The sequence below is a fragment of the Cohnella kolymensis genome, assembly GCF_000829465.1.
Lineage (GTDB): Bacteria > Bacillota > Bacilli > Paenibacillales > Paenibacillaceae > Cohnella > Cohnella kolymensis.
Window position 1 is genome coordinate 1 of sequence record NZ_JXAL01000028.1, and the last position, 57,671, is coordinate 57,671.

Genomic DNA, 57,671 nt, shown 5'->3' on the forward strand with positions numbered 1-57,671 from the left:
AGACAGCAAAAGGCAAGAAAGGGATATGTGTACTTCACTCAGGTGGTCTAAAATGGCTGATGCTGGCCGTCGGGGAGCGTCCGGGTGTGTTTTGCAACGAACAAAACAGTACGTGTATAATGATAACCATCGAACGACCGATAAGGTTGGAGGAGGAACGGCCTTTGCGTTGGCATGAATTGACCGTCCTGGCGACGGAACCGTCACAGGAAATGGTGTCACACTATCTTTATGAGCTCGGTGCGGGAGGCGTATCTATTGAAGAGTCCTGGTCCGAGGACAAACCCCGGGATACTTCCTTAGGCCAGTGGTACGACAAGCCTCTTAACGATATCCGTCCCGGATATGCGGTTATTAAAGGATATTTTGCGGAAGGTATCGATATCGATGCGATCGCTTCGGAACTGACCAAGCTGCTCCAAGGGCTGCCGGAGTATGGGTACGATGCCGGTGAGTTCACGATTCAAATGGGAGACGTTCATGAGGACGACTGGGCGGACGCATGGAAAAAATATTTCAAGCCGATCGCCGTGTCGGACCGGGTGACGGTCAAACCGACCTGGGAAAATTACACGCCGCGCGACGATGAGCTCATTATCGAGCTGGATCCCGGCATGGCTTTCGGCACGGGCACTCATCCGACGACGGCGCTCTGTTTGCGCACATTGGAGAGTTCGATTACCGGAGGCGAACAAGTCATCGATGTCGGCACGGGCTCCGGCATATTGGCAATAGGCGCCGTTAAGCTGGGGGCAGCCAAGGTTTTGGCACTGGACCTTGATCCGATCGCCGTTTCCAGCGCCGCGGAGAACATTAAGCTGAACGGCTTGGAACATACGATCGAGGTGCGGCACAGCGATTTATTAGGCGTGCTCCGTAAAGGAACGGCACGAACAGATGGAGGCATTACCCCGCCCGTCGACCTGGTCGTCGCCAATATCCTTGCCGAGATCATTTTGCTGTTTACCGCGGATGTATACGAAGTACTCAAGCCAGGCGGTATTTATATCGCCTCGGGAATTTACAAGAACAAAGAAGCGGATGTGGAAGCGGGCCTGCTCGCCGCCGGATTCGAGATCGTCGACGTCGTTAGACAAGAGGATTGGCTTGCTTTCGTAGCAGGTAAACCGAAGGAGGACGACGAGGGGTGAATTTATTCTGGTTTACGCTTGATCAACTTCCTTTTATCATACTCGTTATGCTTATCGCTTTTAGCGTTCATGAATTTGCCCATGCTTGGACAGCTTGGAAATTCGGAGACGACACGGCTTACATGGAAGGCCGGGTAACTTTGAATCCCATGGCACATCTGGACTGGATCGGGATGATATTCCTTTTGATCGCCGGATTCGGATGGGCCAGACCGGTTCCGGTTCGCCGCAGCAGATTTAAAAAGCCGCGCCTGATGAGCATACTGGTGACGGCAGCGGGTCCGCTCAGCAATCTTTTGCTCGCATTTCTGGGAATGCTTGCTATTTACATTTTGGATGCAACGAATACGCTGGGCGGCTTGTCTTTTGCGATGGATGAAACGCTTAGAATCTTTTTTACTTTATGGATCCGCATCAACGTGCTGCTCTTTATATTTAACTTAATTCCGCTTCCGCCTTTAGATGGGTACCGAATTGTAGAGGAATTTGCGCCGATTCGTTTAAGAATGCAAATGCAGCGCGCCGAACAGTGGACTGCTTTCATCTTTCTTCTTCTTCTCTTCATTCCACCGCTTCGCGCCGTAACGATCGGTCCGTTATTCGCGCTCAGAATTCCGATCTATTACGGGATGCTGAACGTGCTCGATTTCTTCTTCGGTCCTCCGAGCGTCAACTTTATCCGATGGTTGTCCGGCCTGCAATTATAGACGCTGGCGTGTAACAGCCGAACGAGGTATGATGGAGTTTGGAAATTAAGCGGGAGGCTGTCATTCATGCAGCGATATTTTGTGCCTCCGGAGCAGATGGGAGAACATTCCGTTGCGCTCGAAGGCGATGACGCCCGCCATGCGGCGGCCGTCATGAGATCTAAACCCGGCGACAGCTTCATTGCATGCGATGGCACCGGCCGGGACGTAATCGCCACAATCGTAACGGTCGATAAAGATAAAGTGACGGCGGAAATTACCGAGCGCCTGCAGACGAACGCGGAGATGGCTTGGAAAGTTACCGTTGCGCAAAGCTTGCCCAAAGGGGACAAGCTGGAGACTGTCATCCAGAAAGGCACGGAGGCGGGAGCTGTTGTTTTTCAGCCGTTCTTATCCCACAGGACCGTCGTGCAATATGATGAACGCAAGGAAGCAAAGCGGCTCGAGCGCTGGCGCAAAATCGCCAAAGAAGCGGCCGAGCAAAGCCACCGCAGCGTGATTCCGGACGTGAGACCGGTCGGCTCGTGGAAATCGCTTCTTAAGCAGATGCCGGAATTTGATCTTGTTCTGTTCTGTTATGAGGAAGAAGGCCGCAGCGGCAATGGGTTAAAGGATTTATTGACCAGGTTTCGGTCCGGCTGCAACAATGAAGCGCCGCGAGTGCTTGTGGTGATCGGTCCCGAAGGCGGGTTTACACCTGAGGAAGCGGAAGCCGCCGCTGCTTCAGGCGCACGATTGATCGGTTTAGGCAAACGAATATTACGGACGGAGACGGCTGCGCTTTATGCACTGGCTTGTCTGGCATACGAGTCCGGCGAATTGGGAGGAAATTGAGATGCCTAGCGTGGCATTTTACACCTTGGGTTGTAAAGTGAACTTTTACGATACGGAAGCGATATGGCAGCTGTTCAAAAACCAGGGCTACGAGCAGGTGGATTTCGAGCAGACGGCTGACGTTTATTTGATTAATACATGTACGGTGACGAACACGGGGGATAAGAAAAGCCGGCAGATCATTCGCCGGGCTGTCCGCCGAAATCCGGACGCCGTTATTGCGGTTACCGGCTGTTACGCACAAACTTCTCCTGCGGAGATTATGGCCATCCCCGGTGTCGATCTCGTCATCGGAACACAGGATCGCGAGAAGCTGATGTCGTTCGTCACAGACATCCAGAATGACCGCAAGCCGGTGAACGCAGTCCGCAATATCATGAAGACACGGGAGTTCGAAGAACTGGACGTTCCGGATTTCGCGGAGCGGACACGCGCTTTTCTGAAGATCCAGGAGGGCTGCAACAACTTCTGCACCTTCTGCATCATTCCGTGGTCGCGGGGACTGTCACGAAGCCGCAAGCCGGAAAGCGTGCTGAATCAGGCGCGCCAGCTTGTTGCCTCCGGCTACAAAGAAATCGTGTTGACGGGTATACACACCGGCGGTTACGGCGACGATCTGGAAAACTATCGTCTGGCCAACCTGCTTTCCGACCTGGACAAAATCGACGGGCTGGAGCGGATTCGGATCAGCTCGATTGAGGCAAGCCAGATTGACGATGAAATGATCGCGATCCTCAACAGCTCGCCGAAAATGTGCCGCCACCTGCATATTCCGCTGCAAGCGGGTAACGACGAAATTCTGAAACGGATGCGCCGCAAGTACACCACAGCGGAATTCGCGGAGAAAATCACCCGGCTGCACGAAGCGATGCCCGGCGTGGCGATCACGACCGACGTCATTGTCGGATTCCCCGGCGAAACGGAAGAGCAGTTCGAGAGCGGCTACCGTTTCATGGAGCAGTTGAAATTCGCTGAGATGCATGTCTTCCCCTACTCGAAACGGACCGGAACGCCGGCCGCGCGGATGGAAGATCAAATGGATGAAGAAGTGAAGCACGAGCGGGTCCACAAACTGATCGAGCTGTCGGAGCGGATGCAAGCAGCTTATGGCCGCGAGTGGGTGGGACGCGTGCTTGATGTCATTCCTGAGCGGGAAGCCAAAGGCTCGGAGGGAATGGGACTCGTATCCGGCTACACCGACAACTACCTGCAGGTTGTTCTGAACGGCGACGAATCGTTGATCGGGAAGCTTTGCCGTGTGCGCATTACCGATTCCGGCGTTAACGAATGCCGCGGCGAGCTTCTGGAAGTCGCCCGCGGAGAAGCGCTGCCGGTTGCATTGCAAGCGTGAGCTCGTCTTAAAAGATTTCATTTCGGCGAGAGGGCAAGCCTCGTGCCGGAGTGAAGTCTTTTTCTACATAGTGGATGATCAGGGGGCTTTGATATGAGAGAAGTTTCAGCAGGGGGAGTCGTATTCCGCAGGCGTGAAGGCCAGGTGGAGATTCAACTTATTGAGGATCGTTTCGGTAAAATGACGCTGGCAAAAGGTAAGATGGAGCCGGGAGAAACGGTCGAGCAGACGGCGCTCAGGGAAATTGAAGAGGAGACGGGCGTTGTCGGCACGATCGCAGCCCCTTTGAACATCGTTGCCTATCAATATGAAAATTCACAGCTGGGCACGATAAATAAGGAAGTTCACTATTTTTTGGTAGAAGCCATGGAGGGTTCCCTTCAGGCTCAGGTGGAAGAGATAAAAGGAGTCGCCTGGTATTCACCGGACGAAGCCTGGCGCTTGCAATCGTCGTCCGGTTACGATAACAACGACGACGTGATACTTTTGGCGTATAACCGGCTGGGGATCAAAGCAGGGCCGGCATCTGTCTAAAGCGGCGATTGGATGAACGGGCGCCGGAACGGCAAATAGGCCAGCGGCAAAGCGAGCAGCGAACAGACGACGTTAAACATTGTCTGCGCGTGTGCGATTTGTGCCGCAGGATCTTCCGGAGCAAGCAATTGCGAGGAAGCCAGCAGAAGGCCGATCAACGGGTAAAAGAGCAGAGCGCCTGAAGCGTTCAGCGTCAATTGGGACAATGCGACAAACCGTCCGCCGCTCCCTCCTCCCAATGAGGCGACGAGCCCCGTGAAGCATGTGCCGATGTTTGCGCCTAACACGATGGCAATGCCGGTTTCAGGAGTAATGGCGCCTGTGCCCGCCAGTCCCATACATAAAGCGATGACAGCGGCACTAGAATGAACCAATGCGGTAAGCGCCGCGCCGCCAAGTACGCCCCAGAAGCGGAATTCATCCGCGTGGCGCATCAATGAGTCGAAGTAGCCGTTGGCCTGCAAGGTCGGTCCCATACTTTGCAAAATTTTGAAACCGATCAGCAGCACTCCGAAACCGCCCAAAGCCACGGAAAGGTATCTTAGCGGAGAATTCCAGGCTGGAGGGGCGGAAGCAGGGGAAGGTCTCATTTCGTCAAACAACGCAGACACAAACCATCCAAGCGCGGCGAGAGAGGCGATCAGGTAACCGTACCGATGAAGCTGCAAGCCCATCAATTCCGTCGTCAGGCAGGTTCCGACATTCGTGCCGAGAATGATGCCAAAGCTGCGGGCCCGGGAGAGCCATCCGGCATTGACGAAGCCGATCGTAAGTACGGTAACGGCAGTGCTGCTTTGCAGGAGAGCCGAGGAGGCGGTGCCGACGGCAAATCCTCGAATGGGCGTGGCCGTGGAACGGGCGACCCAGTGTGAAAGCCTTCGTCCGGCCCATCGATGGAGCGCGGTTTCCACCAGCTGCATGCCCGCCAGCAGCAGAGCAAACCCAACAAGAGACGGTACGATGATGCCGGAAATCATATTTATTTTCCTCCTGCCGAACGAATCTGTTATTGGATTATTCCATTAATGACTATGCGAGCTCAGGACAAGTTTATGTGTGGATAAAAGGAGTGGGACAATTGGCTGAACAAGCGTCGGTGTGGTTAAACAAAGGACGCAGGCCGCGGCTGGAGGAAGGGCATCCGTGGATCTATGCGAACGAAATCGCCAAAAAAGAAGGCGACGCGGAGCCCGGACAGCTCGTACAAGTCCGCGACCATCGCGGGCTGCTGCTTGGAACGGGTTATTGGAACCCGGCCTCGCAAATTACGGTGCGGCTTGTCTCCTTTGGAACATTGGACAGTATGGACGCCGAATTTTTTCGTTCGCGGTTTGCTCTCGCAGGGGAGCATCGCAGACGCTTTTTGGGCGAGGGGGCTTCTTGCCGTCTCGTGTATGGGGAAGCGGACTTTTTGCCGGGATTAATTGTGGATCGTTTCGATCATGTTCTGGTCGTCCAGGTGCTGTCGCTGGGCATGGAAAAAGCAAGAGAAGCTTGGCTTTCCGCATTGATCGACGTATTCGCTCCCCGCGGCATTTATGAGCGCAGCGATGTGGGCGTGCGGACGCTGGAAGGCTTGGAAGAACGTACCGGCGTCCTATATGGGGATTGTCCGCGGCATCTTGTCATAGAGGAAAACGGACTGAAAATTCAGGTGGATATTGAAGCCGGCCAGAAAACGGGTTACTTCTTCGACCAGCGCGAGAACCGCGCTGCCATCGAACCGCTGGTAAGGGGCTGGGGCTCGCGGAGCGGAATTACGCTGCAGGAACGTTCGATGGAGGACGGCAAGAGTCAAATGGTGCCCGTTAATGCCAAAGGAAACATAGTGACATTCCCTTACTGGGACGGCGCAACCGTGCTGGAATGCTTTGCCCATACGGGCAGCTTCACCTTGCACGCATGCAAATACGGTGCGAAAAAGGTGACCTGCCTGGACATATCCGAGCATGCGCTGGAAACCGCCAAGCACAATGCCGAGCTGAACGGTTTTACCGATCGGGTCGAGTTTGTGGCGGCAGATGCGTTCGACTACTTGAGGCAGCAGGTACATGGCCGTGATGAACGGCAGACACGAGGCCAGGTTAAGGAAGCGGCAGTTAAAGTGGATACCTCGAAACCTTTAACCGCTGAAGGGCGCACTTGGGATGTCATTATCCTTGACCCTCCGGCTTTCGCCAAGACGAAACGTGCCGTAGCCGGAGCATGCCGGGGTTACAAGGACATCAATCTGCAGGCGATGAAGCTTCTCAATGAGGGCGGCTATCTCGTAACGGCCAGCTGCTCGTACCATGTGCGGCCCGAGCTGTTCCTGGAGACGATCCAGGAAGCCGCGCGCGACGCCGGTAAAATCATCCGCCGCGTCGACTGGCGCGGAGCCGGCAAAGACCATCCCCAGCTGGCCGGCGTTGAGGAAGGCCATTATCTCAAGTTCGGAATTTTCGAAGTCCGCAGCCGGAGGGAGCTTTAAGGCCGGTGAGCGGCCTTGCAGAGTAGCGTTGCACGCTGCCGCATGGCTGTAAGGCTGATGGACGGACTTACAGAGACACAATGTGGGCTGTGGCACGACTGTAAGGTTGGTGAGCGCACTTACAGAGAAACATTGCGCGCTGTCGCACGGCTGTAAGGTTGGTGAGCGGACTTACAGAGAAACATTGAGAGCTATTGCCAGGCTGCAAGGCCGGCGAACGGCCTTACATTGCACGGTGTGACAGGCAAGCCGCAGTAACCTCCTGAAATTTGTTAAGAAATTGTTAGCTGAAGCCCGTTTTGGTTGCTGAAATTTCGTGAACATTTCTAACGTCTCTCGCTTACCTTAAGGTTAAGGGATAGGATACGGGAGGAATGGAACGATGGTGCACGAAGTGATTTTGTTCGGCAAACGGGCGGTCCCGATTCAGAACAGGGCTAAAAAAGGCAACACCCGCAACCGCTTCAACAACGCCATGAAGAATATGGCTGACGATCTCGAGTTTCGCCGCCGGTGGAAAAACGTGAGTTATATCGAACTCTGGACGGACGCTGCGATTTTCAAATTTGCCGACGGCAGTAAATGGTATATGAATATCTCGTAAATCGGAAATAAGTGTAAATACAAAGTTTTGCAAATATTTGTTGACGGCGCCCGAAAGGGCGTCTTTTTGCGTATACACGCACCTTTTTCTCGCAACGCCCACGATGCGGATAAAATGTCCGTATCCCCTCTACTTTTTCTCGCGGCGCCCACGGATGCGGACAAAATGTCCGTATCATCATGATTTCTGAGGTTGCTGAGTAAAATTTCCTCTCTGTTGCGCCCAAAATGTCCGTATCAACTCTACTTTCTCTCGCGGCGTCCGCGGATGCGGACAAAATGTCCGTATCTTCGTGACAAAACAGCGAACGCCTGTGCGCGTGTCCGGTCATATGGTACAATTATCGAAGAATGATGTTTTATAACCGGGGGTGTGTCTCTAGTGTCACTTCGGCTCGTAACGGGTCGTTCCGGCAGCGGAAAAACGAGGCTCTGTCTGGACGAGATCCGCGGCAAACTGCAGCAGGATCCACAGGGAGCGCCGCTTATTCTGCTTGTGCCGGAGCAAGCAACCTTTCAAGCGGAATATGCGATGGCGGCGACACCGGGTTTGGGCGGATTCATGCGGGCGCAGGTGCTCAGTTTCCGCAGGCTGGCTTTCCGCGTCATGCAGGAAACCGGCGGCTCCGCTGTCGTCCCTATACATGATAACGGTAAAGCGATGCTTTTACATAAAGTGTTGGAGGCCCGTCGGGATTCTCTCAAGCTGTTTCGCGGCGGACCGACCGAATCCGGTCTGATCAGCCGTTTGAACGAATTGTTAACGGAGATGAAAAGATACGGAGTGGGCAGCGAGCAATTACGCGCGACGGCAGCGGCGACTGTGCATGCAGCTTCGGGCAATCCGGCTTCTTCCCTTTTGTCGGACAAGCTGCACGATCTTTCGCTCGTATATTCCGAGATGGAGCGTGAGTTAACCGGCCGCTGGCTGGACGGGGAAGATATGCTGGGCTGGCTGGCGCAAGGTGCGGCAACGTCCTCCGTGCTGGAGGGGGCCGAAATATGGCTGGACGGCTTTCATGCTTTACGCCTAATGAATTTGCCGTTCTGGAAGCACTGATGCGACGTGTTAACCGGGTGTCCGTCACGTTGACTGTAGATCGGCCATACTTGGCCGGGGAACGGCCGGACGAACTGGACGCTTTCCATCCTACCGCCGAAACATCCGCAAGATTATGCGAAGCGGCGGATTCGGCAGGTCTGCCGGTGGAACCCGCAGTCGTGCTTGCCCCCGATGTACCGCCGCGATTTGCGGCGAACCCTATGCTTGCTTTCTTGGAACGCAATTGGGAGACTCGGGAAAGCTGGGACGGAGATCAAGCGTTGCTGCAGCCGGAGCATCCGCTCTGCGGTCTGTCCGTTCACGCTGCCGTTAACCGCCGGGCAGAGGTTGAAGCGGTTGCGCGCGATATGCTGCGGCGCGTCAGGGAAGACGGCAGCCGTTGGCGGGATCTGGCCGTCTTCCTGCGCAGAATGGAAGATTACGCGGATCTGATCGCCGCCGTATTCGGAGATTATGGAATTCCCTATTATTTGGACGGCAAAATGTCGGTCTCTCACCATCCTTTCGTAGAGTTCATCCGTTCCGCTTTGGAATGTGTAGCCGGCGGATGGAAGGCGGAAGCTGTGTTTCGCTGCGCCAAGACGGATCTGCTCGGCTCTGCCGACGCCGTCGTCACGCGCGACGAAATCGACCGATTGGAGAACTACGCACTTGCAGCCGGCATCGACGGCTGGCGTTGGCATGATGATAGAGTCTGGTATCCGCTGTCGATGGGAGATTTGGAGACGGAGGACGTGCCGGACAGCGCAGACGAGGCGATGAAGTCGCTGCTGGCCTTGCGGGACGCGATGTTGAAGCCTCTAAGAACGATGGAACGGCGTATGAAGGCCGGGGCGACCGTTAAAGATCTATGCGAAAGCTTGTATCTTTTTTTGGAGGATACGGCTGCAGCAGACCGGCTGGAGCAGTGGAGCCGTGAAGATGCGAACGCGGGTAATCCGGGAAGAATGGCCATGTACCGGCCTTTGTGGGACGGTGTCATGAATCTGCTCGATCAGCTGGTTGAGCTGATGGGGGATCAGACGCTCGATTTGCAGCTGTTCGCCGGCATGATCGATTCCGGTTTGGAAGAGTTGAAGCTTGGAGCCGTACCGCCTTCGCTTGACGGCGTTCTGATCGGCAGCCCTGAGCGCACCCGTTCGGATCGCATCGGGATCGTGTATTTGCTAGGGGTAAATGACGGCGTCATGCCGATGAAAATATCCGAAAACGGACTCTTGGCCGAGGACGAGCGGGAGCGTCTGACTTCGGCGGGCTTGACCATGGCGCCGGGAGCGCGCCGCCGATTGCTGGACGAGCGTTTTCTTGCATACATGACGTTAACGACGGCGTCGCGGCATTTGTGGATCAGCTATGCCCTTGCAGATGATGAAGGCCAAGGTTTGTTGCCGTCCGAGTGGATCCGCCGGCTCAAGCAATGGTTTCCAGGGCTTCCGTTGAGGACTCTATCCGGCGAACCGCTAGGGGTGGAATCGGAAAAAGAACAGCTGGCGTTTGCGGCGCACCCCGGACGAGCGCTCACTCATTTAATATCGCGCTTGCGAAGCTGGCGGCAGGGAGAGGGCATCGTTCCCGGATGGTGGTCCGTGTATGACTGGATGCGGGAACAAGACGAGTGGAAGAACCGTCTCGTCTCCCTGATTTCGTCCTTGAACTATACGAATGAAGAACAGCCGCTGCAGGCGGAAACCAGCCGGCTTCTGTATGGAGATCGGCTGCTCGCCAGCGTATCGCGAATGGAGCGGTTCGTATCCTGTCCGTTCCGGCACTTCGCTTCTCACGGCTTGCGGCTCAAAGAGCGGCGGCTTTACCGAATGGATGCGCCGGATATCGGGCAGCTGTTCCATGCCGCCCTGCGCCAAACGACCGAGAAGCTGTTCGCAGAAGGCCCAGCAGGCATGGATGCGCTCCGCTGGCAAATGGAGGCGGCAGCCGCAGTGGACAGGCTTCTGCCGCGCGTTCAGTCGCAGATTTTGCTGTCCTCGCATCGTCATCGATTAATGGCCCGCAAGCTGCGGGATATCGTCACCCAAGCCTCGACGATGCTGGGCGGGCATGCCGCCTTGTCGGCGTTCAAGCCCGTCGGGTTGGAGATGAGCTTCGGTCCAGACGGCATGCTTCCGCCTTTATCCCTCGAACTTGGGAATGGACGTTGGATGGATATTGCCGGCCGGATCGACCGGGTCGATGCCGCAGAGTCTGCCGAAGGCCTGCTTCTGCGCATCATGGATTACAAGTCCAGCGCCGTTAAGCTGAAACTCGACGAAGTGGCGCACGGATTATCTTTGCAGATGCTTACCTACTTGGACGTTGTCGTATCGCATGCCCCGCATTGGCTGGGGCGGCCGGCGCAGCCGGCAGGAGTGCTGTATTTCCACGTGCAGAACCCGCTCCTGCATACGGCGAATGGGGTGTCGAAGGAAGAAGCGGAGGATTTGATGTTCCGCAAGTATCGGATGCAGGGGTTGCTGCTGGCGGACGGGGAATCAGTCAAGCTGATGGACGAATCGTTAAATCAAACAACGAAGTCCGCAGTCATCCCCGTCGAGTTCAAAAAAAGACGGCAGCTTCTCCGCGCGTTCGCAAGTGGCCGACTCCACGCAGTGGGACGTATTGCGTTCTTCGGTGCGATCGCAAATTCGCCGTATCGGCAAAAGAATCGTCGAAGGCGAGGTTGCCATTAAGCCGTACCGGATGGAACGCCGCAGCCCTTGCACACATTGCGAGTTTCGGCCGGTCTGCCATTTTGACAGCCAAGTGGAGGGAAATCCATATCAGGTTTTACATAAGCCGGGCAGCCGCGATGAATTGTGGCAGAGGCTTGCAGCACAAGGGGGTGTAACGGAGTGACATTGTTGAGACACTGGCCGGTTAAACCGGACGCCAGCCGTTGGACGGACGAGCAATGGACGGCAATTGCCGCAGACGGTTCGAACCTTCTCGTGGCTGCAGCTGCAGGTTCAGGGAAGACGGCGGTGCTGGTCGAGAGAATCATATCGCGCATCGCGGACGAGCAGCGTCCGCTGGACGTCGACGCCATGCTGGTCGCAACGTTCACCAAGGCCGCGCCGGCTGAGATGAAGGAACGGATCCGGCACGCGCTGGACGAAGCGCTGCACAGAGATCCGGACTCCCGCCACCTGCGCCGCCAGCTCGCCTTGCTTCCCAGAGCGTCCGTAACGACGCTTCACTCCTTCTGTCTGGAAATCGTGGAGCGCTACGCCCCTTTGATCGAATTGGACCCCGGCTTTCGCATGGCGAATGAGACGGACGCTGAGCTGCTGCGTATGGACACGCTGGATGAATTGTTCGAGGAAAGATACGAGAACGAAGGAGAGTCGGGGGCGCTCGCCCAGCTTGCCGATCACTTCGGCGGCGAACGCAGCGATGAGCCTCTTCACCGGCTCGTACTGGAGCTGCATGAGTTTGCGGGAAGCCATCCCTGGCCTGAATATTGGCTGCAGCAGATGTCGAAGCAGTTTCAAGAGGCGGAAGCCGAATCGCTGCTTCAATCGCTCTGGGTCAAAAGCCTGAGGGACGACGCCGCGCTGCTGCTGCAAGGAACGCTGCATCTGCTGCGGAGCGCCCTTCGTATCTGTCATGAGCCCGCAGGTCCCGAACCGTATATCGATACGATATTCGCAGATATCGATGGTTTGGAAAAGGCGGCTGATGCTTTTGACAAGGGTGCATGGACGGATTGGCAGACGGCGGTGTCGGCGATTGCCTTCGGCCGGTTGAAGCCGTGCAAAGGGGACGACTATGACCCTCTGCTGCAGGACAGGGTGAAGTCGCTTCGGGATGCGACAAAGAAAGCTGCAGCGAAGCTGGCTGAAGAATGGCTCGTCCGTTCGCCCGAGCAATATGCCGCCGAGCTTAGGGACCTGGCGCCTTCCATGAGCCAGCTGTCGGAGCTGACGGCGGAGTTCGGCCGCAGATACGAGCACGCGAAACGAGCGAAGGGGCTGTTGGATTTCGGGGACCTGGAGCACTATGCGCTGCGCATCCTCCGGGATCCGTCGTCCACTCCCGAGCATACCGTGCCTTCTGCTGCCGCCCTTAATTTTCGGGAACGATTCTCGGAAATTTATTTGGATGAATACCAGGATACGAATGAAGTACAGGAAGCGATCGTCTCTCTCATCTCGACCGTACAACCCGGCAACGTATTTATGGTCGGGGACGTCAAACAGAGCATTTACAGGTTCCGGTTAGCGGAGCCCGGGCTTTTCCTGGAAAAATACAGAACCTATGAGACGGCTGACCCTGCCGCGCACAGCGGCTCCATGTCCGGCGTCGCAGGACTCCGCATCGATCTTGCCCGGAATTTTCGCAGCCGCCGCGAAATCGTGAACGGAGTTAACCATGTGTTCCGCTTGATCATGCGGGAACCGGTGGGTGAAATGAACTACGACGGGGCGGCAGAGCTGATTTATGGGGAGGGCTATCCCGATGCCGGAACGCCGAATCCGTATGCCGTAGAAATGATATTGTTGGATTCCGCAGGCACAACGGATACTGCCGAGGAGCCGCCACAAGGCGGAGAAGCGGCGGACGACTCGGCTCCCGATGAGAATACCGAAGTGGAAGATGCAGAAACGGCTCAGCTGGAGGCTCGCTGCATCGCCGCCGAGATCCGGCGCTTGATGGGGACAGACGACAAGGAATCGATGCCTTTCGCTGTGTATGACGGCAAAAGCAAGCTGCACCGTCCGGTTCAGTATCGGGACATCGTCATTCTGCTGCGCGCGGTGTCCGCACAAGCGCCGGTGTTCCTCGATGAGCTGAAGGCGGCGGGCATTCCGGCCTATGCGGATCTGGCTACCGGGTATTTTGCGGCTACCGAAGTGGATGTGATGCTGTCCCTGCTTGCGATCATCGATAACCCTCACCAGGATATCCCGCTGGCAGGGGTTCTTCGCTCTCCGATTGTCGGTTTCACTGCGGAACAGCTCGCGCAGGTGCGTCTGAGCCGGCGCTCAGGCAGTTTCTGGGAAGCGCTGAACGCAGCTTCAGAAAGTGTGCAAGACGCGTCGCCTGATGGCTTCAGGGAGACGGCCGCGGGCTTTGTGAGCAAACTTGAAGGCTGGCGTGATTTCGCGAGACGCGAGCCGCTTGGAGATTTGCTGTGGATGCTCTACCGGGAAACCGGCTATTACGACTTCGTCGGCGGTCTTCCGGGCGGCGTCCAGCGGCAGGCGAATTTGCGGGCGCTTGTGAATCGGGCGACGCAGTATGAGAAGTCGTCCCGTTTTCGCGGGTTGTTCCGGTTTCTGCGTTTTCTCGGCAGGATGAGGGATTCGGGGGCGGATCTCGGCGCGGCCCGCGCACTGGGTGAAAGCGAGAATGTGGTACGGATCGTGTCCATCCACCGCAGCAAAGGGCTGGAGTTCCCGGTTGTTTTTGCCGCGGGGCTTGGCCGGGGTTTTAACAAGCGTGATTTGAACGGAATGTTTTTGAAGCATAAGAAGCTTGGCTTCGGCCCCAAAGTCGTCGAGAAGGAGACGCGTGTAACGTATCCGACGCTGCCTCAGCTTGCAATCCGCAGGAAGATGGCTGCAGAGATGCTCGCCGAGGAAATGCGGGTGCTGTACGTAGCTCTGACAAGGCCGAAAGAGAAGCTGATCTTGGTTGGTACGAGCAAAGACGCTGCGAAGCATGGGAACAGTGGCAGGAAACGGCCGCGATGTCCGAGGACGGGCTGCCCGATTATGCCGTTGCCGCGGCCAACCGATATCTCGACTGGCTGGGCCCGGCTGCCGTCATCGCGTCCGAATTGCCGGAGGACACTCGCCGATGGACATGCAGAATCGTTCCTTCCGTCGTTTACACCCGGCAAGCTGCAGCAGTGCGACAGGCGGAACCGGATGCCGAGCGGCTGTGGGAGGCGGTACGGAATGCCCGGGAGATTGATGTGCCGGTTTCCGAAGCTGCAGAGGAAGTATCCCGGATCCTCTCATGGAAATATGCGAATGAAGCTTCGACTCAGGTCGCCGCGAAAACTTCCATTACCGCTTTGAAGAAGAACGACGCATCGCCGCCGTCACCGGTGATCGGCCACGATGATTCTTCACTGGATCAAGAGAAGGAACGACAATCCGCTGAGGGATGGGATGAACCGCCTGTTAATGCCGCAAGTTCGTTTCGATTACGGCGGCCTCAGTTTATGTCTGCCAGAAGCCTGAGCCCTGCGGAAAGGGGCACGGCATTCCACCTCGTCATGCAGCATCTGCCGATGACAGATGGAATCGATGAGAATACGATCACGGAGATGCTTGATTCGCTGGTTGCCAAACGCATCCTGTCCGGCGAGCAGCGGCAGGGTGTAGACGCGGCTGCAATAGCAGTCTTTTGCCGAACACCGATTTACGATCGGATGCGCGCCTCCGCTCGAGTATGGCGAGAGGTGCCATTCACCTACGGTATCGCGGCTGACAAAGTATACCCAGGAGTGAGCGGTCTGCCTGCAGAGGAAACCGTCATTATACAAGGGGTCATCGACTGCTTGTTCGCAGAAGACGACGGCTTGGTTCTGGTCGACTATAAGACAGATGTGCTTAAAGGATTGGCAGGAGAGGAAGCTGCGGAAAAGCATCGGTTCCAGGTGGAACAATATTGCGGCGCGGTGTCAGCCATTTTAGGACGGCCCGTGAAAGAAGCATATGTATATTTCTTCGACGGCGGCCAAACCGTTCGTTTAGTCTAGGAGGGGAAGCTGCATGTCGGAAAAAGGCAAGCGTTCCTATACGGTGCCCGTTCTGTTGATTGTGGTTACCGTATTGAGCACGCTGTGCATTATGTTTTACTCCAAATCGCTGCTGCACGATCAAAGAGAGAAGACGGAACGCGGGCAGCGGCTCGCAGAAGGATATAATTATGCGATTATGTTCGCGGAACGCCTACACTCCGGTGCGCAAGGCCTGCTTAACGGTAAGTCGGAGGCAGAGCGTCTTGAAGCAAAAGAGCAGCTGGGTGCGGCCGTCATAGCCGGTGAAGAGGCTGCGGATTTTCTGATTGAAGCTCTTCTCCACGATATGCCGGCGGAGCCGAGAGACAAAGAGAAGAAATCGATTGAAGACTCGATGAGCGCCGTTCTTGAAAGAATACAAACCGCCGGAGAACATGAGGGTGCGCTGACTGAAGAGGAACGCAGTGAGCTCAGCAGGATAGCCGGCACATCTGCGAATATGAGCGAGGCGCTGAATTTGTTTCGCCCGCCGTCAGGGGAAGCCGGATATCGGGAGATGGCAACCGGCGGAGTATGGATCCGACGGGTGCAGGCTTTTAGTGCAATGCTGACTCACCTGGGGAAACCGGAGTGACACCGCATTAAGAAAGCCCTCGCGTCATTTGCAATTAAACCGCTGGCAGCGGCTTAATTCATCCGGCGACGTCATTTCACTGCATTTAAACCACTGACACCGCACAGGAAAGCCCTGACGATTGCTTTTACCGGCAATCGTCAGGGCTTTTTGAATTTACGCTATGAGTTCATTATTTTGCCAGAGCAAGCTCTACTTGTTCCAACAGCATCTTGGCCGCGATGCGGGCGCTGGAGAATGCGCGTTCCGCAAGCTCTCCTTTGCCGGCACAGCCGTCTCCGCAGAAGTAGAAGGGCACGCTCTCCATCCGGTTAGGCAGGAGCCGGTTGCCTGCGACGTTCTTCACGCTTTGCACCATCGCTTTTTTGCTCATCCGCTTCACCGTCACGGCATCGCGCCAGCCGGGATAATGACGGTCGAACAGCGCTTCCATCTGCGCTTGGCGTTCGTCCAGATAGGCCCGCCGGTCGGTGTCTCCGCCGAACGATTCGTCCGACAAATAGGCTACACCCTGCAGAAGCTGGCCGCCTTCGGGTACGAGCGTGTGGTCCGTAGCCGAAACGTCGGTAATAAACATTTTATTATTCATATCGCTGATATAAGAGAACGGACGGTTCACCACATGGCTGAGACCGACGTCATATACAAGCACTTCGGTCGCTGTATTGGCTTCATAATCAGCCATAAACGGCTCCCACGGGGTTCCTTTTAACAGCTTAACTACCTGCTGTGACGGCATGGCGAACACGACTCTGTCGAAGGCTTGCTCGCGGTTTTTCGTAGTCAGCAGATACTTGCCGTTCTCATAACGGATCCCGTCCACACCTTCTTGCACCGCCGTCTCCCAGCGCCCGGATGATTCGATCTTCGCTTTCAATTGATTGGTGATAACCGCCCAGCTTCCGAGAATATAATTCACCGGTTTCTGAGAGAGAAAAAGATTGTGGTAATAGTCGCTGATGACATGACCCGGTACGCGTCGCGCGTCCTCGGGAGAGATAAAAAAGTTGGAACAGACAAGGTGCTCCCACAGCTCTTTCAAATCTTCGTCCTGGCTGGTTTCCGCCAAATAGTCTCCCAGAGTCGGGTATTTGCGAAGCTGGTGAATATTTGCGATCATCGCGCTGATTTCGGCTACGAATCGAACCTTTTGGCCAGCGGAAAGTACATCCGTTTTGACCAAATTGACGAAATCGAGAGGGGCAGGCGTCACCTTTTCCCCTTTTTCGTACATAACCTTGCGTTTGTCCACTTGTTTGCTGGAGAAATTCAAATCCAATTCCTTCTCCAGCTTGGCAATCGTGTGGCGGTCAATGCCGTAAATCGCATGAGCGCCGTAATTTAATGTGAATCCGGATTTCTCATAAGTAAAAGCGCGGCCGCCCCACTGCGGACTGCGTTCGAATACGACGCCGCGCACTCCTGGAGATTGACTCAAATACGCCGCGGCAGTCAATCCCGCCAAACCTCCGCCTATTACTGCCACTTCCATGACCGGTTCCTCCTCTAATGCCATGCCCGTCGAATCCGGGCTCTCTTGATTGTCATGACCGGATTGCGTTTCATTGTTAATTCCGCGCCAGGCCCAATATAAATTGCTGCGAAGCGCCTCTTCCAGATCCGGATGAGCGCCCGCTGCCCAGCTCCATAATGTTCCGCTATAAATATCGTGTAAATAGACCGCTTTCCGCCGATCCTCCAGCCAATGCGCCAGACAGTCGATCAAGGCCGCCGCCAGCTGCTGCTGCGCCTTGCCGAGCAGAGGCTCTTGCCCGCTCATCGAGTAAAGGCTCCTGACCAGCCGGGGGCTGTCGCCGAGAGCTTTGGCCAGCTCGAGCAGCAAGCTGTTAACCCGGCCCGCGGGAGAAGCGCCCTGTGCAAAGGCGCGCTGCGTCCATGCCTCCACGATGGCGAGCTGGCGGAGCGGAAGCTCGCTCAGCAGCTCTTGTTTGCTGTGGAAGTAGTGGTAGAACGTGCCCTTCGACGTGCCGGTCGCCTCTATGATATCGCTTACGGAAACTTGATCGTAGCCGCGCTCGGCGAAGAGACGCAGGGCAGTCTCCACGGCATGGGCTCTTTTCGTACGGGTGGACGCCCGCCAAATAGGAGTTTTCACGTTGCACACTCCCTTTCGTATGCCATTATACGATCGTGCGGAGCCTTTTTCCAATAGAAATTAGACTGCCGGTCTATATTAAAATTAGATTGATTGGCAGGTTGGACGAGCAGGCAGCAAATAAGATATGATTACCTATAAGGATCATTCATTCAAAGGGGTGTTTTTTTCATGGACGATTGCATTTTTTGTAAGATCATTCAAGGAGCGATCCCGTCCACCCAAATTTACGAAGACGAACGGGTTATGGCATTTCATGATATCGAGCCGCAAGCGCCTGTACATATGCTCGTTATTCCCAAGAAGCATATCGCTTCAATGGCTGAAGCGGAACCCGATGACGCCGAGCTGATGGGGCACGTGCTGTTGACCGCCCAGCGCATAGCGCGGGAAGCGGGGCTGGAAGAGACCGGATACCGTATCATTAACAACTGCGGCAAAAATGCGGGCCAGCTCGTATTCCACATTCATTTTCACGTGTTGGGCGGGGAGAAATTGGGGGGTTTAAATTCCAAGGGCTGACAAGCTCATTTTTGACCACTCTCAAGTTGACACCCCCTTTCGAAATCACATATAATGAGGGTTGATAACCGTGTATTGTGGTCTGTTAGCGGAGGGAGGGAAAACAGGTGTCCGAAACGAAAGTACGCAAAAATGAAACAATCGACGCTGCACTCCGCCGCTTTAAGCGTTCCATCGCAAAAGACGGCGTTCTCGCGGAAGTTAAGAAACGCAAACACTACGAAAAGCCGAGCGTCAAGAGGAAGAAAAAGTCCGAAGCCGCTCGTAAACGCAAGTTCTAGGAGGAATCCGCACTCATGAACGTCGCGGAACGTTTGAACGAAGACATGAAACAAGCGATGAAGGACGGGGACAAGTTCCGACTTTCCACGATTCGATTGGTTCGTGCAGCGATCAAAAACCAGGAAATCGAGCTGCGCCGCCCGCTTGAAGACAGCGAGACGCTTAATATATTGAGCCGTGAACTCAAGCAGCGACGAGATGCCCTCCAAGATTTTGAAAAAGCCGGCAGGGAAGACCTGGTAGCTAACGTTACCGGAGAAATTGAGATCATCACGCAATATCTTCCGCAGCAGCTGAACGAAGAAGAAGTCAAAGCTATTGTTGTGCAGACCATGCAAGAAACCGGTGCTTCTTCCAAAGCCGATCTCGGGAAATTGATGGGTGCTTTAATGCCCAAGGTGAAGGGACGCGCTGACGGCAAGCTCGTTAATGCGATCGTCCAGCAATTTCTGCAATGATTCCCATGCGAACGACAGGCACTCCCTGAAAGGGGAGTGCTTTTTGCGTTCGAATGAAACTATAAAGCGATTCGCATCGTAGTAGTATCATAATCTGTGAAAATGTTCGATCAGTGCGCTGAAGTAATTTAATGGCGCATGAGCTGGATAAAGCAGGAGGAATGAGCTTGGTACCTACAGGTACGAACCGGAGAAGGGTTTCCGGGTGGATAGGGAAATTGAGATTACTATTGTTCATCGCGATCCTCGGCATTCCTGCCGCAGGCGCATGGGCCGGCCTGGTCCAGGCGGCGGATACCCCGTCTGCCGGAGCCGTGTATGTGATCCCTGTGAAACAGACCGTTCAGAGCGGACTGTCGTCGTTTCTCGACAGGGCGCTGACGGAAGCCGAGCAGGCGAAAGCTTCTCTCGTTGTTCTGGAAATCGATACTCCCGGCGGCCGATTGGACACTGCCGAGGAGATCGGGCAGCGCATACGTTCGTCCGCGGTTCCAACCGTAGCCTTCGTCACAGGTAAAGCCGCTTCGGCCGGCGCATACCTGGCTTTGAATGCCGGCGATATCGCCATGGCGCCGGGTACGACCATCGGTGCGGCAATGATCGTAGATGCTGCGGGAAATCCGGTGGAAAATCCGAAATACGTTTCCTTCTGGGCGGAGGAGATGAGATCGGCGGCAGAGTTGAACGGCCGTAATCCGGCGATCGCGATCGGCATGGTGGATCCGAAACGTGTCGTGGAGCTGAAGGAATTGGGCGAGACCAAAGAAAAAGGGCAAATTTTATCGTTATCCGCCGATAGCGCGCTAAAGGTGGGCTATTCGGAACTCACGGCCAAATCGACGGATGAAGTGATTGAGTGGAAGGGACTTTCCGACCGCCAGGTCATCGATATGAACCCTTCTCTGGCCGAGAAAATTGCGGAAGTAGTGACGAGCCCCGGTATTTCAACGCTGCTCCTGATCCTTGGAATTGCGGGAATCGCGATTGAAATGCTGGTTCCGGGTTTCGGAGTGCCGGGATTCACGGGCTTGATCGCTTTCGGTCTCTACTTCTTCGGTCAGTCGATTGCCGGCTTTGCGGGCATGGAATCTATGGTTTTGTTCATTCTCGGCATTATTCTCTTGGTTCTGGAGATGTTCGTTCCGAGCTTCGGTATTCTAGGTATACTTGGGATCGCGGCGCTCATCTTCGGAATCACAATGGGGGCGTTTGATACGGGGAACGCATTGCAGTCTCTTGGAATCGCTGTGCTGGTCGCCTCGGTAATCATCCTTATTTTTGCTTATATTTTCCGCCGTAAAGGCATTTGGAACCGGTTCATTCTTCGGGATGAGTTAACGGCGGACCAAGGATATGTGCCTAATGAGGGCCGGCAAAGCTGGTTGGGACAGGAGGGCCTCGCGCTTTCCGAGCTGCGTCCCGCAGGAGTCGCCGAAATCGGGGGGCAGCGGGTGGACGTGGTCACTTCCGGCGAGTTCGTGGAACGCGGCAAACCGGTTCGGGTCATCAGCGCTGACGGAACACGTATTGTCGTAAAGGAATTACAGCAGCCGCAGTCGAAATGAAAGCAATGACGAAATGCCAAATATAACGTCGGAGGTACAAAATGGATACGATCAACATTCAGCTTTTGGTTATTATTGCGTTAGCGGTTATTGCTCTAACGGTTTTTCTGAGCTTCTTCCCGATCATGCTGTGGATTTCAGCATTGGCGTCAGGTGTAAGGATTGGGATCTTCACACTGGTTGGTATGCGCCTTCGGCGTGTTGTCCCCAGCCGGATCGTCAATCCACTGATCAAGGCAACCAAAGCGGGTTTAGGTTTAAACATCAATCAGCTGGAAAGCCATTTCCTTGCCGGCGGTAACGTCGACCGCGTCGTTAATGCTCTGATCGCCGCACAACGGGCAGATATTCCACTGGTGTTCGAGCGTGCCGCTGCGATCGATTTGGCAGGACGCGATGTGCTGCAAGCCGTGCAGATGAGCGTAAATCCGAAAGTCATTGAAACCCCGATCGTTTCGGCTGTGGCCAAAGACGGGATTGAGGTAAGGGTAAAGGCAAGAGTCACTGTGCGTGCGAACATCGATCGGCTTGTCGGCGGTGCCGGGGAAGAAACGATTATCGCCCGCGTCGGAGAAGGCATTGTAACAACCGTCGGTTCGGCGAATTCGCACAAAGATGTGTTGGAAAATCCTGATATGATATCTCGCACAGTGCTGGGCAAAGGCTTGGATGCCGGTACGGCCTTCGAAATTTTGTCCATCGATATCGCGGACGTGGATGTAGGCAAGAACATCGGCGCCCATCTGCAAACAGAGCAGGCGGAAGCTGACAAGCGGATCGCGCAAGCGAAAGCGGAGGAGCGCCGCGCGATGGCTGTTGCTCAAGAGCAGGAAATGAAAGCGCGAGTCGTAGAAATGCGTGCTAAAGTGGTCGAGGCGGAGTCACAGGTGCCGCTTGCGATGGCGGAAGCATTGAAAGGCGGCAAGCTGGGAGTTATGGATTACATGAACCTGAAAAACTTGGAAGCCGATACGCAAATGCGAGGCTCGATCGGACGCCAGGGCGACAACGCGCGCGGAGACGGTGAAGACAAACGCTAAGCCACGTCGGCCTGCCTGCACTGTCGGAAAGGAGTTGACCCATGGAGCGGCTGATATCTTTTTTAATGAGTAACATCGGTTTTGTAATTGTGATCGTGGGGATTATCTATACGATGTTCTTCCGTAAGTCACCATTGGAGAAGCGCCCTAACCGCATGCCTGATTTCGGCGGCGACGGGTTTCCGCGGCCGAGGCGCGCCGGCGAAAGCCGCCCTGCAGCAACCGAAACCCGGCCTGACGGAGAAGCTCCTTCTGCGCGCCCTGCTGTCCCAACTGCGCCCCCGCGGCAACCGGACTGGATGGAGACCAGGGAACCCCGGCCGAGGAGCGAGCAGCGGCAGCAGCCGCAGCGATCGGATCACGGCAGGCCTCAGCCTGTTACCGATCAGCGGCAGCAGCCGGATCGCGGCTGGACCGAAGCTAGGCATGAACAACCTGTGCAGCGCTCTTTATCCGAGGAGCCTAGGGTTACCTTGACTGAGCCTGTACCAATGTCTGTGCATGCGCGGCAAACGGATCACACCGCAACCGGCGGCGAGACAGTTCGAATAGACGAGTCAGTTCGAATAGACGAGTCAGCCTCTGATTCCGCTGTAGGTCTCACTGCACAGGACCTTACTCGCGCGGTTATGTGGGCGGAGATTCTTGGCCCGCCCAGAGCGCGGCGACCGCACCGACGTTAATCCGGTTTCCTATTTTGTTACTCAACACTAAGCGAGCCTCCGGGCTCGTTTTTGCTTTCAACTGCCAATTCACGAATGAAACGGTGGTGCTCACGGTAACCTATCCAAAGTTTATGCTGCGTTGCTAAGGAGTGAAATCAGTTGGCCAACCTGGACAGCGAGCGCATACAGATGAACTATTATGAACGCTCAGACTTGTCGATTCGACACCTGCCGGTGGCGTTCCACGAATGGGAGCAGAAAGCCAGGGAAATTCTTGCGGCCGGCCCTTTCGGATACGTCTACGGCGGAGCCGGGGCGGGCGACACGATGATTGCCAATCGGAAGGCGTTCGAACGTTATCGGATCCGGCCGCGCATCTGCTGCGATATATCGAAACGGGATTTGACGATCCGGCTGTTCGGCCAGAAGCTTCAAGTACCGTTTTTCCTCGCGCCGATCGGGGTGAATTCGATTTTGCATCCGGACGGCGAGCTGGTGCCGGCAAGAGTATGCGCACAAACCGGTGTTCCTTATGTACTAAGCAATGTCTCTTCCCAGCCGATGGAGAAAGTGGCCGATGAAATGAAAGAAGCGGTCCGCTGGTTTCAGCTGTATCCTCCAAAAAATAAAGAGCTGACGCAAAGCTTTTTGGAACGGGCAAAAAAAGCGGGATATTCGGCGATCGTCGTTACGGTGGATTCTACAATGCTGGGCTGGCGGGAAACGGATCTCCGAAACGCTTATCTGCCTTTTTTAGAAGGACATGGCATGGGCAATTATTTTACAGACCCGGTATTTCTGTCACAGCTGAAGCAGCCTCCGGAGGAAGACAAGCAGAGTGCTGTGCTGCTGGCTCTCGACGAGGGCAATAACACATGCTTTACATGGGAGCACTTTGCGGAGATTCGCAAACGAACGGATCTCCCCCTTCTGCTTAAAGGAGTGACGCATCCGCATGATGCGCGGCTGGCCATCGAGCACGGCGCGGACGGGATCATCGTCTCCAATCATGGCGGGCGTCAGCTGGACGGCGCGATCGGCACGCTGGAAGCTCTCCCGGAGATCGTGCAATCCGCGGCCGGCGACGTTCCGATCCTCCTCGACAGCGGCATCCGCAGGGGTGCGGATATCCTTAAAGCGTTGGCGTTAGGAGCATCCGCGGTATTAGTCGGCAGGCCATATGCGTATGCGCTGGCCGCGGCGGGAGAAACCGGGGTTAAGGCGGTCATTGAAAATCTCGTCGCCGAAACGGAGTTCCAGCTGGCCATATCCGGCAGAAGCTCATTGCAAGAAATAGATGCAAGCCTGCTTACTAAGATGTAAGTCCAGCAGCTGATTCCCGCGCTCGTCGGGAGTCGGCTTTTGTTTTGCCTGCGGCCGAATGAGCCTGACCATGCTGCGCTTCATAAAGCGTGGAGCCTTCGCATATGTTGTACGGTAGAGGAGGGAGGGCCGCCGCATGATGCGAGTCAGTCGAAAGCTGCGCAAATGGACTGCAACCATTCTCGACCTGCCGCAGGATGTGGTTTTGGACTTGCCTCGCGTAACGATGATCGGGGGTCTTCAGCTTACGGTGGAAAATCATCGCGGCGTCGTCCATTTCTCACCGGATTCGCTTCGGCTCGCAATGGACGGCGGGGAGATGGAAGTCACCGGGCGGGATTTGGTCATACGCAATATCGGGGCTGAAGAAGTGTTCGTCGAAGGTCAGATCCTGGGTGTGCAACTGCATCCGAAAGGACGGCCTCCCGGATAACTTCGGCTGCTCGTTTTTCACTTTTGATCGGACAGGCTGTGGAGTAGGGGAGGAGTAAGGATGAAGGGAACCTGGCTGGCCGCCCTGCGCGGGTATGTCTGGGTCAAGCTGATCGGGGGCGATCCGGAAAAATTTCTGAATGCCGCAACCGCGCATAAAATCACGCTTTGGAATATCGCTTTCAGTCCGGAGGGAAGGTTGACTTTCGGGGTCACTGTGCCGGATTTTTTTCGTCTGCGCCCTCTTCTTAAACAAAATGGCAGTAAAACTCGTATATTGTCACGGCATGGAGTGCCGTTTCGCATGGCCCGCCTGTCGCGGAGAAAAACATTTGCTGCAGGTATGGTGGGATTCGCGGCGGCCCTGTTCATTCTCTCGACTCTGGTCTGGACCGTGAAGGTTGAGGGAGGCAGCGCCATCCCGGACGACAAAATCCGTCAAGCGGCCCTCGCGGAAGGGATATATGAGTACCAATGGTCATTCCGCCTTCCCGATTCGAAGACGATGTCCGAGCGGCTCGCCCGCCATCTTCCCGATGCCGCATGGATCGGCGTCGAGAAAAAGGGCACGTCGATTATCATCACGGTGATCGACTCCACGAGCGCGGAGGAAAGAGCACTGGAAAGTCCAAGGGATCTGGTCGCCAAGACGGACGCGGTCGTGACCCGGATCATCGCCGAGAACGGCCGGCCGAAGGTGGAACGGAATGATCGGGTGCGCAAAGGCGACGTCCTTATTTCCGGAATACTGGGAGGCGAGGAGCGGAGCAAAGCGGTAGTTTCCCAGGGGAAAGTGATGGGGCTTGTGTGGCATGAATATCGCATCGTGTCGCCGCTCTCGAAAAAAGTAAAAGCTTTACCGGCGCCTCCACCGAGCGGGGCTATCTCGTCATCGGCAGCCGGGCGCTGCAAATATCGGGCTATCGGGGTGAATCCTATTCGATGTCCCAAACCCGTTCCACGCTCCGGAGGGTGCACTTCGGAAAATGGCAGCTGCCTTTCGGAAGGATGCATGAATTCGAAATGGAGGTTCAGGAAAACTCGCAAAAGCTGACCGTCACACAGGCGAAAGAGGCCGGACTTGCACAAGCCCGCGCCGAGCTGCTTGCAATAAGCGGCCGCGACGCGTCGATCAAGGCGGAAAAGATTTTGCATGAACAAACGGACAATGGTAAAGTGGTGTTAACTGTTCTCTTTGAAGTGGAACAGTCTATCGCGATACCGCGTCCCATAGTAATAACACCTACCGATCAGGGGGAATGAGGCTTTTTGTCACAATTGAAACTGTCTGCGAACATTCCATTGCACAATGTGGCGGAAGGATTGGCGCTTTATGGTCCGCAGGACAAGTTCTTGCGGCTTATCCAAGAGCAAACGGAGTCCGTTATCCATACAAGGGATGCGGAGATTGTCATAGAAGGGCCTGAGGAAGAGGTCCGTTCGCTGCACCAGCTGTTCGACACGCTGCTTGAACTCATCCGCGGCGGCCTGCAGCTGACGGAAAGGGACGTGCGCTACGCCCTCGATCTGGCTCGGGACATGAAGGCAGACCAGCTGCTGTCCCTGTTCAAAGGAGAAATAACGACCACATTCCGCGGCAAACCGATTCTGCCGAAGACGCTTGGACAGCGGCATTATGTGACTACCATACGCAAGAAAGATATTGTTTTCGGGATCGGACCCGCAGGTACGGGTAAAACCTATCTGGCCGTCGTCTCGGCGGTTGCCGCTTTGAAGAACGGCAAAGTGAAGCGGATCCTTCTCACACGGCCGGCTGTGGAAGCGGGCGAGAGCCTCGGATTTCTGCCGGGCGACTTGCAGGAGAAGGTCGATCCGTATTTGCGCCCGTTATATGACGCGCTCAATGACGTTCTCGGCGCGGACGGGGTTGCGAAAGCGATGGAGCGCGGCATGATCGAAATCGCTCCGCTCGCTTACATGAGGGGACGAACCCTCGACGACTCCTTTGTCATTTTGGACGAGGCACAGAACACGACACCGGAGCAGATGAAGATGTTCCTTACAAGACTCGGATTCGGCTCGCATATGGTCATCACCGGGGATGTCACGCAGATCGACTTGCCGAAAGGCAAGCAATCCGGATTAATAGAAGCGCAGCGGATCCTCCGGGACATCGAGGAGATCGGCATCGTGTATTTCACCGAGCAGGATGTTGTGCGCCATGCGTTGGTACAGAAAATTATAATCGCCTATAACGAAAACAAAGAATTAACACCATAAGGGAGGAACTGCCGGATGAGTCGGAAAACGAACGGCCCGTCGGGCAATCAGCTGACCTTGCCACAAACGTCGGCAGGATGGAAGCACAGCGCATGGATGCGCTGGCTCCTTCTCCTGCTTTTTGTCTTTTTATTTTATTTCAGCCTTGCGCCGCGCCTCGTTCCGGAAACCTACGATATTACGTTAAACGGCAAAAGCGACCGCGACATCAAAGCGCCTCGCCAATTCGAAGATAAAGAGGCGACGTCCCAAGCGGAGGAGCAGGCCGCCGACAATGTGGGTCCGATTTATCCGATTGTCGCCCTCAAGAATGAAGGGCTGATCGAGAACATTTTTTCACGTATCGAGCAGTTGAACCAGGATGATCTCGCAGAACCGGACAAAGTGGATATTTACCGCCGGGAAATCCCGCAGCTCGTCGATCGTTATGTGGCGAATTTCATTGATGCGAACTCGGGCTCGGAGACTTATTCTTCGGGACTGCTCGCCGAAATGCAGCGGGTGGTACAGGCGCAGAAATACAGGATCCCCGAGGAAACCTTTTATAAGCTGCCGCGTTTCACACCCGAGCAGCTGCTGCAGATGAGGAGCGTCGGCCGCGACGTTGTGCGCAAGCTTATGATGGAACCGCTCACCGAGGCGGAGACGGCGCGCACCAAAGTCGCGGAGCTCGTGAACGGCAGCTCGCTGGCGCTGAAGTCGGAGCGCGAGGTCGTTCAAGAGCTTTCGAGACTCGCCATTTTACCGAATAAGTTTTTCGATAAAGAAGCGACCGAACAGGCGAAAGCGCAAGCGAAGCAGAACACGGAACCTGTCATGATCAAGCAAGGGGCAGTCATCGTGAAGGCGGGCCAGGTCGTCGACGATGAACTCTATCAGTATTTGGACGATCTCGGACTGCTGCAGGAGCGTAAAAACTATTGGCCGCAGCTGGGCGTTCTATTGTTCTCGATATTATTTACTTTAGGTTTGTACGGATATGGTGAACTCACCGCTTCGTCTGATCACAACAAGAGGACGAATATTCATTGGCTTATGCTTTTGCTGATTTTTGCGCTCAACATGCTGTTCATGCACCTGGTTTCGCTGACGCACAGCGAACAGTGGCCGTTCGTCGGCTATCTCGCTCCGGTGGCGATGGGAAGCATGCTGGTGACGCTGCTTGTCGATTTGCATCTGGGTCTGGTCAGCGCGTTCATCTTCACGCTTGTATCGAGCGTTATTCTGAACGTCGAGCAGCAGCATTTGTTCGATTTTCATTACGGGTTCGTAACGGCGGTAGTGTCCTTTACGGCTGCGCTCGCCATTCACCGTGCCAGTCAGAGGTCTTCCATTCTCAAGGCGGGAATTATGGTGAGCTTGTTCGGTTCCGTAGCCGTCCTTGCGATGATGCTCGTAAACCCGCATCCGAACCGGGCCGATCTGATCCAGTCGGTAGCCTTCATGTTCTCAAGCGGGCTGCTTACTGCAGTCCTGGTCATCGGCCTCATGCCGTTTTTCGAAGTGACGTTCGGCATTCTGTCCGCGCTCAAGCTCGTGGAGCTGTCCAATCCGAATCACCCCTGCTGCGCAAGGTGCTCACGGAGACACCGGGCACCTACACCACAGCCTGATGGTGGGGAATCTGTCGGAAGCCGCGGCCGAGGCGGTCGGGGCGAACGGACTGCTGTGCCGGGTCGGATCGTTCTATCACGATGTGGGTAAAACAAAGCGTCCGCTCTATTTTATCGAAAATCAGAACGGTGCCGGTAATCCGCATGACAAGCTCGACCCGAAGGTCAGTGCGTCGATTATTATCGCCCACGCAAGGGATGGAGCGGATATGCTGAGGGCTCACAAACTTCCCAAGCCGATCCGGGATATCGCCGAGCAGCATCATGGAACGACATTGCTGAAATATTTTTATTTCAAGGCAACCAAACTAGCGGAAGAGCATGGCACGGACAAGCAATGGACGGAGGAAGACTACCGTTATCCCGGCCCGAAAGCTCAGTCGAAGGAAGCCGCGATCGTCGGAATCGCCGATTGTGTCGAAGCAGCGGTACGCTCTCTGAATCATCCGACCGTAGACCAGATTGAAGGTATCATCTCTAAAATTATAAAAGAGCGTTTGGACGACAATCAGTTTAACGAGTGTGATTTGACGCTGCGGGAATTGGACAAAATTGCGGAGACACTCAAACAAACCGTCATCGGCATGTTTCATTCGCGAATCGAATACCCCGATGACAAAGAGATGAAAAAGCTGAAAGAAGCAAAGGAGAAGCGACATGACGCTGAGCTTGGAATGGGTCGATGAACGGGAAGGCGGCGCCGGTGAACGGGAAGAGAAGTGGATGGACCTGCTGGAAAAGCTGCTTAACATTGCCGGTGAGAAAGAAGGCATTACGAACGGGGTCGTTACGCTTACGTTGACCGATGATGAAGGCATTCGCGAGCTGAACCGCCAGTACAGAGGCCTGGACAAGCCGACCGATGTATTGTCTTTCTCGCTCAAGGAAGGCGAGGAGCCGGATATTCGGTTCGAAGGCGAATACGAAGCCGAGGAAGAAGGACAAGAAGGCTGGAAGGACGAAGTGAAAGCAGAGGATCCGTTCGCGGGCATGCTCGGCGATGTCGTCATTTCCGTCCCTCGCGCGGAAGCTCAGGCCCAGGAATACGGCCACAGCTTTGAGCGCGAGCTGGGCTTCCTGTTCGTGCACGGCTTCCTGCATTTGCTTGGCTATGATCACGACGAGAACGAGCAGGAGCGGGCGATGTTCGGCAAGCAAGAAGAGGTGCTGAAGGAAGCGGGGTTAACGCGGTGAGCGGCGGGCGTTCGCACTGGGTGCATTCGTTCCGTCACGCGATTCAAGGAATTGCGGAAGCGCTGCGAAGCGAACGCCATATGCGGTTTCATATGGCAGCGGCCGCCTTGGTCGTTGCCCTGGCTCTCGCGCTCAAAGTGCCCCTGACGCAATGGCCTTGGCTGTTTGCGGCGATTGCCGCGGTGTGGACGTCCGAGCTGATCAATACGGCCATTGAACGGACGGTGGACCTGGCCTCGCCGCAAACTCACCCGCTGGCCAAAACAGCCAAGGACGCGGCGGCAGGCGCCGTGTTGGTCGCCTCGCTGTTCGCCGCCGCAATCGGCTGTATCGTGCTGGGTCCGCCATTGTGGAAATTATGTTTCGGATGACGGATTGCGCGGAATTCATTCATTTTCCTATAGTTCGTATCTCAGGAGGCAATCATATTGAATATCGATCATCTTTCTCTTACGGTAGAACAGCTTCTGGAAGCGGCCAAGAAGGCGCGGACGAGCGCTTATGTCCCCTATTCAAGCTTCGCCGTCGGTGCGGTGGCGCTCGATTCGGAAGGGCATTTGCATCACGGCTGCAATGTGGAGAACGCCGCGTACGGGCCGACGAACTGCGCCGAACGTACGGCATTGTTCCGCGCGGTGGCGGACGGCAAGCGTCCGGGCGCGTTTCAGGTCGTTGCGGTCATCGGCGACACGCCTGAGCCGATCACCCCTTGCGGCGTATGCCGCCAAGTGCTGGCGGAGCTTTGCGCGCCGGAGATGCCTGTCGTGCTGGGCAATATGAAGGGTACATACCGAATCACAACCGTAGAGGAATTGCTGCCGGGCGCATTCACATCACGGGATCTCCACTCTGCCCAAAGCTAACTTTTTCCCACCTGAGGAGTGCCGCATATGAAAAAAGGATTTAAATCCGGCTTTGTGGCCATTGTCGGCCGTCCCAACGTCGGCAAATCAACACTGATGAACCAAGTGATCGGTCAGAAAATCGCCATCATGTCCGACAAACCCCAAACGACCCGCAACAAGATTCATGGCGTGTATACCACTGAGGATATCCAGATTGTCTTTCTGGATACGCCCGGTATTCATAAGCCGAACTCTAAGCTGGGCAATTACATGATGAAGGCTGCTGAAAGCGCGTTAAATGAAGTGGATGCGGTGCTGTTCCTGACGGATGTCACCGAATCGCTCGGCGGCGGCGACCGCTATATCATCGAGCAGCTCAAAAAGGTGAATACGCCTGTGTTTCTTGTGCTGAACAAAATTGATAAGATTCATCCAGAAGCCATCCTGCCCGTTATCGAAAAATACCGGAAGCTGCTTGATTTCGCGGAGATCGTGCCCGTGTCCGCGCTTCAGGGCAGCAATGTGAATGCGCTTTTGGAGCAGTTGTCGCGTTACTTGGAAGAGGGGCCAATGTATTATCCGGCCGATCAAGTGACCGATCATCCCGAGCAATTCGTATGCGCCGAGCTGATCCGTGAGAAAATTCTGCAGCTGACGCGGGAAGAGATTCCCCACTCCATTGCGGTGGAAATTGAAAGCATGGGTGCCGGAGATAACGGTGTCGTGAATATCGGAGCCGTCATCTATGTGGAACGGGACTCCCAAAAAGGGATTATTATCGGCAAGAACGGAGCGTTCCTGAAAGAAATCGGCAAGCTGGCGCGGCAGGACATGGAACGGCTGCTCGGTTCCAAAATTTTTCTGGAGCTATGGGTGAAGGTGAACAAAGATTGGCGCAATCGCGAATCTGTGCTGAAATCACTGGGTTTCCGTCACGAGTAATTCATTGGCAAAAAAAGTTGTCAGGGATATGAAGAGAGGGTCAGGACATCCTAACCGAGGAAGAGAAATTCACTTCCGTCGGAGAGGATGAAGAGACGCTGTGCGTGATTTTACGTGGCAAGTGTTTACGCAAACCGGCGATGTCGAAGCTTATCTGCTATACAAGGAAGTGGGTCAACTGGACGCCGCATCGGAACTTGGTGCGGACGGTGTGACAGAGGAACAGGACGTGAATTCCGGGAGCGAGGAAGGATAGCCGATGCTCTATCGGGTGGAAGGAATCGTGATTCGCAGTACGGATTACGGTGAGGGCAATAAAATCATAACCCTGCTTACGCCTAGTTACGGCAAGCAGGGTGTTGTCGTACGCGGGGCGAAAAAAGCGAAAAGCCGGCATGGAGCTTTGGCGCAATTATTTACATATGGCGAATTCTCTTATTACAAGTCCGGCTCACTCGGGACTTTGAACAGCGGGGAAATCATCGAATCGTACCGTGAGCTCCGTGAAGGTCTCGAAGGCCCGGCGTATGCCGCATATGCGGCTGAATTGACCGACCGCGCGATCAACGACGACGAAGCCGCCGCTTACTTGTTCCATCAGTTCAAAGCATGCCTGACCGCTCTCGCGGAAGGCAAAGACAAGCAAATTGTCGTGCGGGTTTATGAGATGAAAGTGATCGGCGCCGCGGGTTACACGCCGGTGTTGGACGAATGCGCGAATTGCGGCAGAACGCAAGGGCCGTTCCTGTTCAGCCCCCAATCCGGGGGCGCGCTGTGCGGTAATTGCCGGCATAAGGATCCGGCTGCGCTCGAACTGGAGCAGCCGGTCTGGAAGCTGCTGCGATTATTCGCGGACATGGATTTGCGCCGCCTGGGCAGCGTAGCGGTGAAAGAGAGTTCGAAACGGCAGCTTCAATTGGCGCTGCGTCGTTGGATGGACACGCATCTGGGTTTAAATCTGAAATCGCGCAATTTTCTCGATCAATGGGAGAAGTACGGAGATTTGCTTGGGCAGCGCGAGGCGAAGCCGGCCGAGCCTCCGGAAGCGGGAGACGGAGCGGTTTGACATCGCCCGCCGCGTCCGATAGAATGTCATCATAATTGAATTTACAGTTCTCTATGAAGGAGAAAGTAGCCGATCGCCGTCGGCAGGCGCAGCGAGCCGGGGATAGTGCAAGCCCGGAGAGACGGATCGGTGAAAGGGCGCTCTGGAGAGACATGGATCGGAAAGAGGAGGGTTTTCCTTCCGCGCCGGGTTAAGGCGGTTAAGGAAAATCAAGTAGGGTGGAACCGCGGGAACTTCAGCTCCCGTCCCTATGTCTGCCAAGGCGGACGTGGGACGGGGGCTTTTTATATTGTCTTCGGAACTGCCGCGATTACCGCAGCTGAAAGTTGTTCAATATTCTCACGGTCAAAGGAGCGAATAACTATGAATTTTCAGCAAATGATGCTGACGCTGCAGCAGTTCTGGGCGGAACAGAACTGTATCGTCGTACAGCCGTACGACACCGAGAAAGGCGCGGGAACGATGAATCCGATGACTTTCCTCCGTACGATCGGCCCTGAGCCTTGGAATGTCGCCTACGTGGAGCCTTCCCGCCGTCCGGCCGACGGCCGCTACGGGGAGAATCCGAACCGGCTTTATCAGCATCATCAGTTCCAAGTGATCATGAAGCCTTCACCGGACAACATTCAAGAACTTTACCTGGAAAGCTTGAAGCGGCTCGGCCTTGATCCGGCGCACCATGATATCCGGTTCGTGGAAGACAACTGGGAAGCCCCGACGCTGGGTGCCTGGGGACTCGGCTGGGAAGTGTGGCTCGACGGCATGGAAATTACCCAGTTTACTTACTTCCAGCAGGTGGGCGGCATTGACTGCCATCCGGTAGCGGTGGAAATCACCTATGGTATGGAACGCCTGGCATCGTATATTCAACAGAAGGAAAACGTATTTGACCTGGAGTGGGTTCAAGGTGTGACATACGGAGACGTGTTCAAGCAGCCCGAATATGAGCATTCCAAATATAGCTTCGAAGTTTCGGACGCCGCCATGCTGTTCCAATTGTTCTCGACTTACGAGAGTGAAGCGCAGAGAACGATGGAGCAGAATCTCGTATTCCCGGCATACGACTATGTGCTGAAATGTTCGCACGTGTTCAATCTGCTGGACGCGAGAGGGGCAATCAGCGTAACCGAGCGCACCGGATATATGGCCAGGGTTCGTAACTTGGCGCGCCAGGTCGCTGCAACCTATTTGCAGGAACGGGAGCGGCTGGAATTCCCGCTGCTGAAGAAAGGAGCGGAACAGCATGCCTAAGGATCTGCTGCTGGAGATCGGCTTGGAAGAAGTGCCTGCCCGCTTTGTGCGCGGCGCTATGGAGCAATTGAAAGAGAAAACGGAAAAGTGGCTCGCCGACACGCGATTGGGTTACAAGGAAGTAAAGGCCTATGCCACCCCTCGACGGCTCGCTGTGCTGGTTGCCGGACTTGCGGAGAAACAGGAAGACATCAATGAAGAGGTAAAGGGACCGGCTCGCAAAATCGCGCTGGACGAAACCGGCGGCTGGAGCAAAGCGGCACTGGGATTCGCCCGCAGCCAGGGTGCCGACCCGGATTCGTTGTTCTTCCGCGAATTGGGCGGAGTGGAATATGTGTACGCGAAGAAAAGCAGCATCGGTGCCGAAACTTCATCGCTGCTGCCGGACGCTCTGCCCGCTCTGATAACATCTATGACATTCCCCAAGAATATGAGATGGGGCAGCTACGATCTTCGTTTTGTGCGTCCGATCCGCTGGCTCGTCGCTTTGTACGGTTCGGATATCGTGCCTTTTGAAATCACAGGAGTGGCGACCGGAAATGTATCGCGCGGACATCGTTTTCTGGGTGAGGACACTGTCGTTGAACAACCTTCCGTATACGTCGACCGGCTGCGCGCTCAACATGTAATCGCAGACATAGAAGAGAGACGGAAAGCGATCATGGAAGGCATTCGCAGCTTGTCGGAGGAACGCGGATGGAACATTGCGGTGAAAGACGATCTTCTCGAAGAGGTCTTGTTCCTTGTGGAAACGCCGACGGTTCTAACAGGCTCGTTTGATCCGTCGTTCCTGCACATTCCGCAAGAAGTACTGATCACGTCGATGCGCGAGCATCAGCGTTACTTCCCGGTGCTGGATGCCGAGGGCCGCTTGCAGCCTCATTTCGTTACGGTGCGGAACGGAGACAGATTGTCGCTTGACGTCGTAGCTAAAGGCAACGAGAAGGTGCTTCGCGCCCGTTTGTCGGACGCTAAATTTTTCTACGAAGAAGACAAGAAGCTTAAAATAGAGGACGCTTCGGCGAAACTGGAGAATATCGTGTACCACGAGGAGCTCGGTACGGTAGCGGACAAAGTGAGACGGATCCGCGCGATTTCCGATCGTATCACCCAGCATTTGCGCGCCGATGAAGAGGTTCGTACGGCCGTCAGCCGTACCGCCGATATTTGCAAATTCGATCTTGTTTCGCAAATGGTCTATGAATTCCCCGAGCTGCAGGGAATTATGGGAGAGGATTACGCCCGGAAGGCGGGCGAGCGCGAGAGCGTAGCCCGGGGCATCAACGAGCATTACTCGCCCCGCAACGCGGGAGATCGCCCGGCGCAGTCGCTTGTAGGCGCCATTGTCGGGATCGCCGACAAGATCGATACGATCGCCGGCTGCTTCTCGATCGGCATTATTCCAACCGGATCGCAGGATCCTTATGCGCTTCGCCGGCAAGCAGCCGGGATCGTCAGCACGCTGCTCGCTCATGACATGGAGCTTACGCTGACAGATCTGTTCAAGATCGTCTTGGAGGTTCATGCGGAAAGAGGGCTGAAACGGGAAGCTTTCGATATCACGAAGGAAATGCAGGAGTTTTTCGCTTTGCGGATCAAAAACGTACTGGCCGAGCTCGACGTTCGTTATGATGTGATTGACGCGGTGCTGGCAGCCGGGTCCGAGGATGTCCGCCGCACCGTGCTGCGCGCAAAAGCGCTTCAGGACGTTACGGCAGAGGGCAGGAAGGCCGAGTTCCGTCCGGCGGTTGAAGCCTTTAACCGGGTAGCCAATCTTGCGGCAAAAGCGGACTCCCGTCAGGTGGATCCGGGATTGTTCGCGGATGCCGCGGAAACCCGCCTGTATGAAGCTTGGCAGCAAGCGCACGGCAAATTCGTCAAACAATATAACGAAGTCCGGATGGAAGATGCTTTGGCGGCGCTGTCCGCGCTGAGCGAACCGGTGGCGGCCTTTTTTGAAGCCGTCATGGTTATGGCCGAAGACGAGGCGGTGCGCCGCAATCGACTGGCCTTGCTCGGCCTGATCGCCGACGATGTGAAAACTTTCGCGGATTTTTCCAAGCTGGCAGGTTAACGAACATACGGAAGGAGCAGCCGTTATGTCACAGGTTAGCGTAACTGTCTACGTGGTGTCCGATTCTGCTGGAGACACGGGAGAGCTTGCGGTCCGTGCGGCCGCGGCTCAGTTTCACCCCATGGCCGTGCACATTCGCAGAGCCGCTTTTATCCATACGCGGGAAGGGATAGACGCCGTTATCCATGCGGCCGAAGCCGATCAGAGCATCATCCTGTACACACTGGTCATCCCGTTCTTGCGTGACTATATGGTTGAACAAGCGGCCAAAAGGAAGTTAACGGCGATTGATTTATTGGGCCGGCTGATCGACAATCTCGAAAGGACGCTGGGGCGCGAGCCTCGCCATGAACCTGGACTTAATCATGCCTTGAACGCCGCCTATTTCCGCAAAGTGGAGGCCGTTGAATTTGCCGTCCGTTATGACGATGCACGGGACGTTACCGGCATACTCAAGGCGGATATTATCCTTGTAGGCGTATCCAGAACGTCTAAAACTCCTCTTTCTATGGTCCTGGCTCACAAAACTTTCAAGGTCGCAAACGTGCCGCTCGTGCCGGAACTCGTTCCGCCGCGCGAACTGTTTGCCGTACCTCCCGCAAGGTTGTCGGTTTAACGATTAATACCGACGCTCTGAATGCGATACGGAAGGAACGTCTGAAAGCCTTGGGGCTTCCGGATACGGCTCCGTATGCGACGCCGGAACGGATCGAGAGGGAACTTGAGCACGCCCGTCAGGTGATGGATAAAATCGGGTGCGTCGTAATCGACGTGTCGAATAAAGCGGTGGAGGAAACCGCCAGCCTTATATTGGAGCGATTCCAGCGGTAAACCCTCAGGTGTGGGATCGCGCAGATGTCGAAATGGATATGTTAGTGTCGAATAACAGTTGGTGTATATAGTACGTAGCGGGATGAAATTTTCCGGGAGGAAGGCAGGATTTCGATGCCTTTTATCGTATTATTTTAGTACGGACAATTTGTGGCGGAACGTGTGGTGATGTCGATGAATTTCGCACGACGTCGTGTTGTGGTGGATGGCGACGCTTGTCCGGTAAAGGCGGAAATCGCCGCAACGGTGCTGGAGTGCGAGGCGACGGCGCTAATGGTGTCCAGCCACGCTCATGTTCTTGTGCCTGGGCCCTCTGTGGATGTCGTTACGGTAGATGCGAGCGACCAATCGGCCGATCTGTATATCGCGAACGTTTTGAACAAACAAGACGTATTGGTGACCGGCGATTACGGGCTGGCGGCCATTGGACTTGCGCGCGGAGCAGCGATATTGACCCCGCGGGGCCGCGAGATCCGCGAGTCCGACATCGACGCCTTGCTGGAGCAGCGCCATCACTCAGCGCGTCAACGGCGGGGAGGCAAGCGCACCAAGGGTCCGCCTCCGTTCACCGATGAAGATCGCATCCGCTTCCAACACAAACTGAGAACACTATTGCGAGGGATGCAGGAGAATTAGGTCTTTTGGCGAATTGTATGATGTGCAATAATGCGGCCGACAACGAGAGATTACGCCGGAAGATAGGTCGTTTGCACCAGAAAGTTTAGGTGGCATTACATGAATTACGGCATGATACCCCAGACGGTCATCGATGAAGTTCTGCGCCGGCATGAAATCGGTGAAACGGTAGGCAGATACGTTCATTTGACCAAAAACGGCAAATATTTGAAGGGTCTCTGTCCGTTTCATTCCGAGAAAACACCGTCTTTCACCGTGACGCCGGAGAAGCAGATTTTTCACTGCTATGGCTGCGGCAAAGGCGGCAACGTCATTAAGTTCGTTATGGAGATGGAAGGGGAAACCTTTCCTGAAGCGGTGAAACAGCTGGCTGAGGAGGCCGGCATCCCTGTGACATGGGCAGTGCACGGCGGCGAAGAGCCTTCGCCTCAGCAGAAGGCAAAGCACACGCTGCTGGAAGCTCATGAATATACCGCCAAGCTGTACCATTATTTGCTTCGCAACACCGAAGCGGGCAAGCCGGCAATGGAATATTTGCGCTCGCGCGGCTTTACCGACAGTCTGATCGAGGAATTCGGACTGGGCTACGCTCCGGCTAGATGGGACACACTGACCCAAGCGTTGAACCGCAAAGAGTATGTGCCGGCTCAGATGGAAGCCGGGGGACTTCTTTCCCGGAGGCAAGAGGGTGAAGGCTGGGTCGATCGGTTTCGCGATCGGGTCATGTTCCCGATTGAAGATGCCGGCGGACAAATAATCGCTTTTGCCGGACGGCTGCTGTCGGACGGCCAGCCGAAGTATTTGAACTCGCCGGAAACGCCTTTGTTCAACAAAAGCCGCACACTGTACAGGCTGCACCAAGCCCGGGCCGCGATGCGCCGGACGCGCCAGGCGGTACTTTTTGAAGGGTACGTCGATTGCATTAAAGCTTGGTCGGCGGGTGTGCATAACGGCGTCGCCACGATGGGCACCGCACTGACGGCCGAGCACGCGGCGGTGCTGAAGCGTTTTGCCGATGAAATCGTGCTCTGCTACGACGGTGACGACGCAGGACAAGCTGCCGCACATAAGAGCATTCCGCTGCTGGAAGGGGCCGGATTCCACGTCCGGGTAAGCGTTCTGCCGAATCGAATGGACCCTGACGAGTTCATTACGAATCACGGGCCGGGCGCTTTCGTAAGAGAATATATTGAAGGAGCGGTTTCTGCAGTCAAATTTCAGCTTATATATTTAAGGAAATCCCATATACTCCTAGAAGAAGATGGGAAGATTCGGTATTTGCGCGACGCGGTCAAGATTGTGGCGCGACGAGAGTCTCCAACGGAGCGGGAGCTGCTGCTGAAAGAGCTTGCCCAGGAATTCGGCGTTTCGCTGGATACGCTGAAGCAGGAAAGCCTGGAAGTACGCCGGCAGGAGAAATTGGGCAATACCGGGGATATTCCGGCCGGATCGTGGAATAATGTATGGAATGAAAAGAGATCTTCATCCAAGCATCCGCCCTTGCTGCCCGCTTATATTAAAGCGGAGCGTCAGCTGTTGTCGTGGATGATGTCGGATCGGGATACGGCAAGTCTGGTTCAGAACCGTCTCGGGGACGAATTTCACGTAGAGGATCACGCGGCTCTTGCTGCTTATTTATATTCTTATTACGCTCAAGGCAACGATCCGGATGTCGGCCGTTTTATTTCATTTTTACAAGATGACCGCTTGGAACGCGCCGCCAGTGCGATTGCTCTGGAGGACATCCCGTTCGACGAGCGGGTTGTGGAAGGTTATCTTCGCTCTGTCAGCCGGGCGCCGCTGCTAAGGGAAATAGACCGGAAGAAGGAAGAAATGCAGCGGGCGATGCGAACCGGAGACAATATGGAAGCCGCAAAAATTGCAAGAGAGATCAGTGCCCTGGAACAGCAGTGCAAACAGCTATAATGCGCAGGCTAGTCAGGGAGGAGGGAGTCGGAAATGGCGAACGATCAGCACACAGAGACGGAATCGACGCTGGAGCAAGTCAAAGCGCAGCTTATGGAACAGGGCAAGAAGAAATCGGCCTTGACCTATAAAGACATTATGGAGAAGTTGTCTCCATTCGACCAAGACCCGGAGCAGATTGACGAATTCTTCGAACAATTGGCGGATCAAGGGATTGAAGTCGTGAACGATCACGACGAAATCGGACGCCACGGTCATGGTGAAGAGGAAGAGCGAGAGCGCGACGAATTTAACTTCGACGACGATCTGTCGCTTCCGCCGGGAATTAAGATTAACGATCCCGTCCGTATGTACCTGAAGGAAATAGGCCGTGTGCCGCTGCTGGCCGCAGATGATGAAGTCGAGTTGGCCAAGAAGATCGAGATCGGCGGACCGGAAGGCGAGGAAGCTAAAAAAAGGCTGGCCGAAGCCAACCTGCGTCTGGTTGTCAGCATTGCCAAACGTTACGTGGGCCGGGGGATGCTGTTTCTCGATCTGATTCAAGAAGGCAATATGGGTCTGCTGAAGGCAGTCGAGAAATTCGATTACGACAAAGGCTTCAAATTCAGTACGTATGCCACTTGGTGGATCAGACAGGCGATCACCCGGGCGATCGCGGATCAAGCGAGGACGATCCGGATTCCGGTGCATATGGTAGAGACGATCAACAAGCTGATCCGCGTGTCGCGGCAGCTTCTGCAGGAACTCGGGAGAGAGCCCGCGCCTGAAGAAATTGCGGAACAGATGGAACTGAGTGTAGAGAAAGTACGAGAGATTATGAAAATCGCGCAGGAGCCTGTCTCTCTGGAGACGCCGATCGGGGAAGAAGACGATTCCCATCTGGGCGACTTCATCGAGGACCAGGAAGCCTTGGCGCCGGCGGACGCCGCTGCGTATGAGCTTTTGAAAGAGCAGTTGGAAGACGTGTTGGACACGCTGACCGAACGGGAAGAAAATGTGCTTCGTCTTCGTTTCGGGCTGGACGATGGGCGGACACGCACTTTGGAAGAAGTGGGCAAAGTGTTCGGTGTCACCCGCGAGCGTATTCGGCAGATCGAAGCCAAAGCTTTGCGAAAGCTTCGTCATCCGAGCCGCAGCAAGCGGTTGAAAGATTTTCTCGAATAAGGATAAGCTCATTTCCAGTAGAGACCTTTCGCCTTAACGGTTGAAGGTCTTTTTCTTCCAATCGTGCAAGGGGGAAAACGTCGGCATGGCTGCTTTGGACGATGATAAGCGGAAAACGATTGTGAATGAGATTGACGTCTGGCGCCGCGGCAAACTGCTGCCCGAACAGTATTGCGATTTCTTGCAAAATTTATATTTGGATGATCTTAATGAGCGTCCTAAAGGGATTGTGGGTGCCGCGGTACAGAAAATCGGACAGGCATCGGTCAAGCATTGGCTTCTTGTATTTGTCAGTTTTGCCTTGATTTGTATTATTGTTCTTCATTTTAGCGCGTTTCCAGCGGCATTGCAAATCGCTATTACCGGAATCGTCACAGCGGCTTTCACAGGGCTTGGTGCATGGTTGAGGGAAAAGCAGCCGCTCAAGGGCTTGCTCTGGATCTCGGCCGCTATGATCTTTTTGCCGGTTGCCGGATTGTCCGTACTCGTCCTGCAAGATTGGGATGCACGCGCCGGGCCTGCAGTGCTGCTGGGCATATGCGCGCTCGTGTGGATCTGCTGCGGTGTTTTGCTAAGGCTCTCGCTTCTGCACGCAGCAGGCTGGGTAGGTCTCGTCATTCTCTACGGAGCGCTTTTATCCGATCGTTTGCCGGACCCTAGTCTGCTGGAGGTGCAGATATTCTGGCTTCCCGCAGCGCTCTTGTTCGGCTGGTTGAGCTGGTTTTTGCATGTCCGTTACAAGCCGGCAGGTTCGGTGTTTTTCGCGCTGGCGCTCATCTTGTGGTTCATGCCGGAAGTTTACTCAGCGTTGCTGGATATTCATCCCGACTGGATTCAATTACAATTGTTGTGCAAGATTGCGGCTGCAGGAGTCGGTTTGTTCCGATTGAGAAAACAATGGATGGAATGGGTTGCTTAATAATGGAAGATATACAGGGTAACGGAGCAGGCTTGAAGCTGTCCCGCCGCTTATCGGCGCTTGCCGGATGGGTTCCGGCGGGCGCCCGGCTCGCTGACATCGGGACCGATCATGCGCTGCTCCCGGTTTTTTTGGCAAGCAGCGGAAAGGTGCGTTTTGCGGTGGCCGGCGACGTGCACCGGGGACCGGTGGAGGCTGCGAAGCGGCAGGTAACGGAGGCGGCACTGCAGGAGGTCATTTCGGTACGCTTAGGCGACGGCTTGGCGGTTCTCACTCCGGGTGAAGTAGATACGGTAGTCATCGCGGGCATGGGCGGGAGCCTGATGGTTCGCATCCTGGACCAGGCGGGCGACCGGCTGCTCGGCGTGAGAACGCTCGTGCTCTCCCCGCACGTGGCGGAAGGCGCGCTTAGGAGCTGGCTCACGGCGAACCGATATTTGCTGGATCATGAAATGCTGCTGGAGGAAGACGGTGTAATCTACACTCTCATGCGGGCCGTTCTGATTGAGGATCGGGACGAATGGTCCGTGCTTCACAGCCGATTGTATGATCCGAGTCTCGCTGCGCCTTGTTTAACGCGAATTCCGCTGCCGTTGATGTATGAAATGGGTCCTTTGCTTATGCGCAATCCTGGTCCTGAATTTGAAAAAAAGTGGCTGCAGGAAATCGCCAAGAAGGAAAGGGTCGTCTCACAGCTGAACCATTCTGACGCTCCGGAAGCTGCCGTTAAAGCGGAAGAATGGGAACAGGATATACGAGAAATCCGGGAGGTGCTCGCATGTTTGCCCGTGGAGAAACGATCCTCCAATTGATGGAGCGGCTTGCGCCGAAACATTATGCGGTGCCCGAAGATAAAATCGGATTGCAGGTCGGTTCGGCCGCCAAGGAAGTGAAGCGCGTTCTCGTTGCCCTCGACGTGAATCAAGCCGTTGTCCGGGAGGCCGTTTCGTTAGATGCGGAACTTATCATCGCTCACCATGCCGTCATCTACCGGCCGCTCGCTCACCTGCGCACGGACACGCCATCCGGAGCGTTAGCGGCAGAGCTGCTGCGGCGCGACATCGCGGTGTACATTTCACATACGAATCTGGATACCGCGGAAGGCGGCATGAATGACTGGATGGCGGAAGCGCTCGGGCTGGCAGGCCGCGATGTGCTGGAAGAGATCCACACGGATAAGCTGTCCAAGCTCGTTGTTTTCGTACCGGAAACACACCATGAAGCGGTGAGGAATGCGATGTTCGCCGCCGGAGCCGGCTGGATCGGCAATTACAGCCATTGCAGCTTTAATATTGAAGGAACCGGCACTTTTGTGCCTCGTGAAGGAACGGATCCTTTTATCGGTACAGCGGGTAAAATGGAAAAGGCAGCCGAAATCCGGATAGAGACCGTCGTGCCGGACAGTGCGAGAAAGGCTGTCATTGCCGCTATGCTCAAGGCTCATCCCTACGAGGAAGTCGCTTACGATCTGTACTCCATGGATTTAAAGGGGCGTTCGTTCGGTTTGGGGAGAGTGGGAAAACTGCCGTCTGCAGAGACGCTGGAGCAGTTCGCCGAACGTGTGAAGAGCGCACTTCAAGTGCCTTTTGTGCGGATGGTGGGAGACCCGGCAAAGCCGATCCGCAAGGTTGCGGTTCTAGGCGGTTCGGGATCGCGTTATATCAGACACGCATCTTTTGCCGGCGCCGACGTTCTCGTTACAGGCGATATCGATTACCACTCGGCGCAGGATGCGGAAGCCGCCGGTCTGGCGATTATCGATCCCGGTCATAATGCGGAGAAGATCATGAAGCCAAAGCTGGCGCAATGGCTGAATGATCAGCTTCGGGCTAAAGGCTATAATACAGAGGTATTTGCGTCGCAGATCGACACAGAACCGTTCAAGTTACGGTAACGAGTGATTGGCAGCTGCTCCATTCATTGCCGTTGTCACGATGGCGGATACGCGCTATACTATACATTACAGACCGGAAAGTTTGACAGACAATCGCTGGCGGCTTCGAGCTGCGAGAGGAAAGTCCGGGCTCCATAGGGCAGAATGCTGGATAACGTCCAGTCAGCGCGAGCTGAAGGATCAGGGCCACAGAAATGGACCGCCGATGGCCTTTAAAACCCCACAAAGTGACGTGATGCTTCGAAGCATATTCCGATTACTTTCCGGGGACCCCAACGGGAAATAGGCACAGGCAAGGATGGAACCGTGGTGTAAGAGACCACGAGGAACACTGGCGACTTTGTTCCTGGTAAACCCCATTTGGAGCAAGACCGAAGAGAACGCCGCATTTAACTGCAGCCCTTGCCCGGGGTGCGTTCGGGTTGGTCGCTTGAGCCGTTCAGCAATGGACGGCCTAGAAAGATGATTGTCGCTTCTCTAGTGGGAGGCCGGCGCAAGCCGTCCGCGATCACCACCGGAAGCACAGAACCCGGCTTACGGCAATCTTTCCGGCTAACATGATGAAACTAAGGAACTCACGACAATGCTGCATTCAGCAGCTTGTCGTGAGTTTTTTGTTTGTGGAACTGAGTTCCGCTACCGCGAGAACCCGAGAAGCCGCTGCAGCTCAAGCCTGATCCGCTGTGGGAACGTTTGAATCGAGTTGCCTCTGCCCATCGCCGAGTTCAGGGCCGCTCTCACATCGATTTCCCCGTATCCGAAGTTGTTGTCCTTGCCCGCAGGGCCTAAATCTTTGGCGGTTTTGCGGAGCAAATCGAGGACTTCATCATTGCCCAGATTCGGATTGGCCGCTTTGACCAGAGAAGCGAGAGCGGCGACATGCGGACATGCCATCGAGGTGCCGGACAATGCGGCATAACGGCTGCCGGGATACGTGCTGGGTATCGAGGTGCCCGGCGCGGCGACATCGATGTAGTCGCCATAGTTGGAGTACTCGGCCCGCACGCCGTTCGGATCGGTAGCGGCGACCCCGAGCACTTCCGGGTAAGCGGCCGGATAGCCGGGCCGGTCCGTGTTGTCGTTGCCGCTGGCTGCGATCAGGATGACTCCGCGGTCATGGGCATATTTCAACGCATCATGCAGAAAGGATGCCTGTGCGTAGTTTCCCAAACTCATATTGATAATGTGGGCGCCGTGATCCACCGCCCAAATGATTCCTTGCGACACGGAGTATGTGGAGCCGGACCCCGAGCTGTCAAGCACTTTGACAGGCATAATTTTCGTATACCACGTCATGCCTGCGACACCTTCGTTATTGTTGACTTCAGCCGCAATGATGCCCGCAACGTGAGTTCCGTGGCCGACGTCATCTTCCGGCGGACGGGAAGGGTCGACAATATTCGTACCGGCACCAGTCTGCCTTTCAGATCCGGATGATCCGCCTGCACGCCGGTATCGACTACGGCAACAACAATGTTCTGACTCCCTTTGCTTACATTCCATCCGGCTTCCGTGGCGATTTCGGGCAGATTCCATTGGTATTTGGAATACAGCGTATCATTAGGGACGATCACCGGATTTTCGGTGTCCCCGCCGAGTTCGTTGGTTAAATATAAGTAATGGGGCTCTGCGTATTCAATATTCCATTTGCTGAAATAATGCGACAGCTGCTCCGCCGAATGTTGTTTGGAACGAAACACATACACAGGACCCCAATGCCGGACAACCGTCAAATCCAATTGTTTGCGAAGCTGCAGCAGCTGAGAGTCACTGATCGGATCCCGAAATTTGACCACTATCTCATCCACCGCGTAATGGCTCACATCACCGTTATCGTCACCCGTTCGGACCGTGTTATCCTTATGCGAATCGGCATCGGCGGATTCAATCCGGTATCTTCCTTCAGCGGGGTAAGGCACCAACCGCAGGTTACGCATCTGATTACGCTGTACATGCTGAACAACATCGCAGGCCACCAGCGTAATGATGCCTTGGTCGGCTGCTCCGGTCCTTGCTGCCGGCTGCGCCGACACAAAGTGGCTTTCACCGTCATACATAAATGCAGGTGAAGAGTAGGGACGCCCTTTGCGCAGCGACTGTCGGGCCAGCGACCAGTAACGATCCGCGTCTCTCTGTAATTCAGGCGCGAGCCAGCCCGCTGCTTTCGAGCGTTGTCCGTCGAACCATTGAATCCTGCGCAGCTCCGGATGAGTCTTAAGCAATTGCTCTAACGACTTTCTCGTAACTCCCTGGTCGGATTTGCTCAAAAAGCTTTGCATATCACGGGCTACTTGCATACGGGCGAGCCGGTCCGTTGCGGCGATGTCGCTCAGCATGACCTGACGTTTGTACGAAGCTTCTTGCGCACTGCTCAAGCGGTTATCAGACGAGTTGTGCGCTATGGTCCGGTCGGGGTCGACAGGAGGCGGCGATACGGGAAAGATCAGAAACGCGATGGCGGCGGTAAACAACAAGCCCAGCAAGGCAAAAGTATAACGGCGCATGACGGCATCCTCCTTCTGCTCCCCGTTAACAGGGAGCTCCTACCGTTAGCATGAAAGCCCGCGGGCAAAATATACAACACATTTTAATCGCTGCCAGTACCGCTTACCCCGTTTTTATGGTACCATTTATGTGGAGTTTCGCATGATTTCAAGGCGGGGCTCTTTCAGTTGACAAATCAGCCATACTTAAGCTGTGCGCTTCGCAAATCGGAAAGGGGAACAATAATGCCAGCCACCAAAGTCAAGGGACTAGCCGAAACCAGCCGTGAGAAACTAAAGGCAGCCATTGAAGAAGTCGAACGATTCTTGAATAATCACGCTCTGCCGGAGCTCGTTCAGGAAGACAATGAAGAGAGCCGCGCTTTTTACAGCGGCATGTTGTCCGACTTGCGTCATTTGCTCGTTTTTTCGGAAGTGGCTTATGAGAAGCTCGGTGCTGTGCTAAGGCGCCCTAATTTTGACACTGATCTTGCCGAGCGTATATTGTACGAAGTGTATCACCACGCGTCAACGCCTTTTTCTATCCTAAAAATGAATGTTACTCCGAAGACGGGCGCTACGCGTACACAGGCCAGGACGCCATCCGCTTCCGGGTGAAACCGGTCCGCGCCGCACGGGACGTCGTCTTGGCGATATCACGGGTGTACGAGGAGCTGCGTGACGACCTTGCCTACTATGAGAGTGATTATTTAACGCAGCGCCGCATGCAAAGCCAAGTGAAATAACAAAGCTGCCTTCAAGCCCCACCCCTCTGTCCGCATACCGGCATCGGCCGGGTGCACACTAGACAGGGGGGTGATTTACTTGCCGAAAGGTGTCGTTTGCAGTATCAGCAATTGTACTTTTTGGGACCAGGGCAACCGCTGCGGGGCCGACCAGATTGCGATCGAAATTGATCAGCATGCGCAAAGTCATTGGAACGAAGAGTTCGCAGAGGAATTTTTCTCCCATCAAGATTCAGCCGGAACTTCATCCGTCACTTGCTGCCAAACGTTCCAACCTAAGAGCCGCTAAAACTTGAGACTTATGGCGTAAAAACCGGAAATGTCGGGACTAGCCGTGCTCCGTGTCATGTTGTATGATGGAATTACTTAACAACTTGATTACGGGAGCTAACGGATTTGAATGTAACGACGGATCCTCGTATTATGAAGCAGCTGCTGCTGTCACAATGGACGGCGGGGGTGAACCCTTTAGCCGTTACGGCATCCGTTACGGCATCCGGTACGGAGAGCGGTACGCTTCGGGAATTTTCGAGCTGCTGCTCAGCCAATTGTCAAGCTCCTCGGGAACATTAGCCGAAGAAGCTCTGTTACCGCAGGCGGACCGCATCCTATTTGCGGCTGCGCCGGCATTGCCGCCGACAGTAACGATACCTGGTGAAAACCGCTCGCCGAGCGCCGAACTTTCCTCGGATACCGGCTCTTCATCGGCGTATGATTCATTGATTTCCGCCGCGGCATTGAAGTACGGCGTGGATGCGGCCTTGATCAAGGGTGTCATCGACCAGGAATCATCCTTCAAGTCCGATGCTGTCTCGAAGTCCGGAGCGAAAGGTTTAATGCAGCTGATGGACGGTACCGCCCGCGGCCTGGGAGTGGCGGACTCCTTCGACCCTGTACAGAACATTGACGGGGGCACAAGGTTCCTTTCGTATCTGCTGAGAAAATACGACAATAACGTATCGGTTGCGCTCGCCGCGTACAATGCAGGACCGGGCCGCGTCGATCGTCTCGGGATCGCTGCGGATGACGATATCGCTGCGAAATTTAACACATTGCCCCGCGAAACCCAGGACTATATCGGCAAAGTTTTGCAAGCTGCAGAGCGGTGGCGCGTGCAAGCCTGATCATACAATCACAACTGAACTGACAGGGGATCAAGACGGGCGCCGTAACGCCCGTTTTTGGTCCTTTTCATTATGAATGGGGAAATGAAATGAACACTTACTATTTCGATCACAGCGCATCGACGCCCATCCACCCCACCGTGGCAGACACGGTAACGGAGCTGATGAAGCAGCATTACGCCAATGCGGGATCGCTTCACCGGTCCGGAGCGGAAGCCATGAAGCTGATCGAGCGTGCACGGTCCAGCATCGCCGAGAGAATGGGGGCGAAGCCGGACGAGGTGGTGTTCACCTCCGGCGGCACGGAAAGCAACAACCTGGCGATCAAAGGCACGGTTTTTAAGGTGAATAGAGAGAGCAGGCACGTCATTACAACGGCTGTCGAACATCCGTCCGTATATGAAACCGCTCAACAGCTGAAGCAGTTCGGTATCGAGCTGACGATTCTTTCCGTTGACGAGCGGGGCAGAGTCAAACCGCAGGATGTGGAGAATGCCATTCGTAAGGACACGGTACTGGTCAGCGTCATGCACGTCAACAATGAGACCGGCGTCATACAGCCTGTCGAAGAAATCGGTCGGGTGCTGTCCAAGCACCCCACATTCGTTATCATGTAGACGGCGTACAAGCGATCGGAAAGGTGCCTTTCGCATGGAAAGAAGCGGGCGTACATCTATACAGCGGATCGGCGCACAAATTTCACGGACCGAAGGGCGTCGGTTTTCTGCTTGTAAAAGAAGGTATTGAACTGCTGCCTGTACTTAGCGGCGGAGGACAGGAGCATGGATGGCGGTCGGGCACGCCGAATCTGCCGGGAATCGTCGGCATGTCGCAAGCTCTCCGCTTCACGATCGAATCGATGAACGAGAACCGTGCGAATATGTACGCTTTGCGAAGGCAGCTCCTTGAAATCATCGCCGACATACCTGAGCTGCATTTAAACGGTTACGGGAAGGACGCTGATGAGCGCTGCACCGCACCCCATATCGTGAACGTATCTTATCCCGGCATGCGGCCGGAGGTGCTCGTTCACATGTTGGAAAAACACGGAATATTGATTTCCACTCAGTCCGCCTGTTCATCCCGGAGCTTGAAGCCCAGCAGGGTGTTACTTGCTATGGGCCTGGACGAGGACCGGGCTTCAGGCAGCATGCGCATCAGCCTCGGTGACGAACATACCGAGCGTGACATTCAAGTGTTGGGCGAACGGCTCAGAATGGCGATTGCGAAGCTTAAGCCGCTGGAAAGGAGCCGCGCATGAAATACGATTTGTTATTGGTCAGGTTCGGCGAGATTACGATCAAAGGCCGCAACCGGGGACGGTTCGAAAATATGCTTTTCCAGCAAATCAAGTCGGCATTGCGGGCGTTCCCTGCACTTCAATATGAAAAAGGCTACGGCCGCGTCTTCATTCACCTGAACGATGAGGAATATGAAGCGGTAGCCGAGCGATTAAAAGACGTGTTCGGTGTTCTCTCTTTCAGCCCTGTCGTCAGGGTTCGTCATGATGTCGAAGCCATCCGGGAGAGCGCTTTGGAACTAATCAGAGCGGTTGAACCCGCACCAGAAACCTTCAAGGTATCCGTCAAGCGGGCGTGGAAGGAATTCCCACACGATACGCCGGAGATGAACCGTCTTGTGGGCGCTTACGTGCTGCGGAACTCCCCTGGTTTGCGAGTCGATGTCAGGGAGCCGGAGACGGAGCTGAAAATAGATATCCAACACGAGGCGGTTTACGTTTACTGTGTGGTGGTACACGGCGCCGGAGGCTTCCCTCTCGGCATGAACGGCAAAGCAATGCTGCTCCTGTCAGGAGGCATTGACAGCCCTGTGGCGGGATGGATGGCGATGCGAAAAGGCCTGGAGGTGGAGGCGGTACACTTCCACAGCTATCCGTTCACCAGTGAACAGGCCAAGGAGAAAGTCGTGGCGCTGGCGCAACGGCTGGCACATTATTCCGGAAGCATCAAGCTTCATCTTGTGCCTTTTACCGATTTGCAAACGCGGCTCGCCGAAACGGGGAACGAGAATTTAATCATTACTTTGATGCGGCGGCAGATGCTTCGCATTGCGGAGAGGCTGGCAGACAAGCGGGGAGCATTAGCCATCATAACCGGCGATAGTCTAGGTCAGGTCGCCAGCCAAACTCTCGGCAGCATGAACGTCATCGGCCGCACGGCGTCGCTTCCGCTGCTGAGGCCGCTGATCATGATGGACAAGCAGGAGATCATCGGGGCTGCCGAGAAAATCGGTACGTTCAAAACCTCCATATTGCCTTACGAAGATTGCTGCACGCTGTTCGTCCCCAAGTCTCCGGCCACCAACCCCAATCTTAACATGGTGGAGAACGCCGAATCCCAGCTCGGCAGTCAGCTGCAAGATCTCATTGAGGAAGCGGTCTCGGGCACGGAGACACTCGTCCTCACCGAGACGGATCGCTCGGACAAGTCCGCTGCCGAAGACGCCTGGTTTTAGACCGTAAGAAGAAAGAAAAGCCGCGATCGCAGCTTAATGCGATTCGCGGCTTTTTCTTTCCGCCGGGACGGCGGGGCTTGTCTGCGCCTCTTGCCTTCGGCGCGTTCTGGCTGCGTTCGTCCAGATTCCGGCGACGATAACCACTACGACCATTGTGAAAATAAGCGTCCAAGCGAGAACCGGATTCTCGTTAAAGAACTCGGCGAATTGTTTTTCGTGAGTGACCATTTTGCTGCCGTATAAGCGAGCACGCCGGATCCCAGGTAAATGATCCATTGATATTTTTCGATCAGCTTGATGAATAATGTGCTTCCCCAAACCACGATCGGAATGCTGACTCAGCAGCCCAAGAACGACCAGTGTATACTCCCCGTGCGCAGCTCCCGCAACCGCGATCACATTGTCCAGCCCCATAGCTGCGTCCGCGATCACAATCGTTCGGATCGCTGCCATCAGGGTCGAGCCGGCTTGAACGTTCTCGGCATGCTGATCCCCCTGAACCAGCAACTTGTAGGCGATCCACAACAGCATCACTCCGCCGACAGCTAGCAAAAACGGAATCTTCAACAGCGTTACAACAAGCACCGTCGCGGCAACGCGAATCGCAACCGCTCCGACCGTACCCCAAATCACGGCTCTTTTCTGTAAATCCTTCGGTAAGTTTCTTGCAGCGAGACCGATTACGATCGCATTATCGCCTGCGAGAAGCAAATCGATAAACACGATTGTCACGAGCGCCGCCCAAAAATCCAAGCTGAAAAAGTCCACTGTGCGTTCCCTCCTAAACCTAGTCAAAGAAGTAATACGAAGCGAATCGGATATGGATTCAAAAAATGTCGCCACATAACCTCGGCGGCTTGTACATAAATCTGATAGGAGGGGGTGGCCTCATTGGGAACGGTTGAAAATCTTTTGGTATTCCTGGAAATCGTCATCATTAATTTGCTGCTGAGCGGCGACAACGCGATCGTCATCGCCATGGCCGGCCGCCGGCTCCCCGCCGCGCAGCGGAGACGGGCGGTATGGTGGGGGGCGGCGGCTGCGGTTGTTCTGCGCTGCGTACTTACGTTAGGCGCGGTAGCATTGCTGCATATTCCATTCCTGCAGACGGCCGGAGCGCTGCTGCTCTTCGTGATCGCGTACCAGCTGCTCGTCGACAACCGGCACGAGACGGAAGGCCCTCAAGCGGCTTCTACGCTCGCCGGCGCGGTCTGGACCATCGTGGTGGCCGACTTTGTCATGAGCCTGGACAATGTGTTGGCCGTCGCCGCCGTTGCCGACGGAGATACGGCCATGCTCATTATTGGTATCGTCATGAGCATTCCGATTATTATCTGGGGCAGTTCCTTTATTATGCGTCTGCTCGACCGGCTCCCGGGGCTCGTATATGTCGGCGGAGGCTTGCTGGGTTACACGGCCGCTGAGATGATGCTCAAGGATCCGGGGCTCGGCGGTTTTCGACATTCACTGACCCCGGAGCTGGAAAAATTGCTGCCCATTTTCGCGTTATGCGCGCTCATTCTGTTTGCCTTATTCGTCCGCTCCCGTAAATCAAGGCGGAGTTGAAACAAATGACACTCATTTCCTCATCGGATTAAATTTCCTTCATATAAGCCGGCATTCCCTTCTTGAGGTAAAATTTTGAATTGCCGAACTAGTTTTTTCAGTCGACTTCCATTACACTAAAGAAAAACGTCACGATCCGTCAGCAGACGCGTGCCGTTAAGAGCTGCAATGAAGTGGGGGAACATTCGTGAACAGACAATCCGCCGCAGTCGGCATTCTGGTCTTGGCTGTCGGCTTGTTTATTCTTTTGGGCAAATTGGGTGTATTTGCGTTTATCGCCGCCGTCTTTTGGCCCCTTTTTGTACTCATTCCCGGCGTACTGCTGCATGTATTGTATTTCGGGCGGATGGTTCCTTCCGTCGCGCTTATTCCTGCAGGTATATTGACGGTAGTGTCCGTCGTGCTCATGATCGGCAACTGGTTCGGCTGGGACCTCATGAAGTATCTCTGGCCGTTTTTTCCATTTGCCGTCGCTGTCGGCTTATATGAATATTACGTGTTCGGCTACAACCGTTCGAAGCAGCTATGGGCGGCTGCGGTAGGCCTGGGAGCGATTTCGGCGTTAATGTTCGCCATGACGCTTTTATGGACTTGGGGAATCTACGTGTTGGCCGTGCTGCTCATTGGATTAGGGGCTTGGCTCGTACTCAGAAGACCCCGAATTTGGTGAGGAGCACCAGCTTCCATAAAATTGGTTGGCATTTTGCTGGGTGTAGCGTATAATAGTATGGATTGCGTCCGTACGCGCAACACTTGCGCCGTGTCGGAACGCACTGTGGTGTAGACAAACGTCGGCCTCGCGTCGGCGTTTTGTGTTTGTGGAATTAGAGAACCCTAAAAGGGATCAGAGATAAATTAAGGAGTGGAATTATGCTATCAAGAGATCGCATTCGTAACATCGCAATTATCGCCCACGTCGACCACGGGAAAACAACACTCGTGGACCAGCTGCTGCGCCAATCGGGGACGTTCCGTGACAATGAGCAGCTACAGGATCGGGCCATGGATTCCAACGATTTGGAACGTGAACGCGGCATCACCATCTTGGCCAAAAATACCGCAATTTCCTATAAAGACAATTTGATCAATATCGTCGATACGCCGGGACACGCCGACTTCGGCGGTGAAGTCGAACGGATCATGAAAATGGTTGACGGCGTACTGCTCGTCGTTGACGCATTCGAAGGCTGCATGCCCCAAACAAAGTTTGTTCTTCGCAAAGCTCTGCAGCAAGGCTTGACGCCTGTTGTCGTATTGAACAAAATCGACCGCCCTGCCGCTCGTCCTGCTGAAGTCGTGGACGAAGTGCTCGAGCTCTTCATTGAACTCGAAGCAACCGATGAGCAATTGGACTTCCCTGTCGTATACGCCTCAGCGCTCAACGGAATCGCCGGTAATGACCCGGATGCATTGCAATCCAACATGGAGCCGCTATATGAGATGATTCTCGAGCATATCCCCGCTCCTAAGGAAAACCCGGACGAGCCGCTGCAATTTCTCGTCACGCTGCTGGATTACAACGAATATATGGGTCGTATTGCAATCGGCCGCGTGAACCGCGGACGGATCGGCGCAGGACAAACCGTTGCCGTTATCGATCGCGACGGTGCTGTGAAACAAGCACGCATTGAGAAGCTCTTCGGCTTCCAAGGCTTGAAACGGATTGAAATCGACGAGGCGGCAGCGGGCGACATCGTCGCAATTGCCGGCTTAAAAAGTATTAATATCGGCGAAACGATTGCGGATCCCGCAAATCCTGAAGCATTGCCGGTATTAGCCATCGACGAACCTACTCTGCAAATGAGATTCCTCGTGAATAACAGCCCATTCGTGGGTCGTGAAGGTAAATTCGTAACATCCCGAAACCTTCGTGAACGTTTGTTCAAAGAACTGGAAACCGACGTCAGCTTGCGCGTCGACGAAACGGACAGCCCCGACGCTTTCGTGGTCAGTGGACGCGGTGAACTTCACCTCGGAATCCTAATCGAGAACATGCGCCGTGAAGGCTTTGAGATTCAAGTGTCCAAACCGGAAGTTATCATTAAGGAAATCGACGGCGTGAGATGTGAGCCGATCGAACGTCTTCTGATCGATGTTCCGGAAGAGAGCATGGGAGCAGTCATGGAAAGCCTCGGTACCCGCAAAGCGGACATGGTCAACATGATCAACAACGGTACGGGTCAGGTACGCTTGGAATTCCTCATACCGGCACGCGGCTTGATCGGATATCGCACTAATTTCCTGACGCTCACGCGCGGATATGGTGTCATGAACCACGCATTCGACAGTTACGGACCTGTTGTCGGCGGACAAGTCGGCGGACGGCAGCGCGGGGTGCTGGTGGCAAGCGAAACCGGAACCACAACGACTTACGGTATGATGTCGGTCGAAGACCGCGGCATACTGTTCCTGGAGCCGGGCACGGAAGTGTACGAAGGAATGATCGTCGGCGAGCATACCCGCGACAACGACATCATCGTCAATATCTGTAAGGAAAAGGCATTGAACAATATCCGTACTGCGAACAAAGAAGAAACTGTAAAGCTGAAGTCGCCGCGCCTGATGTCTCTAGAGGAAGCTCTGGAATATCTGAACGACGATGAATTGTGTGAAATTACGCCGAAAGGCATTCGCCTTCGCAAGAAAGTGCTGAACAAAAGTGAGCGCGACAGGTATGAGAAGCATCGCAAAACGGCGGAAGCCGGAGTTTAAAGCTGCGGTGTAACATTATGCGTCGTTTAATCGTTATATGGTGAAGGAGGGTGCCGGATGCAGCAGTGGTTTCACGATCATCCCATCATTTCGTATCTGCTGATTCTCGCCTGTACGATCTATATTTTTAACGCGGTATTCCGGATGGGGCGTCTGCCCCTTCTCAAAGAAATAGCTGTCCATCTTGTGATGGCTGTCGGCTGTCTCGTGCTGCTGCTGTTGCAGCTGGACAAATTGCCGATTATTCAATGCATGGCTGTGGCTGTAGGGATGATGGCGCTTCTTCGGTTGCGCCAGCTCTACGACAGGCGCAAGAACGCCGGCAGCAGCCAAGACGGCGGCCCGTCACGGGTTGATTCCGCAGATCCGCAATAAGGCGGCTGTGCTTTAGCGTGCTTTAGAGAGGGGAAACGGCCGTGTCCTTGATGGATGCATTGTTTTATTGGCTGCAAATGAAGTGGGTGACCTCCGCCCGTCCCGATGACGAGGCGGCAAGGGACACGCTTTTCTTTTTTGCGCAAATTTTGTCGGAAGATCACGAATTGGAATCATTTGATGTCGAGTCAGAGGATGACATGAAGGTCTATGTGACTTATGCTAAAAAGGACGGTTCAACTCGGACCGTTTGGTTTGATAAGGAAGCAGTAGAGCAATTAAACAGGGATATGTTCGGAGTTTCGGACGCCCGTCCCGATACGGAGGATAAGGAGGAAACACAATGAGTTATGATATGCCGCTGTCATCTCGCTCGGCAAACCGCAGGCCCAACGCACCGAAGAAGAAAAAAGTTCGCTGGGGACGCATTGTGTCCGCTTTGCTTGGCCTCGTTATATTGGCGCTAGCGTGCGTTGCCGGATATCTATACTGGTTAACTGACAAAAACTTAGACAAGGTTGCCGACCCCAATAACAATACAGTGGCCAGTGCCGACAAGGCTCAGGTCAAACCGATCTCGCTGGTGCTGCTCGGGCTGGACAACCGGCCGGAAATTCACAGCTTGAACACCGATGTCATGATGGTGGCCGCCTTTAACCCCAAGACGAAAACAGCGACAGTGGTATCCATTCCCCGTGACTCCTTGTTAAATCTTGAAGGTTATAAAAGGCAAAAGGCTAACGCCTATTATGCAGGCTTTCATAGGGTAGGCAGCAGCGAACAGAACCTCGAAGGCGACGCACTTCATAGTTATGCGCGGGATAAAGTACGTGAGATGCTCGAAAAATTCACCGGTGTGCCGATCGATTACTCGGCCGTCATTGATTTCCAAGGCTTCGTTGATGTCGTGGATGCCCTTGGCGGAGTAAAGGTAAATGTCGACCAGGATATGCGCTATGCCGACAGTGCCGACGGTACCGACATCAACCTCACGATGGGTGAGCAAACATTGGACGGAAAGCAGGCTCTCGGTTTTGTGCGCTACCGGAAATCCAAATCCGGTCCTGACCAAACTCGTCCATCCAACGATTTTGAACGGAATGCCCGCCAAAGCCAGGTGCTTGGAGCAATCGTGGATAGAATTAAATCCTTCGGCGGAGCAACCAAACTCGATGGTGTGATCAACGCAGCGGGCGATAATATGAGAACGGATATTCCGAAAGCCCAAATCGAGAATATAATCTCCACCTATTTCGGGATCAACCGTTCGGATATCCGCTTTATCCCGTTAACGGGTGAATGGCATACTCCGTATGTAGAACTCGACGAAGCGAAGATCGAAGAAGCGAAGCGGGCGCTGGCGGAAGAGCTTCAGCCGGAAGGGCGGACCAGGGCTGCGCCGGCCGCGTCTCCATCGGCATCTGATAACGGATGACGAAAGTGTCATGAATGTCCGTTGAGTACGTCCCAAAACGTATGATATAATGAAGCCACAACTTCAAGGGCAGGAGGGCTGCGAATGGCAGAAACGATTACAGCTCTGACCGAAACTCTCTACAATCAGCTTCAGAAGGAAAATTTCGTCCTCCTGCACACGGTCGACGCTGAAACAGGCGGTCCCACTTCCAGCGCCATTTCGTGGATTTACGCCGCAGACGCGGTACGCCTCCGGTTTGCATTGGACGGCCGTTCGCGGCTTGTCGCGAATTTGAAGGCCAACCCGGAAGTCAGCGTAACGCTGTTCGCCGCAGGCAGTGTCCATGTGGTGTACGGCAAAGCTCGGATCGTCAGCGATCATCTGGAAGGAGTTCCTTTCTCGCTCGCTTGCGTTGACATCGATGTAACTTCGGTAAGAGACGGCATGTTCTACGGCGCCCGCCTCTCGGTACTGCCTGAATACGAGAAAACATATGACAAACGAGCCGCCGACCGCTTGGACGGACAAGTGTTCGACGCCATGAAAAAAGCCCAGTGATTCTGACTGGGCTTTTTGCCGTCTTTAGGGGTGATTTGCGTTGTTGGTCCCAACATTATCGGGTCCTCGAGGAGGAACGATTCCGCGCGGAATCTGCGGCATCAGCCTGCCGACAATGTCGGCGAGCTCTTCCGTAAAGCCTGCGACAGGGCGGCCGTTGTTCACATCGGCTCTGATTTCACGAATCCTTTGGGTCAGGTCGATGTCCGCGGTGACAAGCGCGTCGATGCCGACCGGATCTTTACGGAAAGCTTCCGCTACCGCATACTTCAGCGTGCCGACGTGAGAGCGGTCCATCTTCTCGCCGACATCGATTCCCACGATTGCGTAATTGCCGAAAATGACGCAATTCGCATCGTTGACGCCAGGCACACCGCGAGCAAGCATTTCCAAGTGCGTGGCCACATCTGTCCCGTTATTGTTGTTTCCGTTGCCGGAGTTCGTCATGGATTGAGGTCTTTGGCTGCCGGACTGCGCTCTTTCCTGGTCACCGTTTCCGCAGCCTGTCAAGCCAAGAGCCAGCATCAACACCAAGACGGCTCCCAAAACGATTCTTGCATATTGTTGCACCTGTTTTCACCATCCTAACCTGGAGGGATGCCCGGAAAGTCCGCATTGCAGCTGATATATCAGCTGCCGCAGCAACCGGTTTTCACTGCTGGTAGTGTTTCCAGTCGTCCCAGTCCGTATGTAACGGAAGCACCCCGACTTTCAGGCAGCTTCCGTCATGCCGACCGAGCCGCGGTCGATTGCCGCTTTCCGGCACCGATCGACTGCCGGCTGACGGCGGCGTCAGAGGATGTAAAATTCGCCACCCAGGAGGGACCACCGCTTGACAAAAATTTACGTGCTCGATACGAACGTGCTGCTGCATGATCCGCTGTCGCTGTATGCTTTTGAAGACAATGAGGTCATTATCCCTTCCGTTGTTCTGGAGGAAATTGATTCCAAGAAGCGGCTTGCCGATGAAATCGGCCGCAACGCCCGGAATATCTCGCGCGACCTGGATGGCATGCGCTCACGGGGGCAGCTGCACAATGGGGTAAGGCTCGATAACGGCGGTTTGCTTAAAGTGGAAATGAATCACCGCCGCTTCGTAAGGGTTCAGGAAATGTTCGGCGAAATGACGAACGATAACCGGATTCTTGCGGTGGCGTTGAATTACCATATGGAGCAGCAGG

Annotated in this window: 55 protein-coding genes, 1 other RNA gene and 5 pseudogenes (1 of these 61 running past the window's edge); 55 read left to right on the forward strand and 6 right to left on the reverse strand. The window is 54.9% G+C overall.

Annotation, left to right across the window (positions count from 1 at the left end):
- Positions 1-164: 164 nt before the first annotated feature.
- The 5 genes from prmA to SD71_RS18310 all read left to right on the forward strand — a co-directional run bounded on the left by prmA (position 165) and on the right by SD71_RS18310 (position 4,577).
- On the forward strand, positions 165-1,151 hold the full coding sequence (prmA, locus tag SD71_RS18290; protein WP_041066469.1) for a 50S ribosomal protein L11 methyltransferase: 987 nt from the start codon (positions 165-167) through the stop codon (positions 1,149-1,151).
- Positions 1,148-1,858, forward strand: a complete 711-nt coding sequence (locus tag SD71_RS18295; RefSeq protein ID WP_041066472.1) for a site-2 protease family protein — start codon at positions 1,148-1,150, stop codon at positions 1,856-1,858. Before prmA ends, SD71_RS18295 begins: the two co-directional genes overlap by 4 nt.
- Positions 1,859-1,924: 66 nt before the next feature.
- Complete coding sequence (locus SD71_RS18300) at positions 1,925-2,692, forward strand: 16S rRNA (uracil(1498)-N(3))-methyltransferase (protein ID WP_041066475.1); 768 nt, start codon at positions 1,925-1,927, stop codon at positions 2,690-2,692.
- 1 nt (position 2,693) lies between these two features.
- On the forward strand, positions 2,694-4,043 hold the full coding sequence (mtaB, locus tag SD71_RS18305; RefSeq protein WP_041066477.1) for a tRNA (N(6)-L-threonylcarbamoyladenosine(37)-C(2))-methylthiotransferase MtaB: 1,350 nt from the start codon (positions 2,694-2,696) through the stop codon (positions 4,041-4,043).
- 93 nt (positions 4,044-4,136) lie between these two features.
- Positions 4,137-4,577 carry an NUDIX hydrolase gene (locus SD71_RS18310; RefSeq protein WP_041066480.1) on the forward strand — a complete coding sequence of 147 codons (441 nt, stop codon included), beginning with the start codon at positions 4,137-4,139 and terminating at the stop codon, positions 4,575-4,577.
- Here SD71_RS18310 and SD71_RS18315 read toward each other — a convergent pair.
- The gene (locus tag SD71_RS18315) at positions 4,574-5,554 is read right to left on the reverse strand and encodes a Na/Pi cotransporter family protein (protein ID WP_041066482.1); all 981 of its coding nucleotides are present in this window, start codon (positions 5,552-5,554) and stop codon (positions 4,574-4,576) included. The genes SD71_RS18310 and SD71_RS18315 overlap by 4 nt on opposite strands.
- Positions 5,555-5,655: 101 nt before the next feature.
- Between SD71_RS18315 and SD71_RS18320 the strand changes: the two genes are divergently transcribed.
- The 8 genes and pseudogenes from SD71_RS18320 to SD71_RS18340 all read left to right on the forward strand — a co-directional run bounded on the left by SD71_RS18320 (position 5,656) and on the right by SD71_RS18340 (position 16,035).
- Positions 5,656-7,047: a class I SAM-dependent rRNA methyltransferase gene (locus SD71_RS18320; RefSeq protein WP_041066485.1), complete on the forward strand. Its 1,392-nt coding sequence runs from the start codon at positions 5,656-5,658 to the stop codon at positions 7,045-7,047.
- A gap of 382 nt (positions 7,048-7,429) precedes the next feature.
- Positions 7,430-7,651 carry a hypothetical protein gene (locus SD71_RS18325; RefSeq protein WP_041066488.1) on the forward strand — a complete coding sequence of 74 codons (222 nt, stop codon included), beginning with the start codon at positions 7,430-7,432 and terminating at the stop codon, positions 7,649-7,651.
- A gap of 381 nt (positions 7,652-8,032) precedes the next feature.
- Positions 8,033-8,871, forward strand: a pseudogene (locus SD71_RS25165) (PD-(D/E)XK nuclease family protein); the annotation flags it as partial.
- A 1,578-nt stretch (positions 8,872-10,449) separates the two neighbouring features.
- Positions 10,450-11,397 (forward strand): PD-(D/E)XK nuclease family protein, encoded by a 948-nt coding sequence (locus tag SD71_RS26050; protein ID WP_326998793.1) that lies wholly within the window; start codon positions 10,450-10,452, stop codon positions 11,395-11,397.
- Positions 11,339-11,563: a hypothetical protein gene (locus tag SD71_RS25685; protein ID WP_268747767.1), complete on the forward strand. Its 225-nt coding sequence runs from the start codon at positions 11,339-11,341 to the stop codon at positions 11,561-11,563. The genes SD71_RS26050 and SD71_RS25685 overlap by 59 nt, the downstream gene beginning before the upstream one ends.
- Positions 11,560-14,733, forward strand: coding sequence for a helicase-exonuclease AddAB subunit AddA (addA, locus tag SD71_RS18335; RefSeq protein WP_326998786.1), 3,174 nt, complete (start codon positions 11,560-11,562; stop codon positions 14,731-14,733). Before SD71_RS25685 ends, addA begins: the two co-directional genes overlap by 4 nt.
- The gene (locus tag SD71_RS26055; RefSeq protein ID WP_326998787.1) at positions 14,628-15,419 is read left to right on the forward strand and encodes a PD-(D/E)XK nuclease family protein; all 792 of its coding nucleotides are present in this window, start codon (positions 14,628-14,630) and stop codon (positions 15,417-15,419) included. Before addA ends, SD71_RS26055 begins: the two co-directional genes overlap by 106 nt.
- 13 nt (positions 15,420-15,432) lie before the next feature.
- Positions 15,433-16,035: a hypothetical protein gene (locus SD71_RS18340; RefSeq protein ID WP_041066491.1), complete on the forward strand. Its 603-nt coding sequence runs from the start codon at positions 15,433-15,435 to the stop codon at positions 16,033-16,035.
- A gap of 172 nt (positions 16,036-16,207) precedes the next feature.
- Here the strand turns inward: SD71_RS18340 and SD71_RS18345 are convergent, their stop codons facing one another.
- Positions 16,208-18,151: an FAD-dependent oxidoreductase gene (locus SD71_RS18345; RefSeq protein WP_235427234.1), complete on the reverse strand. Its 1,944-nt coding sequence runs from the start codon at positions 18,149-18,151 to the stop codon at positions 16,208-16,210.
- Positions 18,152-18,322: 171 nt separating this feature from the next.
- On the opposite strand from SD71_RS18345, the gene SD71_RS18350 reads away from it, so the two are divergent.
- From SD71_RS18350 to rnpB, 28 genes and pseudogenes are all read left to right on the forward strand, one after another.
- Entirely contained in the window at positions 18,323-18,673 is a 351-nt protein-coding gene (locus SD71_RS18350; RefSeq protein ID WP_041066494.1) for a histidine triad nucleotide-binding protein, read from the forward strand.
- Positions 18,674-18,780: 107 nt separating this feature from the next.
- Positions 18,781-18,954 carry a 30S ribosomal protein S21 gene (gene rpsU / locus SD71_RS18355; protein ID WP_005547957.1) on the forward strand — a complete coding sequence of 58 codons (174 nt, stop codon included), beginning with the start codon at positions 18,781-18,783 and terminating at the stop codon, positions 18,952-18,954.
- 15 nt (positions 18,955-18,969) lie between these two features.
- Positions 18,970-19,413 (forward strand): GatB/YqeY domain-containing protein, encoded by a 444-nt coding sequence (locus SD71_RS18360; protein WP_041066507.1) that lies wholly within the window; start codon positions 18,970-18,972, stop codon positions 19,411-19,413.
- A gap of 218 nt (positions 19,414-19,631) precedes the next feature.
- Entirely contained in the window at positions 19,632-20,978 is a 1,347-nt protein-coding gene (locus SD71_RS18365) for an NfeD family protein (protein WP_235427235.1), read from the forward strand.
- Positions 20,979-21,019: 41 nt separating this feature from the next.
- Positions 21,020-22,018 carry a flotillin-like protein FloA gene (gene floA, locus SD71_RS18370; protein ID WP_041066509.1) on the forward strand — a complete coding sequence of 333 codons (999 nt, stop codon included), beginning with the start codon at positions 21,020-21,022 and terminating at the stop codon, positions 22,016-22,018.
- Between the two features lie 41 nt (positions 22,019-22,059).
- A complete protein-coding gene (locus SD71_RS18375; protein WP_041066512.1) occupies positions 22,060-22,701 on the forward strand; it encodes a hypothetical protein in 642 nt (213 codons plus the stop codon).
- A 171-nt stretch (positions 22,702-22,872) separates the two neighbouring features.
- Positions 22,873-24,006 (forward strand): alpha-hydroxy-acid oxidizing protein, encoded by a 1,134-nt coding sequence (locus SD71_RS18380; protein ID WP_041066623.1) that lies wholly within the window; start codon positions 22,873-22,875, stop codon positions 24,004-24,006.
- A 136-nt stretch (positions 24,007-24,142) separates the two neighbouring features.
- On the forward strand, positions 24,143-24,439 hold the full coding sequence (yqfC, locus tag SD71_RS18385) for a sporulation protein YqfC (RefSeq protein ID WP_041066515.1): 297 nt from the start codon (positions 24,143-24,145) through the stop codon (positions 24,437-24,439).
- Between the two features lie 60 nt (positions 24,440-24,499).
- A pseudogene (gene yqfD / locus SD71_RS23250) lies at positions 24,500-25,701 on the forward strand (sporulation protein YqfD).
- Between the two features lie 6 nt (positions 25,702-25,707).
- Entirely contained in the window at positions 25,708-26,679 is a 972-nt protein-coding gene (locus SD71_RS18395; protein WP_041066517.1) for a PhoH family protein, read from the forward strand.
- Between the two features lie 15 nt (positions 26,680-26,694).
- The gene (locus SD71_RS18400; protein ID WP_326998789.1) at positions 26,695-28,383 is read left to right on the forward strand and encodes a hypothetical protein; all 1,689 of its coding nucleotides are present in this window, start codon (positions 26,695-26,697) and stop codon (positions 28,381-28,383) included.
- Positions 28,292-28,978 carry an HDIG domain-containing metalloprotein gene (locus SD71_RS26060; RefSeq protein ID WP_326998790.1) on the forward strand — a complete coding sequence of 229 codons (687 nt, stop codon included), beginning with the start codon at positions 28,292-28,294 and terminating at the stop codon, positions 28,976-28,978. Before SD71_RS18400 ends, SD71_RS26060 begins: the two co-directional genes overlap by 92 nt.
- Positions 28,950-29,486, forward strand: a complete 537-nt coding sequence (gene ybeY, locus SD71_RS18405) for an rRNA maturation RNase YbeY (protein WP_041066520.1) — start codon at positions 28,950-28,952, stop codon at positions 29,484-29,486. Before SD71_RS26060 ends, ybeY begins: the two co-directional genes overlap by 29 nt.
- Entirely contained in the window at positions 29,483-29,857 is a 375-nt protein-coding gene (locus SD71_RS18410; protein ID WP_041066523.1) for a diacylglycerol kinase family protein, read from the forward strand. The genes ybeY and SD71_RS18410 overlap by 4 nt, the downstream gene beginning before the upstream one ends.
- A 57-nt stretch (positions 29,858-29,914) precedes the next feature.
- Positions 29,915-30,349, forward strand: coding sequence for a cytidine deaminase (cdd, locus tag SD71_RS18415; RefSeq protein WP_235427236.1), 435 nt, complete (start codon positions 29,915-29,917; stop codon positions 30,347-30,349).
- 27 nt (positions 30,350-30,376) lie between these two features.
- On the forward strand, positions 30,377-31,273 hold the full coding sequence (gene era / locus SD71_RS18420; RefSeq protein WP_041066525.1) for a GTPase Era: 897 nt from the start codon (positions 30,377-30,379) through the stop codon (positions 31,271-31,273).
- A gap of 100 nt (positions 31,274-31,373) precedes the next feature.
- Positions 31,374-31,529 (forward strand): YqzL family protein, encoded by a 156-nt coding sequence (locus tag SD71_RS23255; protein ID WP_082034335.1) that lies wholly within the window; start codon positions 31,374-31,376, stop codon positions 31,527-31,529.
- A gap of 3 nt (positions 31,530-31,532) precedes the next feature.
- Positions 31,533-32,339: a DNA repair protein RecO gene (recO, locus tag SD71_RS18425; RefSeq protein WP_052476394.1), complete on the forward strand. Its 807-nt coding sequence runs from the start codon at positions 31,533-31,535 to the stop codon at positions 32,337-32,339.
- Positions 32,340-32,702: 363 nt separating this feature from the next.
- Positions 32,703-33,590, forward strand: coding sequence for a glycine--tRNA ligase subunit alpha (glyQ, locus tag SD71_RS18430; RefSeq protein WP_041066527.1), 888 nt, complete (start codon positions 32,703-32,705; stop codon positions 33,588-33,590).
- Positions 33,583-35,664 carry a glycine--tRNA ligase subunit beta gene (glyS, locus tag SD71_RS18435; RefSeq protein ID WP_041066530.1) on the forward strand — a complete coding sequence of 694 codons (2,082 nt, stop codon included), beginning with the start codon at positions 33,583-33,585 and terminating at the stop codon, positions 35,662-35,664. The genes glyQ and glyS overlap by 8 nt, the downstream gene beginning before the upstream one ends.
- Before the next feature lie 25 nt (positions 35,665-35,689).
- A pseudogene (locus SD71_RS18440) lies at positions 35,690-36,495 on the forward strand (pyruvate, water dikinase regulatory protein).
- Between the two features lie 174 nt (positions 36,496-36,669).
- A complete protein-coding gene (locus SD71_RS18445) occupies positions 36,670-37,131 on the forward strand; it encodes a YaiI/YqxD family protein (protein WP_082034349.1) in 462 nt (153 codons plus the stop codon).
- A gap of 99 nt (positions 37,132-37,230) precedes the next feature.
- Entirely contained in the window at positions 37,231-39,057 is a 1,827-nt protein-coding gene (gene dnaG / locus SD71_RS18450; protein WP_041066536.1) for a DNA primase, read from the forward strand.
- Between the two features lie 33 nt (positions 39,058-39,090).
- Positions 39,091-40,221, forward strand: a complete 1,131-nt coding sequence (rpoD, locus tag SD71_RS18455; protein WP_041066539.1) for an RNA polymerase sigma factor RpoD — start codon at positions 39,091-39,093, stop codon at positions 40,219-40,221.
- Positions 40,222-40,306: 85 nt separating this feature from the next.
- Complete coding sequence (locus SD71_RS18460) at positions 40,307-41,140, forward strand: hypothetical protein (protein ID WP_052476395.1); 834 nt, start codon at positions 40,307-40,309, stop codon at positions 41,138-41,140.
- Positions 41,141-41,142: 2 nt separating this feature from the next.
- Positions 41,143-41,952, forward strand: a complete 810-nt coding sequence (locus SD71_RS18465; protein WP_041066542.1) for a tRNA (adenine(22)-N(1))-methyltransferase — start codon at positions 41,143-41,145, stop codon at positions 41,950-41,952.
- Entirely contained in the window at positions 41,919-43,034 is a 1,116-nt protein-coding gene (locus SD71_RS18470) for a Nif3-like dinuclear metal center hexameric protein (RefSeq protein WP_041066545.1), read from the forward strand. The genes SD71_RS18465 and SD71_RS18470 overlap by 34 nt, the downstream gene beginning before the upstream one ends.
- Before the next feature lie 77 nt (positions 43,035-43,111).
- Positions 43,112-43,586: RNase P RNA component class A (rnpB, locus tag SD71_RS22560), an RNA gene on the forward strand.
- 84 nt (positions 43,587-43,670) lie between these two features.
- Here the strand turns inward: rnpB and SD71_RS23745 are convergent.
- Both SD71_RS23745 and SD71_RS25170 read right to left on the reverse strand, forming a co-directional pair.
- A complete protein-coding gene (locus tag SD71_RS23745) occupies positions 43,671-44,432 on the reverse strand; it encodes a S8 family peptidase (RefSeq protein ID WP_235427239.1) in 762 nt (253 codons plus the stop codon).
- Positions 44,327-45,538, reverse strand: a complete 1,212-nt coding sequence (locus tag SD71_RS25170) for a S8 family serine peptidase (protein WP_052476397.1) — start codon at positions 45,536-45,538, stop codon at positions 44,327-44,329. The genes SD71_RS23745 and SD71_RS25170 overlap by 106 nt, the downstream gene beginning before the upstream one ends.
- Before the next feature lie 225 nt (positions 45,539-45,763).
- On the opposite strand from SD71_RS25170, the pseudogene SD71_RS18480 reads away from it, so the two are divergent.
- The 6 genes and pseudogenes from SD71_RS18480 (at position 45,764) to thiI (ending at position 49,862) form a co-directional block, all read left to right on the forward strand.
- Positions 45,764-46,263: pseudogene (locus SD71_RS18480) on the forward strand (YpuI family protein).
- Between the two features lie 79 nt (positions 46,264-46,342).
- On the forward strand, positions 46,343-46,552 hold the full coding sequence (locus SD71_RS18485) for a DUF1540 domain-containing protein (RefSeq protein WP_041066548.1): 210 nt from the start codon (positions 46,343-46,345) through the stop codon (positions 46,550-46,552).
- A 64-nt stretch (positions 46,553-46,616) separates the two neighbouring features.
- Entirely contained in the window at positions 46,617-47,387 is a 771-nt protein-coding gene (locus SD71_RS18490; protein ID WP_052476398.1) for a lytic transglycosylase domain-containing protein, read from the forward strand.
- An 89-nt stretch (positions 47,388-47,476) separates the two neighbouring features.
- Positions 47,477-48,004, forward strand: coding sequence for a cysteine desulfurase family protein (locus SD71_RS26065; RefSeq protein ID WP_326998791.1), 528 nt, complete (start codon positions 47,477-47,479; stop codon positions 48,002-48,004).
- Positions 48,005-48,027: 23 nt separating this feature from the next.
- Complete coding sequence (locus SD71_RS26070; protein ID WP_326998792.1) at positions 48,028-48,648, forward strand: cysteine desulfurase family protein; 621 nt, start codon at positions 48,028-48,030, stop codon at positions 48,646-48,648.
- Complete coding sequence (thiI, locus tag SD71_RS18500) at positions 48,645-49,862, forward strand: tRNA uracil 4-sulfurtransferase ThiI (protein WP_041066550.1); 1,218 nt, start codon at positions 48,645-48,647, stop codon at positions 49,860-49,862. Before SD71_RS26070 ends, thiI begins: the two co-directional genes overlap by 4 nt.
- Positions 49,863-49,895: 33 nt before the next feature.
- On the opposite strand, the pseudogene SD71_RS18505 reads toward thiI, so the two are convergent.
- Positions 49,896-50,630: pseudogene (locus tag SD71_RS18505) on the reverse strand (TerC family protein).
- A gap of 123 nt (positions 50,631-50,753) precedes the next feature.
- On the opposite strand from SD71_RS18505, the gene SD71_RS18510 reads away from it, so the two are divergent.
- The 7 genes from SD71_RS18510 (at position 50,754) to SD71_RS18540 (ending at position 56,490) form a co-directional block, all read left to right on the forward strand.
- Complete coding sequence (locus SD71_RS18510; protein ID WP_041066552.1) at positions 50,754-51,428, forward strand: TerC family protein; 675 nt, start codon at positions 50,754-50,756, stop codon at positions 51,426-51,428.
- A gap of 187 nt (positions 51,429-51,615) precedes the next feature.
- Positions 51,616-52,098: a hypothetical protein gene (locus SD71_RS18515; protein WP_041066554.1), complete on the forward strand. Its 483-nt coding sequence runs from the start codon at positions 51,616-51,618 to the stop codon at positions 52,096-52,098.
- A 200-nt stretch (positions 52,099-52,298) separates the two neighbouring features.
- Positions 52,299-54,140 (forward strand): translational GTPase TypA, encoded by a 1,842-nt coding sequence (gene typA, locus SD71_RS18520; RefSeq protein ID WP_041066555.1) that lies wholly within the window; start codon positions 52,299-52,301, stop codon positions 54,138-54,140.
- A 57-nt stretch (positions 54,141-54,197) separates the two neighbouring features.
- Positions 54,198-54,515 (forward strand): YlaH-like family protein, encoded by a 318-nt coding sequence (locus SD71_RS18525; RefSeq protein ID WP_041066557.1) that lies wholly within the window; start codon positions 54,198-54,200, stop codon positions 54,513-54,515.
- A gap of 50 nt (positions 54,516-54,565) precedes the next feature.
- Positions 54,566-54,862 (forward strand): hypothetical protein, encoded by a 297-nt coding sequence (locus SD71_RS18530; RefSeq protein WP_235427240.1) that lies wholly within the window; start codon positions 54,566-54,568, stop codon positions 54,860-54,862.
- Positions 54,859-55,950: an LCP family protein gene (locus tag SD71_RS18535; RefSeq protein WP_041066559.1), complete on the forward strand. Its 1,092-nt coding sequence runs from the start codon at positions 54,859-54,861 to the stop codon at positions 55,948-55,950. Before SD71_RS18530 ends, SD71_RS18535 begins: the two co-directional genes overlap by 4 nt.
- An 84-nt stretch (positions 55,951-56,034) precedes the next feature.
- The gene (locus SD71_RS18540) at positions 56,035-56,490 is read left to right on the forward strand and encodes a pyridoxamine 5'-phosphate oxidase family protein (RefSeq protein ID WP_041066561.1); all 456 of its coding nucleotides are present in this window, start codon (positions 56,035-56,037) and stop codon (positions 56,488-56,490) included.
- A gap of 24 nt (positions 56,491-56,514) precedes the next feature.
- Here SD71_RS18540 and SD71_RS18545 read toward each other — a convergent pair whose 3' ends face one another.
- Positions 56,515-57,060 (reverse strand): YhcN/YlaJ family sporulation lipoprotein, encoded by a 546-nt coding sequence (locus SD71_RS18545; RefSeq protein ID WP_235427238.1) that lies wholly within the window; start codon positions 57,058-57,060, stop codon positions 56,515-56,517.
- 262 nt (positions 57,061-57,322) lie between these two features.
- Between SD71_RS18545 and SD71_RS18550 the strand changes: the two genes are divergently transcribed.
- On the forward strand, positions 57,323-57,671 hold the 5' portion of the coding sequence (locus tag SD71_RS18550; RefSeq protein WP_041066563.1) for a PhoH family protein. It continues 983 nt past the right edge of the window; the window shows 349 of its 1,332 coding nt (coding positions 1-349); the start codon lies at positions 57,323-57,325; the stop codon falls past the right edge of the window.

Bases quoted from the DNA above. Each gene is read 5' to 3' on its own strand.
- SD71_RS18300 (WP_041066475.1), top strand. From the start codon at position 1,925: ATGCAGCGATATTTTGTGCCTCCGGAGCAGATGGGAGAACATTCCGTT.
- mtaB (WP_041066477.1), top strand. From the start codon at position 2,694: ATGCCTAGCGTGGCATTTTACACCTTGGGTTGTAAAGTGAACTTTTAC.
- SD71_RS18310 (WP_041066480.1), top strand. From the start codon at position 4,137: ATGAGAGAAGTTTCAGCAGGGGGAGTCGTATTCCGCAGGCGTGAAGGC.
- SD71_RS18315 (WP_041066482.1), bottom strand. From the start codon at position 5,554: ATGATTTCCGGCATCATCGTACCGTCTCTTGTTGGGTTTGCTCTGCTG.
- SD71_RS18325 (WP_041066488.1), top strand. From the start codon at position 7,430: ATGGTGCACGAAGTGATTTTGTTCGGCAAACGGGCGGTCCCGATTCAG.
- SD71_RS26050 (WP_326998793.1), top strand. From the start codon at position 10,450: ATGGAGCGGTTCGTATCCTGTCCGTTCCGGCACTTCGCTTCTCACGGC.
- SD71_RS18340 (WP_041066491.1), top strand. From the start codon at position 15,433: ATGTCGGAAAAAGGCAAGCGTTCCTATACGGTGCCCGTTCTGTTGATT.
- SD71_RS18350 (WP_041066494.1), top strand. From the start codon at position 18,323: ATGGACGATTGCATTTTTTGTAAGATCATTCAAGGAGCGATCCCGTCC.
- SD71_RS18360 (WP_041066507.1), top strand. From the start codon at position 18,970: ATGAACGTCGCGGAACGTTTGAACGAAGACATGAAACAAGCGATGAAG.
- floA (WP_041066509.1), top strand. From the start codon at position 21,020: ATGGATACGATCAACATTCAGCTTTTGGTTATTATTGCGTTAGCGGTT.
- SD71_RS18375 (WP_041066512.1), top strand. From the start codon at position 22,060: ATGGAGCGGCTGATATCTTTTTTAATGAGTAACATCGGTTTTGTAATT.
- SD71_RS18380 (WP_041066623.1), top strand. From the start codon at position 22,873: ATGAACTATTATGAACGCTCAGACTTGTCGATTCGACACCTGCCGGTG.
- yqfC (WP_041066515.1), top strand. From the start codon at position 24,143: ATGATGCGAGTCAGTCGAAAGCTGCGCAAATGGACTGCAACCATTCTC.
- SD71_RS18400 (WP_326998789.1), top strand. From the start codon at position 26,695: ATGAGTCGGAAAACGAACGGCCCGTCGGGCAATCAGCTGACCTTGCCA.
- SD71_RS26060 (WP_326998790.1), top strand. From the start codon at position 28,292: ATGGTGGGGAATCTGTCGGAAGCCGCGGCCGAGGCGGTCGGGGCGAAC.
- ybeY (WP_041066520.1), top strand. From the start codon at position 28,950: ATGACGCTGAGCTTGGAATGGGTCGATGAACGGGAAGGCGGCGCCGGT.
- era (WP_041066525.1), top strand. From the start codon at position 30,377: ATGAAAAAAGGATTTAAATCCGGCTTTGTGGCCATTGTCGGCCGTCCC.
- recO (WP_052476394.1), top strand. From the start codon at position 31,533: ATGCTCTATCGGGTGGAAGGAATCGTGATTCGCAGTACGGATTACGGT.
- glyQ (WP_041066527.1), top strand. From the start codon at position 32,703: ATGAATTTTCAGCAAATGATGCTGACGCTGCAGCAGTTCTGGGCGGAA.
- glyS (WP_041066530.1), top strand. From the start codon at position 33,583: ATGCCTAAGGATCTGCTGCTGGAGATCGGCTTGGAAGAAGTGCCTGCC.
- SD71_RS18445 (WP_082034349.1), top strand. From the start codon at position 36,670: ATGAATTTCGCACGACGTCGTGTTGTGGTGGATGGCGACGCTTGTCCG.
- dnaG (WP_041066536.1), top strand. From the start codon at position 37,231: ATGAATTACGGCATGATACCCCAGACGGTCATCGATGAAGTTCTGCGC.
- rpoD (WP_041066539.1), top strand. From the start codon at position 39,091: ATGGCGAACGATCAGCACACAGAGACGGAATCGACGCTGGAGCAAGTC.
- SD71_RS18460 (WP_052476395.1), top strand. From the start codon at position 40,307: ATGGCTGCTTTGGACGATGATAAGCGGAAAACGATTGTGAATGAGATT.
- SD71_RS18465 (WP_041066542.1), top strand. From the start codon at position 41,143: ATGGAAGATATACAGGGTAACGGAGCAGGCTTGAAGCTGTCCCGCCGC.
- SD71_RS18470 (WP_041066545.1), top strand. From the start codon at position 41,919: ATGTTTGCCCGTGGAGAAACGATCCTCCAATTGATGGAGCGGCTTGCG.
- SD71_RS25170 (WP_052476397.1), bottom strand. From the start codon at position 45,538: ATGCGCCGTTATACTTTTGCCTTGCTGGGCTTGTTGTTTACCGCCGCC.
- SD71_RS18490 (WP_052476398.1), top strand. From the start codon at position 46,617: ATGATGGAATTACTTAACAACTTGATTACGGGAGCTAACGGATTTGAA.
- SD71_RS26065 (WP_326998791.1), top strand. From the start codon at position 47,477: ATGAACACTTACTATTTCGATCACAGCGCATCGACGCCCATCCACCCC.
- thiI (WP_041066550.1), top strand. From the start codon at position 48,645: ATGAAATACGATTTGTTATTGGTCAGGTTCGGCGAGATTACGATCAAA.
- typA (WP_041066555.1), top strand. From the start codon at position 52,299: ATGCTATCAAGAGATCGCATTCGTAACATCGCAATTATCGCCCACGTC.
- SD71_RS18525 (WP_041066557.1), top strand. From the start codon at position 54,198: ATGCAGCAGTGGTTTCACGATCATCCCATCATTTCGTATCTGCTGATT.
- SD71_RS18530 (WP_235427240.1), top strand. From the start codon at position 54,566: ATGGATGCATTGTTTTATTGGCTGCAAATGAAGTGGGTGACCTCCGCC.
- SD71_RS18535 (WP_041066559.1), top strand. From the start codon at position 54,859: ATGAGTTATGATATGCCGCTGTCATCTCGCTCGGCAAACCGCAGGCCC.
- SD71_RS18540 (WP_041066561.1), top strand. From the start codon at position 56,035: ATGGCAGAAACGATTACAGCTCTGACCGAAACTCTCTACAATCAGCTT.